The sequence below is a fragment of the Roseobacter sp. YIN89 genome (genome assembly GCF_057219365.1).
Map to the genome: position 1 here is coordinate 375,001 of NZ_JBXVVD010000004.1, position 57,671 is coordinate 432,671.

Sequence of the window (57,671 nt, forward strand, 5' to 3'; positions counted from 1 at the left end):
GGCCAATCAAACTCGGAGATAGCTGGTTCTCTGCGAAATCTATTTAGGTAGAGCGTCATCCGAATACCCTCGGGGGTAGAGCACTGGATGGGTAATGGGGCCCCACAGGCTTACTGATCCTAACCAAACTCCGAATACCGAGGAGTACTAGATGGCAGACACACGGCGAATGCTAACGTCCGTCGTGGAGAGGGAAACAACCCTGACCTACAGCTAAGGCCCCTAATTCATGGCTAAGTGGGAAAGCAGGTGAGACGACCAAAACAACCAGGAGGTTGGCTTAGAAGCAGCCATCCTTTAAAGATAGCGTAACAGCTCACTGGTCTAAATAAGTTGTCTTGCGGCGAAGATGTAACGGGGCTCAAGCCATGAGCCGAAGCTTAGGATGCACTTTGTGCATGGTAGCAGAGCGTAGTGTGACATAATCTCATTCCTCCTTAACGGGTTCGCCCGTATTGGAGGAGAGAGGTTTTCTGTGAAGCCGGCGCGTGAGCGATCCGGTGGAGAGATCACTAGTGAGAATGATGACATGAGTAGCGACAAAGAGTGTGAGAGACACTCTCGCCGAAAGTCCAAGGGTTCCTGCTTAAAGCTAATCTGAGCAGGGTAAGCCGACCCCTAAGGCGAGGCCGAAAGGCGTAGTCGATGGGAACCAGGTTAATATTCCTGGGCCAGATGGAAGTGACGAATCTCGAAGGTTGTTCATCCTTATTGGATTGAGTGGGCAGCTAAGGGGTTCCTGGAAATAGCTCCATCATTAGATCGTACCCTAAACCGACACAGGTGGACTGGTAGAGAATACCAAGGCGCTTGAGAGAACTATGTTGAAGGAACTCGGCAAAATACCTCCGTAAGTTCGCGAGAAGGAGGCCCAGTTTCTACGCAAGTATTGGCTGGGGGCACAAACCAGGGGGTGGCGACTGTTTATTAAAAACACAGGGCTCTGCGAAGTCGCAAGACGACGTATAGGGTCTGACGCCTGCCCGGTGCCTGAAGGTTAAAAGGAGGGGTGAGAGCTCTGAATTGAAGCCCAGGTAAACGGCGGCCGTAACTATAACGGTCCTAAGGTAGCGAAATTCCTTGTCGGGTAAGTTCCGACCTGCACGAATGGCGTAACGACTTCCCCGCTGTCTCCAACATAGACTCAGCGAAATTGAATTACCTGTCAAGATGCAGGTTTCCCGCGGTTAGACGGAAAGACCCCGTGCACCTTTACTACAACTTCACACTGGCATTAGGCCGAACATGTGCAGGATAGGTGGTGGGCTTTGAAGCGTGAACGCTAGTTTGCGTGGAGCCACCCTTGAGATACCACCCTTGTTCTGCTTGATGTCTAACCGCGGTCCGTTATCCGGATCCGGGACCCTGTGTGGTGGGTAGTTTGACTGGGGCGGTCGCCTCCTAAAGCGTAACGGAGGCGCGCGAAGGTTGGCTCAGAGCGGTCGGAAATCGCTCGTTGAGTGCAATGGCAGAAGCCAGCCTGACTGCAAGACTGACAAGTCGAGCAGAGTCGAAAGACGGCCATAGTGATCCGGTGGTCCCAAGTGGGAGGGCCATCGCTCAACGGATAAAAGGTACGCCGGGGATAACAGGCTGATACTGCCCAAGAGTCCATATCGACGGCAGTGTTTGGCACCTCGATGTCGGCTCATCTCATCCTGGGGCTGGAGCAGGTCCCAAGGGTACGGCTGTTCGCCGTTTAAAGAGGTACGTGAGCTGGGTTTAGAACGTCGTGAGACAGTTCGGTCCCTATCTTCCGTGGGTGTAGGATACTTGAGAGGAGTTGCCCCTAGTACGAGAGGACCGGGGTGAACGATCCACTGGTGGACCTGTTGTTGCGCCAGCAGCAGTGCAGGGTAGCTATGATCGGAAAGGATAACCGCTGAAGGCATCTAAGCGGGAAGCCCCCCTCAAAACAAGGTATCCCTGAGGGCCGAGGTAGACTACCTCGTCGATAGGCCGGAGATGTAAGCATGGCAACATGTTCAGTTGACCGGTACTAATTGCCCGATAGGCTTGATTTGATCCAGTAAAAGCAAGACTTTACTGATCTAAAGCATACCAACACAGTCGTACGCGACTTGGACACAGAGGTTTTTCATGGTTTGGTGGTCATAGCGAGAGCAAAACACCCGGTCCCATCCCGAACCCGGCCGTTAAGTGCCTTAGCGCCGATGGTACTGCGTCTTAAGGCGTGGGAGAGTAGGTCACCGCCAAACCTAGTAAAACCTCTGGTTTGTATCTCTCTTTCGATGCGCCTCATATCAAATTAGACTTGAGGCGACCAATTGGCGCGGGATGGAGCAGCCCGGTAGCTCGTCAGGCTCATAACCTGAAGGTCGTAGGTTCAAATCCTACTCCCGCAACCAATTTCAAACACTGAGCCGCCCTTGGGCGGCTTTTTGCATTTCTGCATCCCAGTTTTTCCAACGTCAGATGCGCGATTTGACCTTTTCAGGTGGAAAATGTTCGTGGAATGCTTCACGTCCGGTCCGCGTAAACAATATGATGCGGGAAGTTGCATCGCGTTTAGCCCAGGATAGGTCTTCGAAACGCGCTAAAAGCGCTCTTCCGAGGCTGCCGGCAAGATGGGATCGACGCGCACTCCAATCCAGACACTCTCGGCAAAGCGGCGCGCGCTGTTTTTCCAGCGAGTTCACGTCCACGCCCAGCGACTCGACAAATTCTCGACCGTGCCGGGTCAGGCTAACGTCATTCTCGGAGATACTCAGTCGGCCTGACAGCACTAAGCTGTCGAACATTTGCGTTCCCATGTCACCGGCAAGATGATTGTAGCAGACCCGCGCATTGCGCAATCGCTCATCTTTCGGTCCGGTGCGCGTGCGCAGATGCCCTGATCCAGCTGCAAGGCCCATCAGCCCTTCGAGTACTTTCGCGACGTCGGACCCGGCAAGCGAAAAATACTTATGTCGCCCTTGCTTGAGAGGCGTGAGCAGGCCACCTGCGTCAAGTTTCGACAGGTGCGAGCTTGCCGTTTGAACAGTGACGCCTGCCTCTCGTGCCAGTTCGCTGACCGTCAGTGCCTTACCACTCATTAATGCAGTGAGCATATTCGCACGCGCAGGATCACCAATGAGCATCGCAATATGCGAAATATTCGGTCCTTCTTTCATAGTTCGACCGTAATCGAAGCTTGAGCGCCGATCAATGGGCTAGAGTGGACCTGAAATCTTGAGAGGACATCCAATGCTCACATGCGTAATTCGCTATCACATTGATCCCACTAAGCGGGAGCAGTTCGAGACATATGCAAAAAACTGGGGGAAAGCCATTCCACGCTGTGGTGCCGGGCTTATCGGCTATTTTGCGCCGCATGAAGGGTCCAGTACGCTAGCGTATGGAGTTTACACGATCAATAGTCTTGCGGATTATGAAGCGTATCGCGCCCGACTGGCTGCCGACCCGCTGGGAAAAGAGAATTACGCCTTTGCCCAGAAAGAGAAGTTTATACACCGCGAAGACCGAACCTTTTTGCGCCTGGTCTCCACACCACATGGCTCAGGAGATCCGGCATGATCGCCGTTATTTTCGAGGTTGAGCCGGCAGATGGCCGGAAGCAGGCGTATCTCGATATTGCTGCTACGATGAGGCCGTTGGTGGATGAAATTGAAGGTTTTCTTTCAGTTGAGCGTTTCCAGAGCCTGACAAACCCAGACAAGATTCTGTCCTTGTCGTTCTTCGAAAACGAAGACGCCTTGGAAGCGTGGCGAAACCTTAGCGCCCATCGACGGGCACAAGCCATGGGGCGCGACAGGGTATTTCGTGACTATCACCTACGGATTGCCAGCGTCATCCGAGACTACGGGATGTTTGATCGTGCGCAGGCGCCGCAGGATAGTCGCGAAATGCATGACACGGACAGCTGACGGGGCGGGATGATTGCGTATTATGCTGGCGCGACAGCCGCTTTGTGCCGGTAATCGGTCTCGAAAGTGATACAAGAGCTTGACCGAAAGACTGTGTCGGCGCATCTGTTGCCGGAAATTTCAGGAATGCTTGGTCATGCAGATAGCTCAGGAAAACGGTTCTTCCGCTCCGTCGGTTTGCCTCGATGACAGTCCGGCGTGGACGTATTTGCTGCGTGAGTTCGACGCGCTTTACAGACACGGGTCGGCGGGCGGCAGCAAATTGATCCGCGCGCACAGAAAACGCGTTCGAGACACGCTGTCCCGCACCATTGAAAGCAATCCGGAGATATTGTCGCGTACCCCCGAAGAGCGGCCTGTCACCGCGCATTTGCCCCGCGCATTGGACCTTGGAGAACGGGGCGCAGTGGCCGGAATGGCGCGTGCTTTGTCGCGCGTTTCCGACAGGCTGACGTGGGAGTACGGGTACGAAAAGGTGCCTAAAGCGCTGGCCCGAAAATATGCGTATTGTGAGGTGCTTGGTCCGCGCGGGCCGATCCGGTCGGATCGTCTGGTTCTGGGTTTTGTCCTGTTTGCTCCGAAAACCACATATCCGCAGCACTCGCATCAGGAAATCGAAGAAAGCTACATTTCGATATCAGGGGCGTGGTCCGAAAACGATTCTGCCGTGCACGCACCGGGCTCGCTTATTCTTAACAGCCCCGGTCAGGAACACCGCATCACAACCGCTGACCTTGACCCGTGCCTGCTGTCTTATGCATGGGTGGGGCCGGAAACCCGGTTGCACGTCCCAGCCATGCGTCTGAGTGCTACGCGCAAGGTTCGGGTCAAGCAGGGCATTTAGCGGTTTGAAAACTTCTGGACACGACAGCGTCACAGGCTCCATGGTTGAACAAAAGGCCAAAGGTAGGTCGGAGCAGCTAAAATGACCGCAACGTCGCAGAGCGGATTGACGATTTTCTACATCGTCGAGCCGCCAGATTACCAGATGATGGGGTGTTACCTGCTCGCTTCAATTCGCGCGCGATTTCCCGCTGATGTGAAAGCGATCGGTTATTGCCCGGCCCACCGCCTGCATGAGTTGCACCCCGGTGTGCTGGAAGCGCACAAGCTGATGAACGCCGAAATCCGAATCTTTGACGCAACGGGGCGCTTTGACCCGGTTTATCCCCATGGCAACAAGATGCTTGCTGCGCTCGAACCGCGTGACACAGCGTTTTCGATGTTCGTCGATTCCGATGTGCTGTTTATTAAGGACAATGTGCCGTCCAACATTACGCAAGAAGCGCATGTTTCCTGTTCGGTTGCCGCGTCGATGATATGGGCCGAACAGTCTATCTGGGATACAATCTATGGCGCGCTTGGCATGGAAATTCCGCCCGAACGTTACCCCTTGATGCGGCGAAGCCGTGGCGCGGTGATTCCGTATTTCAGTTCGGGTCTGGTCGTGTTTCCGGAAAACGACGTAACCGGGAAAGGCCGGTTTCCGGATGTCTGGTACGAAACGGCGCAGATTCTAGATCGCGTGGAGACGTTGGACCGTCGGCGACCCTACCTTGATCAGATGAGTTTGCCTGCCGCGATCAGACGTGCTGGCCTTGACTGGAACATACTGCCCGAGGCGCAGCACTACATTATGGGGGGCAAACTCAAAGGGCAGTCTCTGCCCGATGAGCCGATCTATACCATACACTACCGTACGTTGCGAAATCTGCGGGCGGCAGGTTTGCTGGAAGAGGCCCGCCGCAATCACCGTCGCTTTACCGGCAAACGCGCTGCGCGCAAACTTGGCACACTGTCTCAGGCGGATTGAGCTACCAAGGCGAGCGGTGCTGACGGCGCACGCCCGATCGCATCTGCGATGGACATCGGCCAGGTGATCATGATCACTGCGCAACCGTTGACGTTGTTGTCAGCGACAGTCTTGTACAGGTCTTTCAGAGCCCCTTGGTAGATGGCTTCGCTGGGTTTCGTGACGTCCACAGCCAATCGGAATTCGGTGTCGGCGGGCATGCCTCTGTCCAGTAGCGCTTGCTGCACAAACTGCGCTTGGCGCGTGGCCATGTAAAAAACACTGCTGGTGCCGGGCGAACTCATCCGTGCGCACTCGGGCAAAACACCGCCGTGCGCTCCTGTTGCCGTTGAGAGCACCAAAGTATCGGATGTGCCGCGTTGCGTAAGGCTGACACCCACAGTCGCTGCCGCGGCACAAGCTGCCGTGACGCCGGGCACTACCTCGACGGAAAGCCCTGCAGCCTTTGCCGCCTCTATCTCTTCTCCGACCCGGCCAAATATGCCCGGATCGCCGGACTTCAGGCGTACAACGCGCCGGCCCATTTGGGCCTCCGCCACGATGAGGGCGTTGATCTGTTCTTGCGGCCATGCGGAGGCGCCAACGACTTTGCCGACAAAGACACGCTCTGCGTCCCGTCGGGCAAGTTCCAATACTTCGTCATCAACCAACCGGTCATAGAAGATTACATCTGCTTCCTGAAGGCGCGCGACGGCGCGAAGGGTCAACAAATCACGCGCACCCGGACCCGCGCCGATCAGGCATATGTTTCCTTCGGCTTGATCATCCGGGGATGTGCCTGCCGTGACCGCAGCCTTGATCTGCGCGGCAGCTTCCCTTTCGGCACCGCGAGTCCAAGCCCGCCGCGGGGCGTCAGCAAAAACCCACCGCCAAAACGCGCGGCGTCGTTCACGGGGGACGCGCTGCGCGACGGCCGAGCGTAGCCGACCTGCCATTGCCGCGAGGCCCCCGATGTTGGGCGGAAGCATTTCTTCCACGCTTGTCTTTATCTGCCGTGCCAGAACCGGTGCAGTACCCTCTGTACCGATCGCTACGACCACCGGGTCGCGGTCAACCAGTGAAGGGGTGGTCAAGTCGCAAAGCTGTGGTTGATCCACCACGTTGACAGGGCAGCGCGCGTCTTTGGCAATTGCGTGTATGGCCGCATCCAGACCGGGGCAACCTGTTGCAACAAAGGCCATTGCGGCATCTTCAAACAGATCTGTTCCAATCGCCCCTTGGTGCCATGTTGCACGTCCCGCATCGACGCATGCTTGCAGTTCGAGATCCAGATCTGACGCTGCCAGAACTATTGTCGCGTCGGTTTTCAGGATTAGGCGCGTCTTTTGCGCCGCCTGTTCCCCACCGCCGACAATGACAACCCGCCGGTTGGTGGTTTTGATGAACATGGGAAAGCTTTTCATTACACTGTCTCCTTGAGAGGCGCGCTGTGTCTGCTGCGGGTGTCCCACAACTGTTGTGCCTGACTTTCCGGGTTTGACACGCCTAATGTGGCCAGAGCGGCGGCAGCAGTGCCCAACACGATGTCGCGCGCGAAGTCGTCTTGCATTTGTCCTGCCCATAAACCGGCCAGTGTCGTTTCCGCCCGCGGTCCGTTCCCGAGCCTGCGTTTTTCGATGCGGGTGGCTGGCCAGTTTGACTGCCACAAAACTCCATCACGCAGGCCAAAAGCCTCTATGATCTTTGCGGGGTTGCGTTCAAATTCACCACCTCCGCCCTTGATGACACTCAGAGACTGGCAGCCGAGAAGCGCGGCCGCGTCGGCCTGTAAAAGACGGTAAGAGGGATGAAAGACGCCTTGCACACATGCAGAAGCGCGCGCAGGGTTCACCATTCGTGATACTGTGTTGATGCATGATCGCAAGCCAAGTTGGTCGCGTAATGCCAGCAAATCAAATAGCTGTGGCATAAGGACTTCCTGCGCAATGTAGGTAATGTTGCCTGCGTCAAGCTGCCTTGCCGCTTGGCGAGTTGTTTGAGCTTGCGGAATTCCTGCATCTGCCAATCCGCTACGTACGCTACCGTCTGGTCCGTTCCACCCGTGCAGCACGACCCGAAAACCGGCTTGGGCTACCAAGTGAGCGGAGAGTAAAAACCACGGAAGACCGCGCGTTCGTCCGGCTGCATATGATGGCCAATCGAGATCAGCGCGTGGCATATCGGGTACTTGGGCCTGCGCGGCTGCGGACAGACCGGCAATCTCGTCGGCTGTTTCGCCCTTCATTCTCAGCAGCATCAGCAGGGCACCGGTTGCCGCTTGGTCTGCGTTGGCGGCCAGCATGTGCTGCATCGCGTTGTAGGCCTCGTCCATTGTCAGACTGCGTGCGCGGCCCGGACCACGGCCAAGCGTACGCACATGGGCCGCGAGGCTCATTCCGCTGCTTCCCGCGGTTGTGCGCTGACAAGTAACGCGCTGAGTTCGGGCTTGCATGATCCGCAGTTTGTGCCAGCGCCAAGCGCCTCGCCGACTTCTTCAACGCTCATCAGCCTGTATTCGGCGATCGCATCCAGTATGGTGTTCATCCCGATATTGAAGCAGGCACAAACAGTCGGTCCGGGATTGGGCAGGTCCAGGGGGCTCTGGCCGGTCAGAATCTGCTCATTTCGCGCTCCTGGTTGGCTGGCAACATAGTCGCGCATGACGGCCACTGGTGTGGACGAAACGAACAGGGCGGCGCATAGCAGGCCATTCTCGAAAAAGGCCAGTCGAGCGCCACCACGTGCCGGATCTTCGATGATCGTCACTGTGGCGTCTGGCAAGTCGAACAGATGCCGTGCTTCGGCTTCCCAGTTTTCAACGGCCGCACTTCCTGCAAGCTCTGCACGCCAGCCTGAGGGGGTGCGCGCTCTCGCCCAGTATTCCGACGTCGGGTGCAGTGGTTTTGAAGAGACGGCAAACCCATACCATGCGGCGACAAACCGCTCGCCGGCGACCACGCTTGCTTTACTCTCCGGTTGACCGGAAACGGGATCGACAGCACCGGGGATCAGTGCGTCTATACGGGCAGAGGGGGCGGTTTCACCCGTCCAGTGCATGGGGGCAAAGAGCTGTCCTGCCGATTGATCCGGGGTCAACCGCGCGCGCAATATGGCTGTTCCAAGGGGGCTGCGCAAACGTACGAGATCTGCTGGATTGATGTTCAATGCGGCGGCGTCTGCCGGATTGATATCAACGTAGGGCTCGGCAAGATGCGCCGACAGGCGCGGCGACAGTGCGGTTCGGGTCATCGTGTGCCATTGATCACGGATGCGCCCGGTGTTGAGCCTATAGGGATAGCGCGGCCCGGTTTTTGCAGCCGGGGGCTGCCAACGCAATGGCAACATGCGTGCCTTGCCATCTGCGTGAAAAAACTGGCCTTGGGCAAAAAAGCGACCGCCTGTTTGCTGCGCTCTTACCGGCCATCGCGTGGGGTCCAGTGTTTCATATGCCGCATCGTCAAGATCGCCCAAACCAGAGATATCAAAATCACGGCCAAACCCAGCGGCAATTCCTGAAAGCTTTGCGTGTTCGCGGAAAATCTCGACGGGGCGCTGAAAGTCAAACGCGGCATTCCATCCCATGCGGCGTCCGACATCTGCAAGAATATCCCAGTCGTCCCGCGCTTGCCCCGGTGCGGGCAAGACAGGCCGCTGACGGCTAATGGTACGATCTGAATTGGTTACTGTGCCGCTCTTTTCGGCCCAAGCGGTGGCAGGCAACACAACGTCCGCCAGTCGTGCCGTATCGGTCTGTGTTGTGATGTCGCTGACCACGACAAAAGGACAGGCGGCGATCGCGTTGCGAACCCGGTCGGCGTCGGGCATTGAAACGGCAGGGTTGGTGTGGATGATCCATAACGCTTTGATCTGTCCGTCCGCCACCGCTTGGAACATATCTACCGCTTTCAGGCCGGCACTGTCGGGCAGCTTTTGGCTTCCCCAGAATTGCCCTACTGCTTCACGGTGCGCGGCATCTTCCAGATCCAGATGGCAGGCCAGCATATTGGCAAGGCCGCCTACTTCACGGCCGCCCATTGCATTGGGTTGCCCGGTAACAGACAAAGGCCCCATCCCGGGCTTCCCGACGCGTCCGGTGGCGAGGTGGCAATTGAGAATGCTGTTGACCTTGTCGGCCCCGCTGGTCGATTGATTGACGCCTTGGCTGAAAACCGTGACAACCTTTTCTGTGCCGATCCACATCCTGCAGAACGCGTCGACATCCGCCGGGTTCAATCCCGTCACCTCCAGCTTATCGGCAAATGCAGACTTCAATGCCGCGTCAAAACCGTTCACCGAGGCGAGGTACTGCTTATCCAGAGCACCACCCTCATAGATTTGGGTCAGCAGATGATTGAACAGTGCGACATCGCTTCCCGGTGCGAGGGCAAGGTGCAGATCGGCCTGATCGCAACTTGCTGTTCGGCGTGGATCAATCACGACAATCCGCGTGCCGCGTTTATCGCGCGCCGCCAGAAGACGTTGGTAGAGCACTGGGTGGCACCACGCCAGATTGGAACCGACCAGTACCACAAGGTCGGCCTCGTCTAGGTCTTCGTAGGTGCCCGGAACAGTGTCGGTCCCGAAGGCGCGCTTGTGACCCGCAACGGTCGAGGCCATGCACAGCCGTGAGTTTGTGTCTATGTTGGCAGAGCCAAAAAAGCCCTTCATCAGTTTGTTGGCGACATAGTAGTCTTCGGTCAGCAGCTGACCGGAGACATAAAATGCAGTGGCATCGGGCCCATATGTGTCGATGGCATCGCGAAATCTATTCGCGACCAGATCAAGCGCCTCATCCCAGCCAGCCTCGGCGTCGCCGATGCGTGGCGTCAGCAGGCGCTCCTCAAGGCCCACCGTTTCCGCCAAAGCGGTGCCTTTTGAACAGAGACGACCGTGGTTTGCCGGATGATCGGGGTCTCCCCGCACTGCCATTCCGCCTCGACCGTCGGGTCGCAACAAAACACCACACCCTACGCCACAGTATGGGCAGGTCGAGCGCGTTTCAGGGAGCGCACTGCCATCCATCAGGCAGCGCTCCGTTTGTCTACCGCGGATGCCTGCAAAAGAATGCGATCACCGTCGAGCCGTACAGGATACGTAGAGATCCGCGCGTCTTCACCAATTGCTTCGCCGGTGTTGAGGTCAAAAACCCAATTGTGAAGCGGACAGGTGATCTTTTGTCCGTGCACGATGCCTTCGCTGAGTGGGCCACCTTTGTGTGGGCAACTGTTCGAGGCTGCAAAAACCTCTGCCTCGGCCGTTCGGAACAGCCCGAGACAGCCTAATGGCGTTTTGACAATGCGTGCACCGCGCAGCGGGATGTCGTCGATATGGCCAATGTCGATCCAGCTCATTCTGCAGCCTCCAGTGTCAGATCAGCAAGCGGTGCGTAGGCACGCGGCTTGGCGGCGTGTTGGGCCCAAGGGTCTTTGCGATAAACGGATTGGCTTAGCTCGAACCGTTCGACCAACGCGCGGCGGGTGTCGAGATCATCGACGATCTGCTCCTTCACCCAATCCATGCCGACTTTGCCGAGCCATTTGTAAATGCGATCGAGATACTTCGCGCCTTCGCGGTAAAGCTGCATGACGGCTATGACGACGTCGATTGCTTCTTCTTCGGTCTCTACCTGAACCAGCAATTCGGTCTCTTTCACGTCCATGCCCGCGGCACCGCCGATGCTGACCTGATAGCCGCTGTCAACGCAGACAACACCGATGTCTTTGCAGGTGGCTTCGGCACAATTTCGGGGGCACCCTGACACGGCCAGCTTGACCTTATGCGGTGTCCATGACCCCCAAAGCAGTTTTTCCAGTTTGACGCCAAGGCCTGTACTGTCCTGAGTGCCAAAGCGGCAGTGGTCGGTACCGACACATGTTTTCACGGTGCGCAGCCCCTTCGAATAGGCGTGGCCGGATACCAATCCGGCCTTGTTCAGATCGGCCCAAATAAACGGAAGGTCCTCACCTTTGACGCCCAAAAGATCAATGCGCTGCCCGCCAGTGACCTTGACTGTGGGCACATTGTACTTGTCGGCGGCATCCGCGATCGCGCGCAGTTCATCCGGGTTGGTGATCCCGCCCCACATACGTGGAACGACGCTGAAGGTGCCGTCCTTCTGGATATTGGCGTGTTTGCGTTCGTTGACGAAACGGCTTTGCGGATCGTCGCGATACTCCAGCGGCCAGTCGGCCAGCAGGTAGTAGTTGATTGCTGGCCGGCAGACATGGCAACCGTTGGGTGTGGTCCATCCCAGTTCCTGCCAGACAGCGGGTTGAGACTTGAGCTCCCCCGATTTGATCAGACGGCGCACGTCTTCGTGCGTCAGATCCGTACAGCTACAGACAGGCTGTGCTGCCGGCAGTTGAAAGTCGTCGCCCAGCGTGACCTGCAAAAGCTGTTCGACCAGCCCGGTACAAGTGCCACAGGACGCGCTGGCCTTTGTTGTGGCGCGGACAGCGCCCAGATCATCCGCGCCCGCGTTGATCGCGTCGACAATTTGTCCTTTGCATATGCCGTTGCAGCCACAGATTTCCGCTTCACGCGGCAATGCTGCAACGGCTGACAGCGGGTCCGCGGGGGATCCTCCCTGAAAGGCAGGTCCAAAGATCAGCGTGTCGCGCATGTCGTCTATGTTGGTGCCATCCTTGATCAACCCGAAAAACCAGTTACCGTCTGCTGTATCGCCGTACATGACCGCACCGACCAGTTTGTTTCCTTCGATCACGAGCCGTTTGTAGACGCCGCGCGAAGGGTCGCGGAACACGATGTCTTCGCGACCGTCGCCATCGGCAAAATCCCCTGCACTGAACAGGTCACAACCGGTCACTTTCAGCTTTGTGGACAGTGTCTTTTGCACGAAAGCAGCTTCTTGCCCGAGTAGGGTGGCTGCAGCAACCTTTGCTTGATCGTAAAGCGGTGCAACCAGACCAAATACAGAGCCATCATGTTCCACGCATTCTCCGAGAGCGAGGATATCAGCTTGCGAGGTCAGCATCTGATCATCCACGTGGATGCCGCGCCCGACGGCGAGGCCGGTTTGCTTGGCCAGACCGATGCCGGGACGAATGCCGACCGCCATAACCAGAAGATCGCAAGGCAATTCCGTCCCGTCGTCCAGCATCAAGGCGCGGACGTGCCCGTCCTGACCGATGATTTCCTTGGAGTTCGCGCTGCAAAGGATCGTGATGCCTTTGTCTTCCAGCGATTTGCGCAGCAGGTAACCCGCGGCCTCATCAAGTTGGCGCTCCATCAGATGGCCCATGATGTGCACAACAGTTACGTCAACGCCGCGCGCGGCCATGCCGGCTGCGGCCTCAAGGCCCAGCAACCCGCCGCCGATCACGACGACCTTGTTTCCGGCGCCCATGGCCATCATCTTTTCGGTGTCTTCGAGATCGCGATAGGCGATCACCCCATCGAGATCGTGACCCGGCAAAGGGATGATGAAAGGGTCTGAACCCGTCGCGAATACCAGTTTGTCGTAGGCCAGTGTCTGGCCCGTGTCTGACGTGACGGTTTTGGCTGTTGTGTCGATGCCGGTGACCCGCTCTCCAAAGCAGCAGGTCACGCCTGCCTGTGCGTACCACGTATCGTCATGCGTGACGATCTCTGCGTAGGTCTTTTCGCCCGACAGAACCGGTGACAGCATGATACGGTTGTATGTCCCGCGCGGCTCTGCGTTGAACAACGTGATATCATAAGCAGTCGGATCGGTTTCGGTGAGGTGCTCCAGCATCCGGCCTGCGGCCATGCCAGCGCCAATTATGATCAGTTTCTGGGTCATGTGCTTACTCCGCCGCCATGGCCTTTGGAGCCGGTTTCTTGGGCTTGGCGCCATGTTCGTATTCTTCGAGGAAATCGAGCACTTCCTGCCGGTAGGTGTAGTAATCAGGGTGCTCGAGAAGCGCTTTGCGGCTACGCGGTCGCGGCAGGTCCACTTTGGTGATTTTGCCAATCGTCGCCTGTGGCCCGTTTGTCATCATCACCACCCGGTCTGCGAGCAAAATCGCCTCGTCCACATCGTGGGTGACACAGATCGCGGTGACCTTTGTGCGTGACCACACTTCCATCAACACTTCTTGCAGTTCCCAACGTGTAAGGCTGTCGAGCATGCCAAACGGTTCATCTAGCAGCAGGAGTTTGGGAGACAGTGCAAAAGCTCTGGCGATCCCGACGCGCTGTTTCATGCCGTTGGACAAATCCGCCGCAGACTTGTGCATCGCGTCGGCCAAACCGACACGTTCGAGATAATATTCGACGACATCCTGCCGCTCGGCCTGACTGGCGCGCGGGTAGACCTTGTCAACGCCAATAGCCACGTTCTGGCTCGCACTCAGCCATGGAAACAGATTGGGCGACTGAAACACTACGGCACGTTCCGGATCAGCCCCTTCGACGTGCCGGCCATCAAGCTTGATTGCGCCTTTGGAGATTTCGTTCAAACCCGCCGCCATTGTCAGTACGGTCGACTTGCCGCAACCCGAATGCCCGATCAAAGAGATGAACTCGCCGCGATCAATCTTGAGATCAAAATCCTCGACAACGGTAAGCGGCCCTTTGGGTGTGGGGTACACCTTGTGCAATTGGCTGAAGTCAAGAAAACGTTCGTTGATCAAGCCCTTTTGCGCGTCAGCAACGGCAGCAGGCACGCCGTGTATCGGCGTCACATCCGGCAGGATACGGGTCCCTTCGATCTTGGCCTCGATGCCAACGTCCATCAGGTATTTGGTCACTTCTGTCCGCAGCGTCTTGAACGTTTCGTTGGTGTTCATGGCCGTACGTTCGCGGGGCCTAGGGATGGACACTTTGAATTCGGCACCCAGCGTACCATCCGGGTTCAGCGCAATAATCCGGTCTGCAAGGATGATCGCCTCATCCACGTCGTTTGTGATCAGAACGCATGTTTTCTTGTCCGCTTCCCAAATCGCCTCGATCTCATCGGCGAGATTGGCACGGGTCAGGGCATCCAGCGCTGATAGCGGCTCATCCAGCAGCAAAACTTCTGGATTCATTGCCAGTGCACGCGCGACGTTTACCCTTTGGCGCATCCCACCTGACAATTCCGCCGGACGGCGGCTGGCTGCATGGCTCAGGCCGACCATCTTGACGTAGTGTGCCACCTTGTCAGCCTTTTCAGCGGCGCTCAGCTTGGGAAAAACCGTATCTACGGCGAGCCGGACATTGCCCGTTACAGTCAGCCACGGCATGAGTGAATAGCTCTGAAAGATCACCCCACGTTCCGGGCCCGGGCCGGTTATCGGCGCGCCTTTGAACGTTGCAGCGCCCGCTGTGGGCTCGTCCAGACCCGCCATCATGTTGATAAGCGTGGTTTTCCCGGTGCCGGAAAAACCCAGAATGACCAGAAACTCGCCTTCTTTCACATCCAGGTTGATGTTTTTCAGAACCGGCATGTCGCCATAGCTCTTTGAAAGGTTATCGAACTTGAGAATACTCATCTGAGATCACCGGTTGTTCGTGAAGGTAAAGAGCGATTGCAGGGCGTACATTACGCGGTCGAGCAGGAACCCGATGATGCCAATTGTCAGCACAGCAACCATGATTTTTGCGAGTGACGAAGAAGACCCGTTCTGGAACTCATCCCAGACAAATTTTCCCAGTCCCGGGTTTTGAGCCAACATTTCGGCGGCGATCAGAACCATCCAGCCGACACCAAGGCTCAAGCGCAAACCGGTGAAGATCAACGGCAGGGCAGAGGGCAACACCAGCTTGGTGATCTTGGTATAGGTGTTCATTTTCAACACCTTCGAGACGTTCACGAGATCCTTGTCGATGGACGCGACGCCCAAGGCCGTGTTGATCAGCGTGGGCCAGAGCGAACACAGGGTCACTGTGATCGCCGAGATCAGGAAGGATTTTGCAAACCAGCCATCTTGTGTGACATAAACTGCCGAAACGACCATCGTGACGATCGGAAGCCACGCCAGCGGCGATACAGGCTTGAAGATTTGGATCAACGGGTTCAGCGCAGCGTTTGCTATAGGGGAAAGGCCTGCGGCAATGCCCAGCGGGACGGCCACGACCGTCGCAATCATAAAGCCGAAAAATACCGTTTTGATCGAAGTCCAGATTTGTTCGTAGTAGCTTGGCGCGCCAGTATAGGCGACAGTTTTGACTTCGTCCGCGCGGCCAGCGTCAATCAGTTTTTGATTGCGCTTTTCGACCATGGTTTCGAACTTGGCGCGTTTTTCGGCCTTGTTCTGGGCGTCCTCATGCAGGTTCACTACCTCTTCCCAGACCTGAGCGGGACCGGGCACAGCACCAAGCGATGTTTGTACTTTCGGGGCCAGTGTGCCCCACATCAGCAAAAAGGCGCAGATTGCGATGAGGGGGACCGCAGCGAGACGCCACAAGTCCTGCATCTGGGCGCGGGGATTATCTCCGGCTGCAGCCTTCAGCAATGGCGTGATCCACGCCAGGCCAAGAACCTGAAACCATTTGTCAGCGGCGTTGATACGGGTAAAGAGGCGGGCACGGCGCGCTTCTCTTTCGGCGTTCGGGGCGTTGATCGGGTCGATGGCTGTCATGTCTGTCTTGTCCGTTTTCTGGCTGCGGCGTGGCGGTATGCCGGTCTGTTGACGTGTCTGGCAGCGATGCTGCGCTGCGGCGGTATACGGGGCGCTGACGGGACTTTGGGGGGTCTGTCCGCGCTATTATTCAGTGGAAATGCTGCGGCGGCACAGTCCGGCCACCGCAGCGGTTTGTGTGGTGGTGATCAGCCCTGTACTTCGCTGCCAACAACGGTCTGGGTGGATTTCAAACCGATTGGCAGGCTCTCAAGATAGACGTTTGGCGTCCGACCATCATAAGCGATGCCGTCGATGATATCCTGGCCGGGTGTCGGTGCCTTGTAGCCATCGCTGTCCCAAGGGAAGTCAGCTTCGTTTGCGAGGCCTTGATCGACAAGCAGACGCGCAGCTTCGAGGTAAATCTCTGGTTTATATACCTTTTTGGCAGTGTCATGGTACCACTGATCGTCTTTGGCTTCAGCGATCTGACCCCAGCGCCGCATCTGTGTCAGGTACCAGATTGCATCGGAGTAGAAGGGATAGGTCGCGTTGTAGCGGAAGAACACATTGAAATCGGGGATGTCACGCTTGTCGCCTTTTTCGAACTCGAAAAAGCCGGTCATCGAGTTGGCAATCACGTCGTAATCTGCACCAACGTATTCCGGGCGGCTGAGGATTTCGACCGCTTCAGGGCGGTTTGCATTGTCATTCTCATCAAGCCAGATTGCTGCGCGGATCAGCGCTTTGGTTACGGCCAATGTGGTGTTTGGATATTGCTCCGCAAACTCTGCCGTGATGCCAAAAACCTTTTCTGGGTTATTCTTCCACAACTGGTAGTCTGTGATCACCGGAACGCCGATCCCTTTGAATACGGCTTGCTGGTTCCACGGTTCACCGACGCAGTAGCCATTGATTGTGCCGGCTTCCAGCGTGGCAGGCATTTGCGGTGGAGGCGTTACGCTAAGAAAGACGTCGGCGCCGATCTGACCAGAGACGTTTTCAGGGCTGTAGTAACCGGGGTTCAGCCCGCCTGCCGCCAGCCAATAGCGAAGCTCATAGTTGTGTGTCGACACAGGAAAAACCATTCCCATGTTGAAAGGCTTACCCTCGGACCGGAATTTTTCCACAACAGGAACAAGGGCTTCGGCGGAAATCGGATGCTGCGGCCGTCCGTCGTCCATCTTTGGGATCGAAGGTTTCATCATTTCCCAGACTTCGTTGGAAACGGTAATGCCGTTGCCGTTCAGGTCCATGGAAAAGGGCGTGATGATATGCGCTTCGGTTCCGTAACCGATGGTTGCGGCAAGGGGCTGACCGGCAAGCATGTGCGCGCCATCAAGCTGACCGCCGATCACGCCATCGAGCAGAACTTTCCAGTTTGCCTGGGCTTCAAGTGTGACGAAGAGACCTTCGTCAAGAAAGTATCCCTGTTCGTAGGCGACCGCCAAAGGCGCCATGTCGGTCAGCTTGATAAAGCCAAATGTCAGCTCGTCTTTTTCCAGCTCAAGCTCCTGAGCAAAGACCGTGCCCGTCATGGCGACGACGGTTGTCATTCCTAGTATTAGTTTTTTCATTGCATGGTTCCTTTTGATCCACGTGCCCGGCAGGCGGGCAAACAAAAAAAGCCGCTGATCTAGACCGCCGGGGAGGATTGGCGGAAGATCAAGCGACTTTGCTTGGGGGGGGTGCCCTGCCTTAGGACATTTCCCTATAGAAGAGAGTATTTCGAGGAAGGCTTCGTTGCCATCCTGACCCTCATTAGTGGGGCGCGCGAGCCGCGCCTCAAGTCAAAAACCCAAATCTCCCCCATTTTTTCTGCAATGCAGCGTACCGTGCGCTGCGGGCGCATAAAATTTGAGCAATTTGATCAACCTGGCTCAAAAACGCGACGGTCGAAGAATTGGTTGCGCTGCAGAATCACACGCCCTTCACCAGAGGCGACGGCGGTATCCTTTTCCAGCGCGCCCTCCAGTTTTGAGGATGCGCCGGGCAAATCGGCACCAAGTCCCTCGAGCGCTCTGCGGAAAATATCGGAGCGGAAAACGTCGCGCGCGCGTGCACGGGATGCAGCGACATCCTTGCCTGCGCGCAGAGCGAGGTGGTGTCCGATCCATTCAGCCTGGGAGCGCCACGGAAAGCTTGCTGATCCGTCCCAGAATTCGACAAACCGATCGGCGGTGCGGGCCTCTCCTGTGGAATTGATCAGCAATCGTCCATTGAGCGAACGCTCGATGATATCCGGAGGCAGATCGAGATATTCGGGGCGACTGAGAACTTCAGTCGCCAGCAGTGACGAGTCTTCTTGCGCCAGCCAGCGGCCAGCACGCCAAACCGCGCGGATCAACCGGTTGACCAGCGATACTTCGGTTTCTGCCCAGTCAGTGCGTACTGCCAGCACCTTTTCAGGAGAGCACGACCAGATCGCATTACCTGGCAGCAAGAGCGCGCCCACGTCTTTTTCAACGGCCCGTGACCCCCATGGCTCGCCCACGCAAAACGCATCGATTTCGCCTGCTTCGATGGCTTCCGCCATAAGAGGCGGTGGCACTGTGTGGATTTCGGTGCGCCCGTTCGACGCTTCGTCGAGTGCCGCCAGCCAGTAATCCAAAAGAATCGTATGCATCGAGAAGGGAAAGGGAACACCAATCCTGAGCGGGCTGTCACTGACCTTCAGCAATGCTTTTCCAGCAGCAAAGGCGTCGGTAAAATCAAATCCGTGTCCGACCTGCCGCAATTTTTGTTCGAGTGTCTTGTTGACCCCAATTACGTTTCCATTGATCGAGATAACAGAAACCGCGCACAGAGCGCTGCCTGCGCCCCCCAGTCCTAAGGCTGCGGCAACCGGAAGTGCAGAAAGCATATGCGCGGCGTCCACTTGCCCAAAGCTGAGCATATCTCGCAGACTTGACCAAGACGGCGCGCGCCGCAGGTCAAGCGATATGCCTTCTTGCTCGGCAAAGCCCATTTCCTGCGCAACTATCAGCGGCGCTGCATCTACCAATGGAATAAAGCCGACAGGGACCACCGCACGCTTCATGACAAGAGCCCTGCGGTTGTGACCAAAGCACTTGCAACGTCAGCCACGCGCTTTCCCTGATCCATCGCCGCCTTGCGTAGAATCGTGTAGGCTTCTTCCTCTTCCACGCCGCGAGCTTTCATGATCATGCCCTTTGCTCGGTCTATCACCTTGCGTTCTTCCAGAGCGCGCTTTGTCTTTGCCAATTCGGTGCGCATCCGTTGGAACATGCGGAAACGTGCGATTGCAGCATCAAGCACCGGCTTGACCCGGGCAGGGTGCATGCCGTCTACGACATAGGCCGATACGCCAGCTTCGATCGCGGCTTCGGAGAGGCCCGCCTCAGACCGGTCAACGAACATGGCAACGGCGCGGTCAAGCGGGCCAGACGCCAGCGCCAACTCTTCGAGTGCGTCACGCGAAGGGTTTGCAATATCAATGAGTACAATATCCGGATTGCGCTCTTTGATCAGGCGGGCAAGGCTGGTGCGTTCTCCGATCACGTGGATGTCGAATTCGCCTGCAGCACGCAGGCTATCAACGATCTGCAGTGCGCGATCGCGATTGGCCTCAACGACGACTATGGAGGTTTTTTCGTTCACCACGGGACAGAACACCAACCCCGCGCGCCATGGCAATCTATACGCTTGCGTAAACGCTTGCCGTGCGGCGATTTATCCAGACCGGTGACTATTTTTTCAGCATGTTGCCGGTGTGGGCTCTTATGGTTGGGTGAGACTGAAGCATTCGACCGGTTCGGGAAACCCGCGAAGCGTCATGGGAGGATGCGCCTTCAGCGACGTTTGATCGTCAATTGCACGCTTGGTGCTGCCATCAACAAGTATTGTGACGCCCACGGTTTTAGCTGCGGCCTCCAAACGGGCGGCAAGGTTTACCGGATCGCCGTAAACAGTAAAAGACTGCCGTTCTTCTGACCCGATTGTGCCGGTGACCAGCGCACCACTGGCGATGCCGACACGGACGGCGAAGCCATGATCTGTGCCTGTAATCACGAGATCTTTGGCCGCGCGAAGGGCGGCCTGCTGTGGATGGTCAACGGCGACGGGCGCATTGAACGTAACAAGGAAACCGTCGCCAAGATAAGACATCACGATGCCACCGTGCGCAGCGACCGCGCCGGTTGCGTCGGCCAGAAAACGATCAAGCACATCAATGACAACCTGTGGCGCGTGGGCTGCAGTAAATGACGTAAACCCGGCAATATCCAAAACCAAAGCCGTGCCTTCGGAAAGTTTTGGTTTCAGCGGGGCATCAGACGAAATCAACTGGGCTGCAACCTCTTCGGGTACATATTGGCGCAGCAGTCGACTGACCTTTTCGCGCGCGCGACGTTCACTGCGTGAAGTGATGTCTGACGCCACCTGCGCGAAAAACACCGCGCGCGCCCGGTAGACAGCGACCGCCAGTGCCAATGCCGTAAACATCAACATCGCAGTTTCTTCGATCCTGTTGCCGCGTCCGATGAAGTCGATGGAAAGAAATACCGCCTCATAGTCCGCGCGGGTCGCTGAGGCCGGAATGTCTGCCCATGACAGGTAGGTGCTCATGGGTAAGGTGACCGCAACAAATGCGGTCCACCATCCGATCACACCAATGAAACCCGTCCACAGCACAAGGCGCCATGATAATGACAGGCAACTCATCGCCAGCAGCGGGAACAGGTAGTAGATACCGTATGCCCGAAACGCGATGATTTGCGGGATATCGTCTGCGCGACTGATCGGTATCAGTGCAAAGGTCGCGCAGATCGACAGCATGTCGAGGGCATACACGAGATATTTGATCCACCATTGATCGTATCGCGTGCCGATGATGGCGAGATGAGCGACACCGACAACGGTGAACAGACACAGGACGATAATGGCCGCAATGCGCGGTTCAAACCCCGTGAATAAAAACGGTGCCGCCACGTACCATGCAAAAGCAGCACCGGTGATCAGGGTGCGACAGGCGATGGCAAGACGAAGCCCTTTTTGTTCCGCAACGATCAGACGCGCAGACGATTCCTTTGCGAACTGATCATCTTGGGATGCCGACATCGCGTCTTTCAGAGTGTGACCGCCCCGCGGCCTGATAAGCGAAATGTAGCGGCGCAAAACTGGTCGGCAAACAAGAGCAAGGCTTAGCCACTGGAATCTTGAATGACCCGCGAGCGTGGTGACAGGAAGTATTGTGCATAGATCGGCCCGCAGGCGGCACCGATTGCACGCGCTTCGCTGCCAATACTGCCTTCTTCGATACGCGGTACAATGATGCCTCGGGTATCTGCGGTTTTCACCTGTGCGCGGATTTGCTCGACCAGCAACTTGCGCAGGCGCTCAGGCAAGGCGCCGTCAATCATTACCGCTTCAAAATCGATAACGGCACTGGTGGACAGGCACGCTTGTGCAATCGCTTCTGCACTGTGTTCGAGCCATGTGTCGACGATCGGTCCGAAAGCGTCCCAGTTTTGTGGCTGATGCCAAAGTTCGGCAGGATCAAAGCCTTTGGAAACAAGCTCTTTTTCGAGCACGTGAACTGAGGCGACGTCGACAAGCTGGCATATACCCCGTTTCGGGTGTGCAACCCTGATAGAGCCTAACGCCCCCGCGTTCCCGCGATTGCCTTCGTAGACATTCTGGTTGATGACGATACCGCCTCCAATAAAAGAAGCGATGAAGAAATAGGCATAGTCGTGAAACTCCCGACCCCGGCCATAAATGTGCTCGGCCCAGCAGGCGCTTGTTGCATCATTGATGATGAAAACCGGTAATTGCGCAATCGCTTGTATCTCTTTGCGCAGATCGACGTCCTGCCATTGGTCAAATCTTTGCGCGTTTTTACCGGACGTCTCTTTCCAGCGCCACATCTCAAACGGAATAGCGACGCCCACGCCGCTCAGCTTGGTCGCGCGCAGAATGCCGATATCCGCCACTGCGGCTTCAAGACTTTGTCTCAAGAATGCAAAGATGTCCTTCGGTGACGGGCTGGAATAATGGGTCCGGCGTGTGAAAAGAACGCGGCCGCTGAGATTCGTCAGGAAGAAATCGGAACTGCGCCTGCCAATCTTGACCCCGATCGACAGTGCACCATCCGGATTCAGCGCGATCGGTATTGACGGCTTGCCAACCTTGCCCTTGATCGGTGCGCCTTTGGCCGTCAATCTGTCACTTTCCAGTTTGCGCAAAATAACAGACACGGTTTGTGCAGATAATTGCGCGCGCTTTGCGATATCAGTGGCAGTGAGCTGTCCGTTTCTTTGCAAAAGCGTAAGGATAAGGCGTTCGTTATGATCGCGGACACCCTTTTGGTTAAACCCGTTGCTTAACGCTTTTATGGTTGCGGTCTCGCCCATTCTCTCCCCATCGCTGCACTGGCAGTTTAGACGTGTGTCAATTTATAAATCAAGTTTATTTATTAATTGACAATCTACCAGAATCGCGTAATCACTAACGCTGCGGTGCTCGTTATGCGGTCGCGCCGCGATAGCAATAAAATGCGTCTGGGAGGACACCATGAAGAAATTTCTTGCAGGAACGGCTTTGGGATTGATGGCGATGGCGGGAACCGCGTCTGCCGATGGGCACACCGTCTCGGCCTGCCTGATCACCAAGACCGACACCAACCCGTTTTTTGTGAAAATGCGTGAAGGTGCGGAAGCCAAGGCAGCCGAATTGGGTGTGTCGCTCAATTCATATGCGGGCAAGGTTGACGGCGACCATGAAACTCAGGTTGCCGCGATCGAAACCTGCATTGCCAACGGCGCAAAGGGTATTCTGCTGACGGCGTCAGATACGTCATCCATTGTGCCGGCAGTTCAGCAAGCGCGCGATGCGGGCCTGCTCGTCATCGCACTGGATACACCGCTCGAGCCGATCGATTCGGCTGACATGACATTTGCCACAGACAACTTTCTTGCGGGTCAGTTGATCGGTGAGTGGGCCGCTGCGTCGCTTGGCGATGAGGCTGCCAATGCAAAGATTGGTATGCTTGATCTGGCCGTGAGCCAACCTTCTGTAGGCGTTTTGCGCGATCAGGGCTTTATGACTGGGTTTGGTATCGACGTAAAAGACCCTTCCCGTTGGGGTGACGAGGATGATTCCCGGATCGTCGGCCACGATGTGACCGCTGGTAACGAAGAGGGTGGACGGCGCGCCATGGAGAACCTGCTTGCGCAGGATCCTATGATCAATGTCGTTTACACCATCAACGAACCCGCTGCGGCAGGTGCGTATGAGGCGCTGAAGGCGATTGGTCGCGAAAACGACGTGTTGATCGTGTCTGTGGACGGTGGTTGCCCCGGTGTTCAGAACGTGGCTGACGGTGTGATCGGCGCAACATCACAGCAGTACCCATTGCTGATGGCCTCCAAAGGCATCGAGGCGATCGCCGCTTGGGCCAAGGATGGAACCAAGCCCGCCGCGACAGACGGTAAAGAGTTCTTTGACACCGGTGTGGCCTTGGTGACAGACAAGCCTGCCGATGGCGTTGACAGCATTTCCGTTTCGGAAGGCATGGATCTTTGCTGGGGCTGATCCGTCGGGATTAACCTTGTAAGGCTATGAGCCGGGCAGCATTCGTCTGCCCGGTTTACATCACTGGCCGCGCCGGGCCGGTTCTGTCAGGGAAGGGGAACATACATGTCCAATTCGGACAATTACGAGGCTGCGGTATCTTCTGCGGCAACTGAAGTCGCCAGTTTTCATGAAGAAGACAAGGGATGGGTGGGCAAGTTTCACCATGCGCTGCACACGACGCCGGCACTGGTGCCACTCATCGTTTTGGTTGCATCAGTTGTAATTTTCGGGCTGGCGCTGGGCAGTAAATTCTTCTCTCCTTTTGCTCTGACCTTGATCTTGCAGCAGGTGCAGATCGTGGGGATCGTCGCCGCGGCACAAAGCCTTGTGATCCTGACAGCAGGCATCGACTTGAGCGTGGGTGCCATTGCGGTAATTTCGTCCGTCGTCATGGGGCAATTTACATTCCGCTACGGTTTGCCGGTAGAAGTTGCGATCGTTTGCGGCCTGATCTTTGGCACATTGATCGGTACGTTAAATGGCTGGCTTGTCGCGGTGATGAAGCTACCCCCTTTCATCGTCACACTCGGCATGTGGCAGATCGTGCTTGCGGCGAACTTTCTTTACTCGGCCAATGAGACGATCCGAAGTCAGGACATTGCAGAACAGGCACCTCTGTTACAGCTAATGGGTTCGAAATTTAAAGTTGGTGGTGCTGTCTTTACCTTTGGTGTGGTGTTCATGCTCTGCCTCGTTTTGGTACTGGCCTATGTCTTGAAACACACTGCATGGGGCAGACACGTGTACGCGGTGGGAGACGACGCGGAAGCGGCTGAGCTTTCGGGTGTGAATGTCAAAAACACCATTATCTCGGTTTATGCGTTGGCCGGTCTTATCTGTGCTTTCGCGGGCTGGGCGCTGATCGGAAGGATCGGTTCGGTATCTCCGACGTCAGGGCAGCTTTTGAATATCGAGAGCATCACCGCTGTGGTGATCGGCGGCATTTCACTATTTGGCGGGCGCGGCTCTATCATGGGCACGTTTTTTGGTGCCCTTATCGTGGGTGTGTTCACACTTGGATTGCGTCTGGCGGGCGCCGATGCGCAATGGACGTATCTGTTGATCGGCCTTCTCATCATCGCGGCCGTGGCGGTCGACCAGTGGATCAGAAAGGTGGCAGCATAATGGAACCCATTCTCAAAGGGCGCGGCCTCGTGAAACGATATGGTAAGGTCACCGCGCTGGACGATTGCGATTTTGACCTGATGCCGGGCGAAATCCTTGCGGTAATCGGCGATAACGGCGCGGGAAAAAGCTCGTTGATTAAGGCGATGTCGGGGGCGGTGATCCCCGACGCTGGCACCGTGATGCTTGAAGGCAGGGAGGTCAAATTCCACTCGCCCATTGATGCACGTGAGGCCGGTATCGAAACGGTGTATCAGACGCTGGCGATGTCGCCGGCCTTGTCGATTGCCGATAATATGTTCATGGGACGGGAACTACGAAAGCCCGGTTTCCGAGGCAAAATCTTGAGGCAATTAGACCGCAGCAGGATGGAAGAAGTAGCGCGGCAAAAACTGTCGGATCTGGGGCTGATGACGATCCAGAACATCAATCAGGCGGTCGAAACGCTGTCAGGCGGGCAGCGTCAGGGCGTTGCAGTGGCTCGTGCTGCGGCTTTCGGGTCGAAGGTCATCATTTTGGATGAGCCGACGGCGGCTCTCGGGGTCAAGGAAAGCCGCCGGGTTCTGGAACTAATTCAGGATGTCAAAAGCCGTGGTATTCCAATCATCCTGATCAGCCACAACATGCCGCATGTGTTCGAAGTGGCAGACCGGATACATGTGCACAGACTTGGCAAGCGGCTGTGCGTCATTGATCCCAAAGATTATTCGATGTCCGACGCCGTGGCCTTCATGACCGGGGCGAAAGAGCCTGAAATGGCCGCTTGAGGCAACCAAAACGACGGATAGCGCAATGACGCCCAAGGACATTGTGGAAATGATTAACGGCGCTCCGAAGGCGGGGCGCCGAAGGCTAGTCGGGTTGGTCGGCGCCCCAGCAAGTGGCAAGACGACACTGGCACATGCTATCGCCGCCTTGGACGATACCATTTCCGTCGTGCCGATGGATGGGTATCACCTGGACAACGGACTGCTGGAAAAGCGCGGGCTTTTGGCACGCAAAGGCGCACCAGAAACTTTTGACGCCGCAGGGTTTGCGCATCTGTTACGCCGCCTGGCCTCGGGCGAAGACGCGATCTATCCGACCTTTGACCGCACATCGGATCGGTCGATCGCAGGGTCAGGTGAGATAAGCGACGGGTGCGAGACGATTCTGGTCGAAGGCAACTATCTTTTGCTCGACCGTCCGCAATGGCGACCCTTGGCCGATTTGTGGGACCTGAGCCTCTTTCTGGATGTTCCGATGGACGCGTTGCGTCAACGTTTGCTCGACCGTTGGAACACCTACGGATTCGACGAAGAAGCCGCCGCACGCAAGGCCGATGAGAACGATCTTCCCAATGCGTCACTGGTCTATAATGCGTCTTTGCCCGCGGATATCACGTTGAACGCGGTCAAACTCTGAATTTCCGCTCGGATTGTGTGATTATGTCTGCGTGTGGGGGGGCTGTCCCTTGACTTCCCCCTGAGGGAAAGGTGTATCTGGCGCGGATTTCGAAACCCCCGAAGGGACCACCTCATGCACGCATATCGCAGCCATACCTGCGCTGACCTGACTGCCGAAAACGTTGGCCAGACCGTACGCCTCTCAGGATGGGTTCACCGTGTGCGAGATCACGGTGGTGTTCTGTTCATCGACTTGCGCGATCACTACGGAATGACGCAGGTTTTGTGTGATCCCGACAGCCCGGTTTTCAACGAGGTTGAAAAGGTACGTTCCGAATGGTGCATCCGGATCGACGGCGAAGTAAAGGCACGCGACGAAACACTGGTCAATCCCAAGATCCCAACGGGCGAAATTGAGGTTTTCGTGCGCGACATGGCGGTGCTCGGAGATGCAGGCGAATTGCCGCTGCAGGTATTTGGTGAACAGGAATACCCTGAAGAGACGCGCCTGCGTTACCGCTATCTCGATCTGCGTCGTGAAAAGATGCAAGCCAACATGAAGCTGCGTTCAGACGTTGTGGCGAGCTTGCGCCAGCGGATGTGGGACGCCAAATTCCGTGAGTTCCAGACGCCGATCATTACTGCATCTAGCCCTGAAGGTGCACGCGATTTTCTCGTGCCGTCGCGGCTGCATCCCGGCAGGTTTTACGCACTGCCGCAGGCGCCGCAGCAATTTAAACAATTGTTGATGGTCTCGGGGTTTGACAAATACTTTCAGATCGCACCCTGCTTTCGCGACGAAGACCCCCGTGCAGACCGCTCGCCCACTGACTTTTATCAGCTGGACTTGGAAATGAGCTTTGTCGAACAGCAAGACGTATTCGACACCATCCAACCCGTTCTGACCGGCGTTTTCGAGGAATTTGGCGGCGGTAAAAAGGTTGATCAGGATTGGCCGCAAATATCATATAAAGACGCGGCGCTGTGGTATGGCACCGACAAGCCAGACCTCAGAAACCCGATCAAAATGCAGGTAGTTTCCGAGCATTTCCGCGGGTCCGGTTTTGCGATCTTTGCCAAGCTGCTTGAACAGGAAGGGACTGAAATTCGCGCGATCCCGGCGCCCACGGGCGGAAGCCGGAAGTTCTGTGACCGGATGAATGCATTTGCCCAGAAAGAGGGTTTGCCGGGGATGGGCTATATCTTTTGGCGCGATCAGGGTCAGGGCATGGAAGCAGCAGGTCCGTTGGCCAAAAACATCGGGCCTGAACGCACCGAAGCCATCCGCCAGCAATTGGGCCTGGATGTCGGCGACGCAGCCTTCTTCCTTGGCGGGAAGCCGAAGAGCTTTGAGACGGTCGCTGGTAAAGCACGCAATGTTATCGGTGCAGAGCTCAACCTGACGGATCAGGACAGGTTCGCCTTTGCGTGGATTGTTGACTTTCCGATCTACGAAAAGGACGAAGAGACCGGAAAGATCGATTTCGAGCACAACCCGTTTTCGATGCCGCAAGGCGGGATGGCTGCATTGGAAGGTGATCCTCTGGATGTGCTGGGGTACCAGTACGATCTCGCCTGCAATGGATACGAACTGGTGTCTGGTGCCATCCGGAATCACCGTCCCGAGATCATGTTCAAGGCCTTTGAGATTGCCGGATACGGCGAAGATGAAGTCCGCAAGCGTTTTGGTGGGATGGTAAATGCGTTTCAGTACGGTGCCCCACCCCACGGTGGGTGTGCTGCAGGTATCGACCGGATTGTCATGCTCTTGGCTGAAGAAAGCAACATTCGCGAGGTTATCCTGTTCCCGATGAATCAGCGGGCCGAAGACCTGATGATGGCAGCGCCGTCTGACCCAACGAGCGATCAGCTGATGGAGCTAGGGCTGCGCGTCATTCCGCAAGAATGACACGCAGCAGCGATATTGCCCCCGCGCTCGGCAATATGATCGAAGGCTGGGTGCAACCTGCGGTGCCTGTAGGTGATACACTCTCGGGCACCTTCGCAGTTCTGGAGCCTTTGTGCGCAGATGCCCACGCTGCGACCTTGTTCGATCATTATGCCGGGCATGACCAAGTTTGGGATTATATGCCCTACGGGCCATTCGGTTCTGCTGACGCTTACGCTGCGTGGATAAAGGAAACTGTCGCCCGTCCCGAACATCTTTTCTACGCCATCCGCAATCTGGAAACCGGGACTTGGGAGGGTGTCGCCAGCTATTTGCGGATAAATCCCGCGGCGGGCTCCATCGAAGTGGGTCACATCTGCATGAGCCCGGCGCTGCAGCGGACCCGTGCCGCGACCGAAGCCATGTTTCTGATGATGCAGTGGGCGTTTGAAGCGGGCTATCGGCGGTACGAATGGAAGTGCAATGCGGGCAATCTCGCCTCACGCGGTGCGGCGCAGCGGTATGGCTTCAGTTTTGAGGGCGTATTTCGGCAAGCAGCGGTGATCAAGGGGCGGAACCGGGACACAGCTTGGTTTGCAGCGATAGACAGCGAGTGGCCAGCCTTGAGGGCCGCCTTTCAAACATGGTTATCGCCCGACAACTTTGTCGAGGGGGCACAGATCGCGCGCCTGAGCGACCTTACGGCGCCCATTTTGGTCAGCCATGATCCCGCGCTTTAGATTGCCATTTTTCGGCTGAGCCTTTCGTGGACAAGACCGGCGAGTGCCGCGGTTTCAGATCTGGCTGACGCGCCTTTCGCACGGGCCTTTGCCAATGCCACTGCCGCGGATTCGAGCGTGTCGTCACGGGCAGAACGCGCAACACCACTGAGAAACTGAGCGGCATAGTCAAGCGTTCCATCATCCATCGGAGCCTGCAACATGTCCGCGATATGAGCCATGTCGTCCTGAAAAGCCATCTGATCTGGCGCGATGGTTTCGTCTGTCATCTCGCGCAAGCCAGCAGGTTGCCGGTCGGCTGGCAAGTTGCCCAGGACCGTCTGTTGAAAAACTGCCAGCGAGGAAATCGGTTTGTCGAGAAAACCGTCCGCACCTGCGGCCATTGCGCGTTCTTCGCCATCGGGATCACCAGAAGTGCCAAGAACAACTTCGACGCGGGGCTCAATGGTTGTCAGTTCGCGTATCAGATCTTCGCCAGTGCCATCGGGCAATCCGATATCTACGACTGCCACCGAAGGGCGGTATACTCTCAGATGGCGATGAGCAGAGCGAATGCTGTCCGCGCGCCGGATGCGTGCGCCGCTGCGCAGGCATAAAAGCCGCATTGCTTCGCACGCGAAGCGGCTGTCTTCGATCACGAGGACTGTCAGCCCCAATAACGGGCGCGCAGCCGTTGGGGCAGGGATCGTCGTTGCAAAGGGGTCATTCTTGTCCATCTTCAGCTCCTGATCGAGTCGGGTCGGAGCAGAGGATGGGGATATATGGCTAACAGGGCGTTAATTGTGCCGCCGCCAGACCTGCGGCGCTGCGTCACTTGAACTGGGTGCTGACCGCCCCCATAAACCAGTCAACCGCAGAACCTATGGAGAAACCGATGATTGGCCGTCTGAATCACGTTGCAATAGCTGTCCCCGATCTGGAGGCCGCTTCAGAGCAGTACCGCACGGCACTCGGTGCAAATGTGGGCGCACCGCAGGACGAGCCGGATCACGGTGTCACGGTAGTATTCATTGAATTGCCCAACACAAAAATCGAGTTGCTGTATCCGTTAGGCGACAACAGCCCCATTCAAGGCTTTCTCGACAAGAACCCTGCAGGTGGCATTCATCATGTGTGCTACGAGGTTGACGACATTCTGCAGGCGCGTGACCACCTGATCGAAACCGGCGCGCGCGTTCTTGGGACAGGCGAGCCAAAGATCGGTGCGCACGGCAAGCCTGTTCTGTTTCTTCATCCCAAGGACTTTAACGGCTGCCTTGTTGAATTAGAGCAGGTGTAGTCATGGGGATTACTTCCGCCCTCGTTCTCTTTGCGGTGATCTGGTCCATGACCTTTCTGATCATCCTGCCGATCCGTGTGAAAACGCAGGGTGATCTGGGTGATATCGTGCCCGGTACCCACGCCGGTGCCCCAGAGGTTCACAACATCGGCAAGAAGGCCAAGATCACGACGGCGATCAGCCTTGTGCTTTGGGCTATTATCTCTGGCATCATTTTATCAGAAGTGATCAGTGTCCGCGATCTGGACTGGTTTAACCGGATGGGCCCGGCGGCACCAACCGGTGAAACAGATGGGTGAATGTCGCTGCGCCCAAGATCGGGATCAGAAGGTTCAAGAGCGGAACGGACAGCGGTATCGCCATCAGAAACCCCGCGATCCATATGCGGATTGAATAACGCTTGCGCAGCACCTTGGCCTGTGTTCTCCCGACGCGTCTCATCGCGGCCAGCGTAAAATATTCACGCCCCAGCAGAAAACCGTTCAAGGCCCAGAAAATGATCGGGCCCAACGGTAGAAATATCAGGTACAGCACAAGTGCAATCAGGTTCGCGACAATCAGCACGCCGAGAAAGCTGACCGTGTCGATCAGCGCATCCCAAAGAGGTACGCTTTTGGCCGGGCCCAAGTCCGGGTAGTGAGCATCTTCGACCGCTTGTGCGACAGTATCGAGAAACATGGAAGTGATAGCAGAGGCCACGGGGACCATCAGTATCGCAGAAAGCGCCAGCACAGCGATAACAGAGCCACCGGTCAGCACCTCGTCCAGCCATTCAACTGTGCCAATAAATGGCAGGGACACGCTGTCGCCGATCAGACCGCCGATGAACCAGATAAAAAGTGCAGATATGGCGATGAGCAGCAGTATCGTCAGCCCCACACCGGTAAGCAGTACACGGCGAAACCGCGGGTCTGTCATCTGGTTGAGCGCAGCAAAGAAGGACGCAAAGATCATGTCGATACCCAAGTGGTAATAGTTTCCAAATCCGGTCGCGGCCGCTCTGGCGGCGTAGCCGTTTCAGTGGCGATGTGAATAAACCCGGCGATCCGTTCGTGTGCTTCCAAACCCAAGGCTTCTTGCATGAACTCACGGTCGTGACTGGGCCACCCACTTAACCAGTTGGCGCCCCAACCGGCAGCAAGTGCCGCGTTTAGTAGCGCAAGGCAGACAGCTCCGGCAGAATACGTTTGTTCCAGTGGGGGAATTTTCGGCGATGGCTTCTGAACTTCGATTACTGCTACTGCCAGATGCCCTTGATCAAACTGTGCGCGCCCTTTGGCAATCTGTTCGGTGTCCAGCCCCAGCGCCTCGCCGCGCTGGGAAACGCAGGCAGCCAGTCGTGGCAGCGCGCCTTTATCCAGAACGATAAAGCGCCAAGGTTCAAGCTTTCCATGATCGGGTGTGCGCGCGGCTGCCGTCAAAAGCGGGAGCAGTTCCTCGCGAGAGGGTGCGGGTGCTTGTAGCGTTTTTGCAGGGCGCGAGCGGCGGGACTGCAAGAAATTCAATGCGTCTGGGTTTGGCGTCGGCATGGTGATCCTATAGCTGGCTGGCCAGATGTTCGATTTCAGATTTCAGGAATGCGTCGAAACGAGGCCCCGGCTGGCGTGTTTTCAATGCTATTGCCATGGGGTCCGGTGCAGATGTGCTGCTGCCGGAAAGTGCTTCGAGTGTGGCGTGGCCACAAAACGGGACGTAGACCTCCGAATATCCACCTTCGTGCACTAGTACGAGCTTGCCATCACAAAGGCTTGCAGCGGCATCTTTGATCAGGCCAGTCATAACCCGGAAAGTTTCAGCGGTGGCGAGCATGCGCGCAAGCGGATCAATCGCACTGGCATCAAAACCGCAGGCGACAATGATCAGATCAGGCTTGTAGGCTTCGATCTGGGGGATGACGATGGTTTCCATCGCATAGATATAGGCGTTGTGGCCGGTGCCTGCCGGAAGCGGCAGATTGAGGTTGTATCCATCGCCTGCGCCACGCCCTCTGTCGGCAAAGTCACCGGTATCAAGTGGATAGTTGCCTTCCTGATGTAGTGAGATCGTAAACACATCATCCCGGTTGTAGAAGATGTGCTCGGTGCCGTTGCCGTGATGCACATCCCAGTCTAATACGACGACCCGCTTTGCCATTCCGCGTGCTTTCGCCGCTTCAATTGCGATGGCAATGTTCGCAAGCAGGCAAAATCCGTTTGGAAAGTCGGGCAAACAGTGATGACCCGGCGGACGCGACAAGGCATATGCATTCTGCATATCGCCGTTCAGCACAGCATCGACGGCCCCCATCGCAAGCCCCGCTGACAGGCTCGCGATTTCAAACCCGTCCTTGGCAAAGGGCGCGGTTCGGCCGAGCATGCCGCCGCCTGCATCGGAAGCTTCCTTGAAAGCGTCGAGATAACTCGCCGGGTGGACACGTAGCAAATCCGCGCGCGTTGCCGCTGGCGCACTACGCAGTTCTAACTCTGACGACAAACCCGTGACATCCATCAGGTTTTTCAATCGGCGTTTTGTCTCCGGGCTTTCCGGCAGGCCGCCGGCGGCAAACGGCTGAACAAGACCGCCAAGCGGCACAGTGAATGCGTAATTTCCACCTGCGTGCCAGAAGCATTTTTCATCCCAGAAAAAACCAGTCGTCATGGATGTATCCCTACACAATGCACGGCCCGACCCTGCGACAATGGCACGTCAATGTCCACTTTTGACCGTGCTTATTCAGTCGCCTGAGCGACAATCGCGTCCACATCCAAGCGGTCGTTGACCATAGCCAGCGACCCCGCGGCATCGCGTGGCCAGTCCTCGGGGGCGCGATCGCGATATAGCTCGATACCGTTTCCATCGGGATCTCGCAGGTAGACCGCCTCGCTCACACCGTGATCGGCGGCCCCGTCCAGTTTTATACCTGCACTAAGCACGCGCTTGATGACAGCGCCAAGACTACCCCGGTCGGGATAGAGAAACGCCGCATGGTAAAGCCCGGTGTGACCATCGGGCGGCGTTGTGCCGCCCTTGCTGTGCCAGGTATTCAGCCCGATGTGGTGGTGATATCCGCCTGCTGCCAGAAACGCCGCCTGATCACCATACCTTTGCGTCAGGTCAAAGCCGAGGACGTCGCGGTAAAAGCCGATTGATCTATCCAGATCCGATACTTTCAGGTGTACATGTCCGATAGTGGGATGTGCCGTTTTCATGGTGGCCTCTCCTTATTCCTGCGTCCAAATATAAGGAGCGTCGGCGACGTCCGCCAAGGCCACTTGCGCACAGATGCTGTGCGGGAGGACTACCTGACCATGCCTACAATCTCGTATGTCTTTGCCAAAATAGGCGCCGTAATCTCGCGCGCCTGATCCGCGCCACGGGCAAGCAGCCTGTCAATTTCCGCGGGGTCGTCCATCAAGCGCGCCATCTCGTTCGAGATCGGCGATAACTTGGCGACGGCAAGCTCTGCCAGTTTGGGTTTGAAAGCGCCGAATTGTTGGCCGCCCACTTCGGCCAAAACTTCGTCAACAGACAGGTCTGAAAGAGCCGCAAAGATATTTACGAGGTTCCGCGCCTCTGGCCTGTCAGCCAATCCCGCCGCTTCAGAGGGCAGCGCATCCGGGTCAGTCTTTGCCTTACGGATTTTCTTGGCAATGCTGTCTGCGTCATCTGTCATGTTAATGCGGCTGGCGTCGGACGGGTCGGATTTCGACATCTTCTTTGATCCATCACGCAGCGACATCACTCGGGTGGCCGCGCCTTCGATGACAGGTTCGGTGATCGGGAAAAAATCCACTCCGTAGTCGTGATTGAACTTGGTCGCGATGTCACGCGTCAGTTCGAGGTGCTGTTTCTGGTCTTCGCCCACAGGTACGTGGGTGGCATGATAGACAAGGATGTCGGCCGCCATGAGGGCTGGGTACCCGAACAATCCCAAAGATGCGTTTTGCGCATTCTTGCCGGCTTTGTCCTTGAACTGCGTCATGCGCTGCATCCAGCCCATGCGCGCAACGCAGTTGAATACCCAGCCTAGCTGTGCGTGTTCTGGCACCTGGCTCTGGTTGATCAGGATGGACTTTTCAGGGCTGATACCGCTTGCAATGAATCCGGCCGCCAACTCGCGCGTGTTGTGCGCCAGCGCTTTTGGATCCTGCCAGACCGTGATCGCGTGCAGGTCGACCATGCAGTACACGCACGGAAATTCGTCCTGCATGGAGACAAAGCGTTTGATTGCACCTAGGTAGTTGCCCAGCGTCAGGCCACCTGACGGTTGAATGCCGGAAAAGACCCGTGGGGCAAAGGTGGCGTTGGTCATCAAGATGGCTCCGTTCTCACTGGCAATGTGCTGCTGCGTGGCTTACCCATGACCCAACCCATCGTCAAGGAACCCGCGCACCATGGATGATCCAAACGACACACCACCGGTCAACCCGCTGCCTCCTGTTGTTTTTCTGCTCTTTGCGGCAGTAGTGATGCCCGAGATCGCTTTCCTGCTGGGTGCGCAAGGTGTGGTCGGTGGGCCTGGTGCTGTCGGCTGGCGACTGGCGGCCATCGAAGACTACGGATTCTCCGGCGAGCTTTTTGACTGGATGTTGAGCACCGGTCGGTTCATGCCAGAGCATGTTGTGCGACTGGTGACCTATGCATTCGTGCATACCGGTTTCACAGCCACACTGTTTGCCGCAGTATTGCTGCTGGCTCTGGGCAAACTCGTTGGTGAAACCATGGGGCAATTGGCGGTTTTGGTGCTCTTTATCGGAAGCTCGGTTTTCGGTGCATTGGTTTACGGCACGTTGCTGAACGATCCTGCATGGCTCATAGGCGGGTTCCCGGGTGTATACGGGCTGATTGGTGGATATTCTTACCTGATGTGGCGCAAGTTGGGGGAAGCGGGGCAACAGCAGTTGCGCGCTTTCAGCTTGATCGCAGTACTCCTCGGAATCCAGCTGGTTTTTGGCGTCTTGTTCGGACCAAACACTGGATGGGTCGCCGATTTGTCGGGGTTTGTTTTCGGGTTTGCTGCGTCGGTTGTGCTGGTACCCGGCGGGTTTGCCCATGTCTTGCAGTATCTGCGGCGAGAATGATCAGCCGTTTCGCCGCAATGCCTGTCGGAACTCGGACAGTCTGAAGGCGCCGAGTGCCTGGCCGGCGGCAAAATAGCTGACGACCCCAGCGGCGATTAGTGCCGCCAGAGCGAGACCGCGCCACCATGGCAGTCCGAGAAACGGGTTAAGCAATGCGCCCGCAACCCACAGGACAACGCCCATTACGAGGGATGCCAGCACCATACGCCAGACGCGTTTGTGAAATCTTGCGTCGAACTGCACCACAGTGCCGTAGCTTTTGGCGCCCTGCCGCAGTAGGGCGACCATTGCCCAAGCGGCGACTGTGGTTGCGATTGCCGGAGCAAACCAGCCGATGACAGGTGCAAGACCGATTGCAAGCGCTGCGTTCACCACCATGGAAACCACCGCATAGTGAAAGGGCCTGCTGGTATCCTCGCGCGCGAAATAGACGGGTTGCATAATCTTTTGCAGAACAAAAGCCGGCAACCCCAGACCGTAAATCGCCACGGCCAAGGCGATGGCCGCAGTGTCATCCACCGTGGCGGCGCCGCGTTCAAAAAGAACTGAAACCAGCGGCAGCGGAATTAGCACCAGCGCAAAGGCTGAAGGAATGGTCAGGGCCAGAGCTATCTCTGCAGCCCGGCTCAAGGCGTTTTTGGCCCCGTCGTCATCGCGTGCCTTTAGTCTGCGAGAAAGATCCGGCAGCAGGACAACGCCGATCGCGATCCCAACAACGCCGAGGGGCAGTTGATAGAGCCGATCCGCCGCAAAAAGCCAGCCGACGGCTTTGTCAAAGTAGCTCGCCACCTGCTGCCCAACCAAGAGGTTGATCTGCACCACCCCGCCGGCAAGTGCAGCGGGCAACGCGACGCGGACGAGGTTGCGCATCTCTGGCGACAGAGTTGGCCGTTTGATCCGCAGTTTAAATCCTGCCCGGCGCACCGAAATCCAGAGCAACGCAAACTGAGCGATGCCGGCAAACGGTATGGTCCAGATTAACGCGCGCGCAATGTCTCCGCCCAGATAAGCTGCTAATGCCATGGCGCCGATCAGCATCATGTTCAGCAGCACCGGCGCTGCCGCTGCGGCCACAAAGCGACCGGATGCGTTGAGCATGCCAGAAAGCAGGGCCGCCAGTGAAATGAATAAAATATACGGAAAAGCAATGCGCCCGAACTCAACCGAGAGCCCAAATTCTTCTTGTCCTGCAAATCCCGAAGCGATTGCGTAGACGAGCCACGGCATCGCAGCCATGGCGAGCAGGGTTAGTGCAATCAGAATTGTCGCCAATCCCGCAAAGGCATCGGATGCAAAGCCGTCAGGGTTTTCGTCCCCCTCGAGCCGCTTTGAGAACATTGGCACAAAGGCCATGTTGAACGCACCTTCGGCGAAAAATCGGCGAAACATATTGGGCAGGCGAAAGGCCACTACATAGGCCTGATACAGCGGTCCCGTCCCGAGGTAGGCGAGGATCATTGCGTCACGGACAAAACCCAAAACGCGGCTCAGCAACGTCCAGCCGCCAACAGTAAAGAAGCCGGCCATCAGCCGAATGGGTCTCAACTTTCGGCCCTTTCGACACCTTGGTCGATCGCTTGCCGCAACCTTTTTTCCAGACCGCGTTGCTTGCTTTCCGAGTAGTACTTCAACCCGAACATGTCCTTTACGTAGAAGGTGTCGACGACCTGTTCGCCATAAGTAGCTATCACTGCATTAGCGACATAGACATTCGCGCCGGCTAATGTGCGTGCCAGATCGTGCAGCAATCCGGGGCGGTCGCGGGTATCAACTTCGATGATTGTGTAGATTTCCGACCCTTCGTTGTCGAAAGTGATGTGTGTCGGAACGTTAAACGCCCGTTCGCGCTTCTTGACCTTGTCGCGAGACTTCATTGCTTCGGTCGTGACGACTTCGCCGATCAGAGTACGTTCAATCATCTTACGCAGACGTGGCAACCGGGCAGCATCGTAGGGGTTCCCTTCGGAATCCTGAATCCAGTAGGCATCTGTCACCATGCCGTCCTTGGTGGTGTAGCTGCGGGCATCCACGACGTTGGCGCCGACCAGAGCCAACGCGCCACAGATGCGCGCGAAAATTCCGGGGTGGTCGTGCATGACGAAACATGCGCGGGTCGCATCGCGGTCTTCGTCCGGGTGCAAATCAATTCTGATCTCATTATCTTTGATGCCGCGCAGCATCTCCGCAAAGACCACATGCGCAGTGACGTGTAATCCTTGCCAATACGGGTCGTAATGGCGTCCGGTCTCGACCTTGAGATCCTTTGCGGGCCAGTCCCTGAGAGCTTCACGCAATGCCCGTTTCGCCTCGACGCCTCGGTTTTCGCGGTTAAGGTCTTCGAGACCAGTTTCCAATGCACGTCTGGTTTGCCGATAAAGCGCACGTATCAGAACGGCTTTCCAGTTGTTCCATGTGTTCGGGCCCACGCCACGAATGTCACAGACTGTCAGCACACACAGCAGATCAAGGCGTTTGACCGTCTGCACCGCTTTGGCAAAGTCGCGCACGGTACGCGGGTCTGCGATATCTCGCTTCTGCGCCATGTCTGACATCAGCAAGTGGTACCGCACCAACCATTCGACTGTGTCCACGTCGGCCTTGTTCAGGCCAAGCCGCGGTGCGATTTTTCTCGCCATTTGAGCGCCGAGAATAGAGTGGTCTTCGCGCCGCCCTTTGCCGATGTCATGGAGCAAAAGCGCGGTATAAAGGACTTTGCGGTCCACGCCCTCTTTCATGATCGAGGTGACAACGGGCAAATCGTCCTGCAGTTCCAGCCTTTCAATTTCGGACAGGTTCGCAATGCACTGGATCGTGTGCTCGTCCACCGTATAGCTGTGGTACATGTTGAACTGCATCATCGCGACGATGGGTTCAAATTCGGGAATGAATGCGGAAAGCACGCCCAATTCATTCATGCGTCGCAAGGCCCGTTCGGGGTTGCCATGCTTGAGCAGAAGATCAAAGAAAATGCGCTGGGCTTCGGGGCTTTCGCGCATACCGTCGTCGATCAGATCGAGGTTTGACTTTACCAGTCGCATCGCATCGGGGTGAATGAGCATACCTGTGCGCAGCGCTTGTTCAAAAAGACGCAACAGGTTCATCTTGTCGGACAAGAACGTGGCTTCATCGTCTATGGCGATGCGGTTGTGCACCACCTTGTAGCCCTCTTTGACCCGCGGCTTGCGGCGGAAAATTCTTTCCAGCAGGGGATCGTCCTTGACGTGGTCGGCTTCGAGTTTGGTCAAAAAGATACGGGTCAGGTCACCAACTTCTGTAGCATGTCGAAAGAACTGCTGCATGAAGACTTCGACGGCACGCCTGCCGTTTTCGTCCTCGTAGCCCATAGCTTCGGCCACCTGAACCTGCATATCAAACGTTAGCTGCTCTGCTGCGCGCCCTGACAGAAGATGCAAGTGGCCGCGAACGCCCCACAAAAAATCTTCAGCCGCGACAAACCCTTTGAATTCTTCTGCTGTGAATACGCCCAACCCCACTAGATCAGCGGCGTCATTCACACCGTGGATATGCTTGGCAATCCAGAAGAGTGACTGCAGATCACGCAAGCCACCTTTGCCTTCTTTGACATTGGGTTCCACGACATAGCGCAACCCGTATTTGCGGTGCCGGGTCTCGCGTTCGGCCAGTTTTGCTTCGACGAAGTCTTTGCCTGAGCCCGAAAAGAGATCGGCTCGAAGCCTATCCGCGAGTTTTTGTGCAAGTGCTGTGTCGCCTGCGATGTAGCGATGTTCCAGCAACGAGGTCTGAATGGTGAAGTCAGAGGCGCCAAGCCGCAGACAGTCTTTGATCGTACGGCTGGAGTGACCAACTTTGAGTTTCAGGTCCCACAGGATGTACAGCATCGTCTCAATGACGCTCTCGGCCCAAGCAGTGATTTTGTACGGTGTGAGAAACAAAAGGTCGACGTCCGAAAACGGCGCCATTTCACCGCGACCGTAACCGCCGACTGCGATAACGGCGAGATGCTCGCTGGATGTCGGATTGGGTTTTGGGTGCAGAACACGCGTTGCTACGGTCAACGCAGCTATCACCAGCTGATCGGTAAGATATGTGTAAGAGCGTGTCATTGGGCGCGCTTCAAAGGGCGCTTCTGCAAACGCTTCGGCAATCGCGTTCCGACCGCTCGCTTGTGCCTCTCGCAGATGGGCAACTACCGCTGCGCGGATATCGGCGGCTGATCCGCCGTCCGCCTTGGCCTTCGCGACAACCGCGTCTAGCGCGGCGTTGTCGAAAATCCGTTCAGGCGCACAGATCAACCCCGGATCATGCGGGGCGGCCAGCGTAATGGTGGAGGTATTCATCTTTGTGGTGCCTTAAAACCCCGTGCCGCCGAAACCACTTGGCGATGGACTTAGGATTGTGACCTGTGCCTCGGATATGGTGGCTACTGCCAGCCCGCGCGTGTTCGTGCCGTCGCTGTTCAGCCGGAAAATGCCGCTTGCGCCGCGAAAACCCGCTCCTTGTGTGAGGCGTCCTCGTGTCACGGCATCAGATGCCCCCTGACTTGCCAAAGCGCCAATCGCGGCGATCGCATCAAAGGCCAGACCGCCAATTGGATGCGGGGCAGTGCCATAGGCAGAGGAATACTGGCTGCTGAAGGCGGAAGTCGAGGCGGGGTCCGGTACTGCGAACCAGCCATTTTGTACACCGGGCAGACTGAGAGTTTGTGCCGGGATATCCCAGCGGGTCAGGCCAATAAATTGGGCAACATCGTTGGAGATGCCCGCCTCTGGCAGCAACTGAGACAAAAGCGGGAGGGCTGTTGCAGTGTCGGTTGTAAAGAATACAGCATCTGCGCCGTTCTGGGTTACCGCTGATTGAATTTGCGGAATTGCCGCAATGACGTCCTGCTGCGACAGCGCATAGCTGACAGTGCCTGCAACGGTTGCGCCGCGTGATGTGATTGCGCTGAGGATCGCGTCGCGACCTTGCGTGCCGGCGGTATCCTGCCCGTGCACCACCACGAACCGGCTCTTGCCCTGCGAAACCGCGTAATTGATCATGCGGTTTGCAGTATTTTGAAATGTCGGCCCCAGAACAAACAGGTTCCCGCCGGCAATTGCCGCATTGTTGGAAAACGACAAAACATTAACACCGTCGCCTGCCACGGCGCGTCCGGCGGCGTTGGCTGCGCCCGAATACACCGGCCCGATAATTATCTTGGCGCCTTCGTCCACGGCTTTTTCTGCGTTTGCCGCAGCCAAGGCCGCATCGCCAGCCGTCGGATAGACACGCAGGTCGATCGCTGCACCATTTAGATCGCGCATTGCCAGTCTTGCTGCGTTTTCAAGGCTTTGGGCGAGAAGCTCGTCAGTCCCCCGCCCGCTTCCACTCGGGACCAACAGCGCGACCGGGACTGGATCACCTGACGAGATCGAGGGGCCGCTGTTAAATCCGGCGCCGGGCACCGTATCACAAGCAGTAAGGCCAAGCGCCAGGGCGGGGATTGTCAGATTGCGCATGGACTTGCGGGCGAATTGGAAAACGGCAAACATAGTGTTACTCCAGCGATGAACCGCGGTATGGCACGCGCGGTTTTCTGCGAGCAATCATAGTCGTCACGAAAGGCGGGTCCAGCGTTGAATCATCAAACCGCTTCGTTGGCTGCAGGACTTTACTTTGTTGGGGTGCCGATTGGGAGCGCGCGGGACATTACACTGAGGGCGCTTGACGTGCTGGCCAATGCCACCGTTCTGGCTGCAGAAGATACGCGAAGCCTTCGCCGCCTTATGGATATCCACGGGGTGCCTTTGGCCGGGCGGCGTATTATTGCCCTGCATGACCACAGCACCGATGCCGTTACAAAGGGGCTATTGGATGAAATCGAAGGCGGCGCTTCCGTGGCTTATGCATCAGAAGCTGGAATGCCACTGATTGCGGACCCCGGTTTTGAACTGGGACGGGCAGCGGCAGAACGCGGTTTGATGTCGACCTGTGCTCCGGGGCCGTCGGCCGTGCTGACAGCACTCGTTCTCGCCGGTCTGCCCACAGATGCTTTTCACTTTGCCGGTTTCCTGCCCAACGCAAGTGCTGCGCGGCTTCGCGCGCTGGAACAATTGCAGCCCGTTCGGGCAACATTGGTTTTCTACGAGAGCCCCAAAAGGTTGGGCGCTATGCTGCGGGACGCTGCAGCAGTCCTCGGAGCGGAGCGGTCTGCAGCCGTCGCACGTGAATTGACGAAGAAATTTGAAGAAGTTCGTCGCGGTACCCTTGCGACACTTGCGAGCCAATATGAAGGCAAGCCGCCTAAAGGTGAGGTTGTCGTGCTCATAGACCGAGGTTCTTTGGAAAAAATTAGTGAAGACGACATAGAAAAAGACATCCTTGCGGCATTGGCGGCGCACAGCATGCGTGATGCGGTTGATCTGGTGTCGAAGGCTCGGAACCTGCCTCGACGGGACGTCTACAAACGCGCTTTGCGCATTTCGAAGGACACCAAAGGATGACTGCTGACGCCGCGCGCCGGATCAAAGGAGAGGTCGCATATCTTTCCGGGCAAGCGGCGGAAAATGCGGTCGCCGCCCATTACCAGCGCGCGGGGAACAAGCAACTGGCGGCACGCTGGCGGGGATCGGTCGGAGAGCTCGATCTGGTCTTTGAGAACGAAACAAAGCTGATCTTTGTCGAGGTTAAGAAAAGTAAATCTATTGCCCGGGCGGCCGCGCATTTGGGAAGTCGTCAAATCGTGCGCCTACTTGCCACCGCGCAGGAGTATTTGGGGCACAGGCCCGATGGGCTGCTGACCGATGTGAGGTTTGACGTGGCACTTGTCGACGCGATTGGGGAAATCAGGGTAATAGAAAACGCGATCGGCGAAGGCTGAAATCACAGGCCCGCCCATTGCGAATACCGCCAGCGTGGGCCATGTAGGGAGCGCACGACAAGGAGCGTTCTCATGAAAATTGCCTTCCAGATGGATCCCATCCAATCCGTGGATATCGACGCTGACAGCTCCTTCCGCCTTGCAGAAGAAGCGCAATCCCGGGGCCATAGCCTGTTCTTTTATACGCCTGATCATTTGGCATATCAGGAAGGGCGCATTACCGCACGCGGGTATGATCTGTCGGTTCAGCGTGTACAGGGCGACCATGCCCATCTGGGCCCCTTGCGCGAGGTCGATCTTGCGGAATTCGATGTCGTATGGCTTCGGCAGGATCCGCCATTTGACATGCACTACATCACCTCGACTCACTTGTTGGATCGGCTGGCACCAAACACGCTTGTGGTGAATGATCCCTTCTGGGTTCGAAATTATCCGGAAAAGCTTCTGGTATTGAATTTTCCGCAATTGACGCCGCCAACAACGATTGCGCGCGACCTTGAGACGATCAAGGCGTTCAAGGAAAAACACGGAGATGTCATTCTCAAACCTCTTTACGGCAACGGCGGGGCCGGTGTGTTCAAGCTGGATGCCCAAGACCGGAACCTCACGTCACTGCACGAACTTTTCACGAGTTTTTCACGAGAGCCCCTCATCGTGCAAAAATTTCTGCCTGCAGTCTCAAAGGGCGACAAGCGGGTTATCCTTGTGGATGGAGAAGCGGTAGGCGCTATCAATCGAGTCCCTGCTGCAGGCGAAACCAGATCAAACATGCACGTCGGCGGTAGGCCCGAGAAAATTGGCCTGAGTGATCGCGACCGAGAAATTTGCGCGGCAATCGGCCCGTTGTTGAAAGAAAAAGGTCAGATTTTCGTAGGTATTGATGTGATCGGCGACTACCTCACCGAAATCAACGTGACGTCGCCGACAGGAATACAGGAACTTGAAAGGTTCGATGGGGTCAATATTGCCGAAAAGATTTGGCAGGCAATCGAAGCTCGCGTCACGCGGTAACAGTACTCATGCGATAACCGACTGCCTCCGCGATATGCGGTTTTCGCACCCTTTCCGAAGCATCCAGATCAGCGATCGTGCGGGCCACGCGCAACACACGATGGTAGCCGCGTGCCGACAATCGAAGGCGTTCAGCTGCGCGCACAAGCAATTCTCTTCCCTCGCTGTCGGGGGTTGCGATCGTTTCGAGGGCTTCGCCTTCGGCATCGGCATTCGAGCGCACGTCCGGCGTATTCTCAAAACGGGCGCATTGTACTGCTTGCGCCTTCGCGACTCGCGCAGCAATGGCGGACGAACTTTCGCCCGTGGCGGGCAGGTCAAGGTCCGTAAAGGCTACAGGTGGGACATCCACGCGAAGGTCAAAACGATCCATCAGGGGGCCAGAGACACGCCCTAGGTATTCTTCGCCGCAGACGGGCACCCTGGCACAGGCACGTTCCGGCGCGCTCAGGTAGCCGCATTTACAAGGGTTGGCCGCTGCCACCAGCATGAACCGACACGGATACTTAAAGTGCGCATTGGCGCGTGAAATCATCACCTCGTTGGTTTCCAGCGGTTGCCGCAACGTTTCCAAAACATTACGTGCAAACTCGGGAAATTCGTCCATGAACAGGACACCATTGTGCGCAAGTGAGGCCTCTCCGGGCTTGGCAAGCCGGCCGCCTCCGATGATGGCCGCCATAGATGATGTGTGGTGCGGGTCACGAAACGGGCGATCCCGGCAAATTCCCCCTTCTTCCAGCAAGCCGGCAACAGAATGTATCATCGAGGTTTCCAGCGCTTCGCGCGCGGAAAGTTGCGGCAGAATGCCGGGCAGGCGCTTGGCGAGCATCGATTTCCCTGAACCCGGCGTCCCGACGAGCAGAAGATGATGGCGTCCGGCTGCGGCGATTTCAAGCGCGCGCTTTGCACGCTCTTGTCCCTTGACCTCGCGCAGGTCCGGCACGTTGTTGCCTTGGCTGACCTCGCCCGGTTTCGCGTCGTCGATCACGGCTTGTCCGGTGAAATGCCGCAGCACGTCCGGCAGGCTTGCTGCGCCGATAACGCGGACACCACTGACCCATGCCGCTTCACTGCCGCACGCGGCGGGGCACAGCAGCGTAAAGTCGCGTTCAGCAGCAGCCATCGCTGCTGGCAGCGCGCCAGTGACGCCGACCAGCTTTCCATCAAGTGATAGTTCGCCTAAGGACACGACTGTTTCCACGACATCTCGCGGGATCACATCGAGCGCGCTCAAAAGGGCAATGGCGATGGGAAGATCAAAATGGCTTCCTTCTTTGGGCAAATCAGCGGGGCTGAGATTGATCGTCACCTTTTTTGCAGGCAGGGCGATGGCCATGCCGGCCAATGAAGCGCGCACCCTTTCCTTGGCTTCGGTGACGGACTTGTCAGGCAGACCTACGATGCTAATAATGTGCACGATTAATAACCCTCAATGGAAATGTGATAACAAACCAAAGTATGACTGAAAAAATCAAAGCATATAGCTACTTGCGAATTAGCACTGACGCACAAATGATTGGCGATGGTGTTCGACGCCAAATGGAAGCCAGTAAAAAGTATGCTGAAGAACATGGATACCAGCTTGTTGAAACTATCAGCGATATTGGGGTCAGCGGATTCAGTGGGAAAAACGTAGACTCAGGCGCTTTCGGTAATTTTCTAGCAGTATTAGAAGCAGGCGAGGTCCAATCAGGCAGTCTTCTAATCGTTGAATCCTTGGATCGGCTTTCACGAAATCAGGTTACTAAAGCTTTTGCGCAGTTCACAAATATCCTGAGTAAAGGGGTAACTATCGTGACCCTTATCGACGGCCAAGTTTATACTGAAGACAGTATCAATTCGAACCCAGGTCAATTGTTTATGAGCTTGGGTATCATGCTTCGAGCTAACGACGAGTCTGAGACTAAATCGAAGAGAATAAGTGCTGTTTGGAAAAAGAAACGGGACGAGATTCGAGAGAAAAAAATGACGAAGACTGTACCAGCATGGCTAGTGCTGGATGATGATCGAAAGAATTTCACAGTCAGATCGAAATCAGCAGAAACGGTAAAGAGAATTTTTGAATTATGCGTGAAAGGTATGGGAGTGTATTCAATCACTCGTCATCTCAACGGTAATTTGAAAAGATATCCTCCAATTTCCGGTGCCGAAAAATGGAATGATAGCTACGTCGCAAAAATTCTTCGCAATGCCGCAGTGTTTGGTCAATTCCAACCTCATCAACAAATAAATGGAAGAAGGACACCTGTTGGAAAACCGATAGCCGACTACTTCCCGAAAATAGTATCCGAAGAGACGTTTTATTTAGCTAAGAGCGTTATGAAAGATCGGCGAGTTAATGGAGCAGGTCGAAAAGGGGCGGTGCTTTCAAATCTTTTCTCGGGTCTCCTGAAATGCGGTGTATGTGGGGGAGCAGTCAATATGCGTAGTAAAGGAAAGCCTCCGAAGGGCTACACATATCTGAGATGCTACAATTCTTTGGTAAACAATGGCTGTGGATGTCCTGCGTGGCGCTATTCTGAATTTGAGGAATCGTTCTATAGATTTGTAAAAGATATAAGTTTTTCAGACATTTTTTCTGATCCTGAATCTCGATCCAAAATAGTCAATTTAAAAAATCTTGAATCCAGTCTTAGAATGCAATTGGAAAAAGAGGAAATAGCATATGAAACGCTTTTGACACATTTTGAAGACCCATCATTGTCAGCTGAATTGCAGTCTGAATTGTATAAAAGGGCAGAATCTAAAAGATTAAAAATTGATACCTATAAAAATGATATTGAATCTGTAGAAACAGAAATATTGTCGAATAATTTTGATGAAATTGACCAAGATCAGTCAGACTTTCTTGCCAAATATGAAGCCCTAAAAAGTTCCAAACAAAAGGTTAAACTAAAGGAAGTTCGCTTTCAGATGCATGGAATATTGCGAAGTACAATTGAAAAAATAATTATCCGTAATGGTGAAATGATTTATCCATGGGAAGTTGAGGGCAATATTTCAACAAAGCTGAAACAGGTGCTGGAAGAACGAGGTGTGAAAGGACAATATGAACTTGAGAAGTACTTTGAGAAACCTGCGGGCAAACGTCAATTTAATTACTCTACGCGCCTTTTCGTAGTTCACTTCAAGAATGGAAATGTTCGATACGTGCATCCCTACGAGAATGTTACCTATCGTACATTACCTCAAAAATGGGCACAGTTCAAAGACTGAGCGTATAAATAGTTTGGAAATGCCTTCAGGGCCAACAGAGAACACTCTAACATCTCGCAGCCACTACCTTGCGCAATGATTAAGGGAGAAACGGGTGCAGATGATGGCCGAATGGGCAGCGTTTTTACAGAAGCAATAAACTGACTGACGCCACGTCTCCGCTTACAGCCTAGACACGCTTCTCTTTGTATCCAGGCGTTCTCTGAGGTAAGCGACACCCCCATTCGACGGATGGCGTACATTATCCTTAAAATGATGCGTGACAAGAATGATGCCGAGAAGGTAAATGTATTTCTATGAAACATGTCCTCAAAAAAACAACGGATGATGCGCTTATACAGGAGTTTCTGAACAAAGGCGGCAAAGTCAGCGTCGGAAAAACCAAACCACTTAAAGCTGAACTGGGTTTGAGCAACAATGTTTGGAACAACAAACTGACCAAAGAAGAAAAGGCCGCGCGGGACAAGAAGTGATTTGGCGCGGTAGAAGGTGATTTCTCCTTGGGTGAAACTTGCTTCTTCTACGAAACGGCCAATCGCCGATGTTTTTCAACATTCGCGCGGTACATCATCGACTGGCTAACACCAAAGAAACTATCTGGGTCCCGACGCCTTCTTAATGCGTAAAGAAATATTGAATTTATGTGTAGTCTCTGCATGAGATCATGACACAGTTGGTGCTTCAATTTAGGCTCTAGCTACCAACACAGAAAATGGGGATGGCAAAATGGTCAAGAAAAAAACGCTGGCTGAACTAAAGGCTGAGAAAAAAGAAGCTGATGCAAAATACTACGCTGAGCTTAAAGAGACGATGAACCACGAGTTTCATTCTGTTTGGGAAGAGATGATCAAACCTGCTCTACACAGCCTGAAGAAAACAATGGATGAGGTAACCGATAGGTTTGAAGAGTTCGAAGATGATTTCAAAGGCTACCTGCGGGAAAAGGAACCGGATGTTGAAGTAAAGTTATTGTCAGAGATTTATGGCGATACCCTTCCATTACAAAAGGAAGAAACAAAGCAATCTAAAGGCAGTAAGAGAAGCTGGTCCGATGAAACCAAGATCAAACACGTCAAGGAATATGACAAGGCCAAAAAAAAGAGACAGGGCGCTCAATATCTAAGAGAAAATGACCTTAACTCTAACAATATCCAAACATGGCGGGCGGCATTCTTAGCTGCACTTGATGCAGCCGAGAAAGCATCTGACAAACCTTAGCAAAGTATTTTGTATAAATTTTTTGCTCTGAGAATGGGTACGACTGCTTGCCCCAAAAGCGGACACTGACGGAAAATCGGTCTACTTTTGCTATGCGGATTTAGCCGCCCTAGACAGCAGGACATCATCTCTCATTCAATCCAGCGACTGAAACGGAAACATAGTTGTCTATGTTTGCCGCGCTTCGTCAAAAGTGACATAGCCTTGCTTCACTTACTTTCCCGGGCGCGCTCGGCATAGTTAAACAAGGAAACTATTTCGCTTGAGGGATTTGAATATGATTTCCGGGGGAGAGTGTTGTCGCGTGCTACCATACCATATTGCCGCCAGTCTTCAGTTTGTAGAGTGCTCCATAACTGATCTAGTTCACTTCTTCGGGCGCGAGATTCATTCTGCTGTTCGATACTTAATGGCGAAAACCGCTCCCTAATCTGCTCTTCTCTAAATTGCTCCGCTAAGTGACCATAAGTATTGCTCACTGTCATGCTATTTGCATGTCCCAGTTGCTTCGCAACTATGTCAATCGACACTCCGGCGCGGATCAAATCACTGGCATAGGTATGCCGCAAACCATGGAATACCATTTCTCTTGGCAAGCCTGCCTTTGCGACTGCGCGCCGAAACAACTGTGCGTGTTGTCGACGCCAGGGCTTCCCCATGTCTGACCTAAGGACATAATCTTGACCAGATTTTTGCTCGCATTTGGAAAGAAAAAACGCCATTCCCTCATCGGGCAAAAACACAAACCGCGCTGGCGACCTCTTGAACGCTCCAATTCTAACTCCAAAACCTTGCTTACCTACATCATCAACAATGAGATTGCCCAATTCGCCAACCCTGCAACCTGTATATAACGCTGCCAACACGAGGTCTTTTAATGCAGGAGTGCAGGACTCCAGTAACGAGGAACACTCTTGTCGATCCAGAAAAATCGTCCGCGGAGAATGGTTGACTGGAATGCGTTTCAAACACCGCCACGACCTTTCGGATTGGATTTCCGCATTGTCCCAAGCGTGGCGAAAGGCCATCTTTAGGATGGTTACCAGCGAATTAAATGTCCGTTTACGTCGTCTCAGTTCATCTGGTGCCAGTGTTTCAATGCCAACTGGTTTTTGCCTTTCCATAAACCCAAATTTAGGAGGTGTTTCCAAGACTTGTTGAGCTAGATCGCGCAGGTGTTTTGCAGAGAATGCCTCTAATGGAATTTGCGCAAAATTCGGTATGAGATGGTAGTTGATGAGTACTAGGTTGTTGTAGTGCCCTCCCTGCGAGCGAGCCAGTTTTGTCCACTCCGAGTAGTCTCGTAGCGCATGACCTACAGTGTAGACATCCCCAATAGGGCAGAAACTAACTTCTTTCGTGCGACCCAAGGCTTTCGGTGCATTTGCCATCGACCGCACCACCCCTGAGTCAAACCATTCCAAAGCCCGAGCTAGAGCCGTGCGAAAACTAACGACGCCATGGCCTAAATCAATTGCTGGGCCCACACATTTCTGCTTGTAGAGTTTGTCTTTAGTCAGAACTCTGGCGGTCCAATTACAGGCCGTGTCGTCCGGTCGATGTATTCCTATATGCCTGCAACGATACAGCCAATGCCAATAGGGTGTTGAGCGAAACGGAAGTTCTTGTATCTGTTCCGGCTGCGCGAACTTACAAGGATTGATTGAATGTTCTGACTTTAAGAATTGATTAGCTTTCCGCAGATATGACATTTCTGACCCTTCCATTTAGTTTACCATAAAAATTGTATCATCGTCTTTGCTCGGGAATTTCTGGTCCGGACGATTTACTAACGGAACTCGCGTTAACGATTTGTTAACGCTTTTGATGCTTGCTTCTAACCATAAGAAATTTCTGGAGCCGTTAATGCCGACAATGAGAGAACGTCAATTAGAGCTAGCCCTGATTGAGTACATTGAACGCTACGGTTTTCTCCCAAAGGCGCGTGAATTTTTTATGGAGGATGCCGCCGATGCCGTCGAAATTGGAAAGGCCAGACTTGAGCAGCTTAGAAGCGATAAGAAACCTTCCTGAGCGAAAACCTCCGTACTGGAGCATTTTGGAGTATTGCAGACACTTAGGTATTCAAAAAACACACGACAAACCGCTTTACTGGCTCGCGCGAGTAAGGCGAAAAGACGGTGGCTACGCGCAAACTCGTCTGTCTGTCGCATGTGAAGGGTCAACATGGATCACCAAACCAGATGCGGCGCTACTTCAGGCACAGCAATGGTTTAACTCAAAAGAGATTGCACGCCTTGCTTCAGAGCCGTTCCCAGTCGGCGGCAACCAAGAGCTGAAATATGAAAACGCAACAGATGTTTTCACAGTGGGTGATGCCCTGTGTGACTACGTCGAATGGAAACGCCTCGTAGCAACGCGCTCACATTTTGAAACTGGTCTTTCACTAATCAACCATCACATTGTTCCTCGGTTAGCCGACTTACCTGCCTGTGAAATTACGAACCGTGAAATTACGAAATTCTGTCGGTCGGTAATTGAAACGCCTCCCAGACGCGGAAACCAACCACAAGGTGACTACGTCGCAATCGATGCGCTGAGTTCCGAACAGCTCAGGAAACGCAAAAAGACGGTGAACACTCTACTAAGTATAGTTCGCATTGCTCTTAGAATGGCTTGGGAAAATGGCGAGGTGGAGTCGGAGAGAGCTTGGCGCTGCATCCACCGAATGCCGTGCATTGAGGCGCCTAGGCTTATATTCTTGACGCGACGGCAATGCAGACTCCTTATCGCACATTGCAGAGATGACCTCGCTCAACTTGTTCGAGCCGCGCTATATTCCGGTTGCCGCGTTTCAGAATTGGTGCGGATGAAGGTATGCGACGTAGGTGCGGGGGTTTTTGGCTTGCATGTTCGTCCAGGAAAAAATGGAAAGAGCAGATATATTCTTTTGCCACCCGAAGGAATGACGTTCTTTCTCGCTCTGTCTCGCGACCGGGACGAAGGGGATTTTCTGTTCAGAATGCGGTCAGGGAGAGTGTGGAGCGGAAATCATAAACACATCTTCAAGAAGGCAGTTATGGACGCGGGGCTTCAGGAAAGTTTTGTTTTTCATGGCCTCAGGCATACCTATGCTAGCCAATTGGTGCAGGCAGGAACACCTCTGGCGGTTGTTGCAAGGCAGTTGGGGCATTCGAACACAGATACAGTAAGCCGAACTTACGGACACCTTTGTTGCGATAGCATTGAAGCACATCTGGTGAGGGGGTTCGCAGAACTTGAAAAGAACGCCTTCATAGACGACGGAGCGCTTGGTGAATTAAGGCAACAGATTTCTCTGGGCGAAACGCCTATTTTGGCAAACGGCTCATGGCCAAAATCGAATTTTGCAACCTCAACCTTCACTGGGCCGAGGCATTGATATTATTTGGCCTCAGATTGGTTAGAGTGGGAGATTGGATGCAACTTAATCGCTTCGCCAGATGGTCTCGCATGGGTGTACTGAAACTTTGAACACTGGGCTTAGTTCTACGGACGAGATTTCCCATAGTGGGGAATCTAGAAAGGATACCTGAGGTCAGGCAGTCGCGCTATTAAGTTTGAGAATAACCAATAAGAAGCGTTCCCACAGCCATTTAACGATGTCTTTTCATCAATCTGGATTTTGCAATTTCAAGCTTTAAGCGTGCGGTCTCCAACTAGAGCATTGCTCGCTCACGTTGCTGGTATAATCGCCGAACATTGGAACCGGGATTTCCAATCATCGCGACATGGGCTTGGCGCTCATCCGGAAACCAACTCATAGCTTTTTGAGTAGAGCGGTTCCAAGCATTGTCGGCTACTACTTATCGGCGATATGCCTGAGCAATGGCCCGACGTCTGGTTTGCGGTTCGACAAGCATATTGTCTACTCCATGGTCCCTAAACATTAGCGTAACCCCATGCGGCGTTTGTATCAACTCTGGAGAACAGCGTGGGCATCAGCACCGGATATTCGTGAAAAGCTGGCTAATTGCAAAGATGCCAGCTACAATAGAAAGAATTATCGCAAAAAATATTGGCCGCAATCTCGTTACCTCCTTCGGCGACCATTTCGCGGATAAACCCCTTGCAAAGCGGTTGCATAGTTTCTCGGCTGATTAGTCCTTCGGTTGAAAATCTGGGAACCGTTGACCCCAAAGCTGTCCCAATTTGTCTTCCCAATCGCGCGGCGAAATAGGTGCCATCGCGCCTTGATGATATGGTGTCACTTCCCCGAAAAAAATGCCTTCTTTAGTATCAAAGAGGTCGATTCGGACATAATCGAAGCCAGACGACAACTCACGCGCAATGCGTAGCATATCGCTCAACGTCTCGGGTCTTGAGGGTGTTTCTTTGTGCCGAATTTGGCCGGCGAATTGCATCGCTATAGGTGTGAAATTTTGATCAAACATAGTTTGGTGATGATCACTGAAGCGGCCTGAATCAACCTGAATGAAGCATGAGAAAGACCCGTCATCTGAATTGAAGCAATGGAACTTGTAATCATCCGGCGTACCTGCTCCGGGGTCTCCAATAAACTCTTCGAAAACTATTACATTATTTCGGCTCACCTGGTTTTTGGCATTTTTGATGACCGGGAGTTGTTCATTGAATTTATCGCAAACTTGTTGAATGTTCAAATCCGACTTGCGAAATACAATCTCATTTAAACCACTCCCAAAACTAGATTTTAAAACAAATGAATCAGGGAGGTTCACAAAATCAGCCGGTTCAAGGCGGCTTACAGCCTTTAGGTGTCGGGCAACCTTGAGTCCGTCGATGGCGCGCGCTTTGACAAAGTAATGCGCAAGATGCTTTACCGCATAGACCTCGTATAGTGGGTCGTCTCCGTCAAGAATACGCTTCAGAAGTTTTTGACTAAATGTTTTCGGGTTTTCAAGGTCGGCTGGATAACCATGTGTTCTTTCAAAATTTTCAATTTTGCGTTTACGCCAACGGCGTTGCTCTTCCCGCTCGAAAAAATTTTTTAATATTTCTGTATTGCGGTGGGCTTTCCGCCCAAGTCGACTACCAAATCGCCTGACAAGCCCCATAATGGCACTCCTTAACTAAAACCTTGTACTTTTGCCGCAAATTGTATGAAAAGCTTCTGGCTGTAAACTCCGCTTCCTGCGCATCGCTGACATTCGTCCACAGCGCAGCATCCGACCCATTGGGCTCGATGCGGTCGTTGCCCGTGTTTATTGAACGTCGGCTTTGCGTGATAACTGCCATTCATTTGGGTCTCCGCCAATCTAGGTATTCAAATATCGGCAGACCGATGATCGTGCGTCGCCCAACTGCTTGGCTATGGCAGATGGTGACATGCCATTGGACTTCAATTCAGCAACCTGATCCCCATTGCCCAATTCAAGAACCCAATACCTTGTACACAGCGCCCCTAACTTAAAACACCGGACGTTTCAGGGGAGCAGGTCAGTTTACAAGGGAAATATCCCTTTGCAGTCATCCTGTAACCCATTGATTTTATGAATTTTATAGAGGAGGATGCCAGAATCGGGCCGGCGTACACGGATTTGCAAGATTTAATAGGTATAGATAATTAATATTTTTCAACATCTTAGATTGATAATAATTTGTGTGCACAAAATTGCGTGCATTCTCTCAATGACGCGTCGCCCTTGCTAAGCGAACCAAGCCATGGTCGTTTATTAAAAATGCTACGAGGAAGTCATGAAGAAACTTATCAAGAGCTTGGTTAGGTCAGCAGGTTATGAGGTCCGTCGTATCAATAACCCTGTGCAGCAAGGCGCCCAGGCAATCCACTTTCTTCATATTGGAAAGAATGCTGGAACTCAGGTTTCAAACATATCTGAGCAGCTGAATAGATTGTCTGCCAGCAAATTTATTATCAGTGAGGGGCATGACGTGATGTTGAGGGACATTCCGCATGACAGTCCATACTTTTTTTCGATACGAAGCCCAATCTCGCGATTTCGAAGTGGTTTCTACTCGCGAAAACGTAAAGGGCGGCCTAAAATCCATAGTGAATGGAGCGCTCATGATGAGATAGCCTTTTCAGAGTTTCAGCACGCAAATGAATTGGCGGAGAGTCTTTTTGAGAGGGGGGAAAGGGGGCGCAAAGCATGGGCGGCAATGAAGTCTATTCGTCATACTTCCCAAAACCAATGTGATTGGTTTTCTTGCGTGGGCAACTTTCTGAGGGTTCGACCGCCAATTTGGATAGTTCGGCAAGAAGAATTTGAAAAGGACTTATCAACGTTCATCTCTCTAGCTTTTCCTGATATTGATCCACTCAAAATCGATTTTTCAACAGACGAAGTTTCCTCTCACAAGAATGATTATTCTAGTATTCCGACACTGTCGCAGCGAGCAAAAGAGAACTTAACCAATTGGTATTCTCAGGATCTTCAGTTCTATGACATGTGCAATGAATGGATTGAGAAAGGCGGTGACCTGTTTCCCTGAAACGTCCGGTGTTTTAAGTTAGCCTGTTGTCCAACAAGGAGACAGACGATGAAGAGAAGCCGTTTCAGCGAAGAGCAGATAATCGAGATATTGATGGACCATCAGAGTTCGACGCCACAATGACCGGGGAGATGCGGGGCGAAATCAAAGCATCAGGTTAGCTGAACAATTGATGAACGCTCTGGGCTATCAGGCAACTCAAATCCCATTGCGACCACTTCTATGCATTACTCAGATGCCGCCCTTTGGATTGGGATGCTATGGGTGTAAGCAGACCTTGGCTTGAGCAAACGCGAATTACCGCCGTGCGGACGAAGTCGTCACTAGGACTAATTGTTTGGATTCGAAATAACTTGAATAAGTCGGAAAAATCCAATGCAGCAATTTAGTAACGAAAGCGGGCAAAGTCTTTTCGAAACATCCTGCGAGCAGTTGCTTGCCATTCAGCGGAAAGCGCATCGTCAGAGTCAGGAGCCTTGTTGTCATGTGCAGGGGGGCAAACATCAAAACGGTTGGCAATCTGATTTCCCCAATCTTCCTCAAATCGGAAAATTTTAGTCCTGCGACCAACGAAGCTGTGTTGAGGGATCAAATGACCGCCCAGTATTTGGAGGTGAGACCAAGGTTTGGAACTCGCTTCCTCAAGTTTTTCTTGTGCGAAATCCACGAATGGTCTGTGGCCTTCGGTAAGCCGATGATGATACCGAAGTGCTGACAACAACCGTGAAAAAGGGTTTCGTACAACCGAAAAGCTCTCCTCGAAAGGGCCCCATGTCATCCAGATCAAATGTGGTACATGCTGCAGCGCGTGAGGATATCTGAACATTCTACCATGTCGTTCTATCGTCTCAATGCCAAATCGTTTTTGCAAAATGGAAAAAGCAGATTCGGGATGTCGATTCACAGTAAGGTTTTTGATTTTCCAGCCCGACCCAACAAACGAAGAATATATCGAAACTCCGCCACATTTCGGGATGTGAGCAAACATGATGCGACGACCGTCTTTTTCAAAAATCGGCATCTTGTTTCAGCCCTATCTCGAAATTCGTTACGGCGAGAAAAGATGCATGATTAGAAGGTATTGTAAAGGCTCATTCAAACAAACCTTCTTCCTAAGTCTGTTCTCTTTGACTCCGCATTTTTTTGCTGACGCGAAAGCTTCCCCATAAGAGAGCATTGTTAATCTGCATCAGGTCTGCGCGCTGAGCGGATTTTTAATAAATTTGATTATTCGTCTGCATTGGGCTCTATTCGGTCATCCGAGTGTTTTTATCAGATGACCGCTAAGCACGGCAAAGCAGTCAGTGATGCCCACCGATCCGAATTTTCCAAATGGATGGTCTGCTTTTTCCGGTAGCAGCAATTGTTCGAAAAATGCGCCAGATGCGCGAGCTTTGGACGCAGCCACCGGCTGACGCAGAAGCATAAACTCCCCTCGACGATGATCTGGAAAGGCGCCTACAAAAGAATTGCCGCACCGCGCCCAAGAGATAGGCTTCATGGACCACGTCGTTGGGTACAGCGAAATCTTCTACCAAGAGGCGCGGACGGTCTTTTCTTGTTATCACCGCCTTAAGGTGGGGGTCATGTCGCAGTAGATCACCCAGCTAGCTTCATCTTCTTTCTACGCCGCCCGATGAAGCCAAGACCTGCTACGCCAGCCAACAGCATGGGTAGAGCCGCAGGCACAGGTACAGGACGTAGAGTGGATGTGTCAAAAGTTCCTTCTACGGAAACGCCATTTACGTATCCATACTCGGACTGCCCTATAGCGAAGTAATTAAGACTGTCGTCCTGATACAAGAACCCACCTGAGATACGGCCTTCAGTTACGCCAAAATAAACTCCACCACTACCACCACCAATAAAGCCATTATTCGGGCCATCAGGTCCAATAGTCGTTCCCGTCCATGCGGTGCCGCAATTAAGAATGAGAAGGCCAGTGCAGTTATTGAAATCCCAACGAGGTCCGTCAGACGTTTCCACTAAGCTTATTTCCGCGCTCCCATATGAGGCTCCGAGTACAGTTTGAAACCTTTCTATGAAGGGATACATTTCCAATCCATCCAAGCCATATTCAGACTCGAAAAAAATTGGCACTGCATCTTTTAGCTGTTCGTTGGTATACCTATCATTTCCACTGGGGCTGCTGCCGATGATACCGCCAGTATAAAAAACGATATCTGACACATTGCCTGTGACTTCCCATTTAAAGGTCGACGCCTCAGCGGAACTGACACCGGCAAATGCAAGCGCCAGAGCAGACGTCATCAAAATTTTCTTAATCATCGTGTAATTGCTCCTAATTTCTCCGCCGAATAACCTTGCCTTGATTCCCAAAAATAGCTGAGAAAACGAACTGCCGGAGTGTTGATGAAGAACATAATCAACGCTCCGCTGTCAGCCGTAATTAGAAAAAAGTGCTTACACTTTGATCGAAATCAATTCTGTTTACCCTTAAATTTTCCAGAGATTATTTTAGGCGTCATTCAGTATATAAGAAGACCCCCCATCCCCCCCGGGGCGCCTCTGCAATCGTCAAAAAATTCGATCAATAGAATAATGCCTCTCTATTGCACTGGATGTGTCGCGTACATTTGTACTTGGGCCATGTCACTTTGAGTACACCCTAAGTGAACTATTTGGAGTGAACACTTCATGCGTCACTTAGGGTCCAATTGGATTTATTGACATTCAGGGCCCCATAGTCTAAGACCCTAAGTGACAAAAGGAGTGTGGATTATGGCTGTCTATGGTTATGCAAGAGTGTCGTCACTGTCTCAATCAACCGAGGTTCAGGAGAAGCTGCTAAAGGACTCTGGTTGTTCTGTTATCCGAACAGAGAAGGTATCGGGAAAATCCAGACAAGGACGGGATGAACTGGCAAACCTGATGGACTTCATATCTGAAGGTGACAAGTTGGTCGTCTGCAAATTGGACAGACTTGGTCGGTCCACGCGTGATGTTCTCAACCTTGTACACGAGCTAGAGCAGAAAGGTGCATCACTACGTGTCCTTGAGCCTGAGATCGACACCAGTGGACCAATGGGTAAAATGATCCTGACAGTCTTGGGGATGGTCGGGGAAATGGAGCTAAACCATCTCAAGGAACGTCAAAAAGCTGGCATCGAAGCTGCAAAAGCCAAAGGTGTTTACAAAGGCCGACCTGTCCGCCTTGACCACAAGAAGATCAGAGAGATGGCTGCTGAAGGAATGAAAATATCCGCTATCGCAAGTCAGATCGGATGTTCTAGGGGCGCTGTGTACAAGGTATTGGGTTCTTGAATTGGGCAATGGGGATCAGGTTGCTGAATTGAAGTCCAATGGCATGTCACCATCTGCCATAGCCAAGCAGTTGGGCGACGCACGATCATCGGTCTGCCGATATTTGAATACCTAGATTGGCGGAGACCCAAATGAATGGCAGTTATCACGCAAAGCCGACGTTCAATAAAACACGGGCAACGACCGCATCGAGCCCAATGGGTCGGATGCTGCGCTGTGGACGATGTTTTGGATGTTCTGCGTCTGCTGCAGATGAAGCATGGTAACCCGAGTTCATCCGCTCGGAAATTGGCCCAGAATTCATTGCGTCACATCTTCAGAACTTGGCTCGTACGGGTAGGCATCCAGCAGATGTATATCCATTCAGGAGAGCCATCGGAAAACAGCTGC

Annotated in this window: 49 protein-coding genes, 1 tRNA gene and 2 rRNA genes (1 of these 52 running past the window's edge); 25 read left to right on the plus strand and 27 right to left on the minus strand. The window is 54.3% G+C overall.

The genetic code is table 11. The features are described from left to right. From AC2D8V_RS17740 to AC2D8V_RS17750, 3 genes are all read left to right on the plus strand, one after another. Positions 1–2,024 (plus strand): 23S ribosomal RNA (locus tag AC2D8V_RS17740) (it extends 809 nt beyond the left edge of the window). A gap of 80 nt (positions 2,025–2,104) precedes the next feature. Next, positions 2,105–2,219, plus strand: a 5S ribosomal RNA gene (rrf, locus tag AC2D8V_RS17745). 73 nt (positions 2,220–2,292) lie between these two features. Next, positions 2,293–2,369 (plus strand) — tRNA-Met (locus AC2D8V_RS17750). A 63-nt stretch (positions 2,370–2,432) separates the two neighbouring features. Here AC2D8V_RS17750 and AC2D8V_RS17755 read toward each other — a convergent pair. After that, positions 2,433–3,134 (minus strand): ArsR/SmtB family transcription factor, encoded by a 702-nt coding sequence (locus tag AC2D8V_RS17755; protein ID WP_484734926.1) that lies wholly within the window; start codon positions 3,132–3,134, stop codon positions 2,433–2,435. A gap of 73 nt (positions 3,135–3,207) precedes the next feature. Between AC2D8V_RS17755 and AC2D8V_RS17760 the strand changes: the two genes are divergently transcribed. The 4 genes from AC2D8V_RS17760 to AC2D8V_RS17775 all read left to right on the plus strand — a co-directional run bounded on the left by AC2D8V_RS17760 (position 3,208) and on the right by AC2D8V_RS17775 (position 5,700). Further along, on the plus strand, positions 3,208–3,537 hold the full coding sequence (locus tag AC2D8V_RS17760) for an NIPSNAP family protein (RefSeq protein ID WP_484734927.1): 330 nt from the start codon (positions 3,208–3,210) through the stop codon (positions 3,535–3,537). Beyond that, positions 3,534–3,887, plus strand: a complete 354-nt coding sequence (locus AC2D8V_RS17765; protein WP_484734928.1) for an antibiotic biosynthesis monooxygenase family protein — start codon at positions 3,534–3,536, stop codon at positions 3,885–3,887. Before AC2D8V_RS17760 ends, AC2D8V_RS17765 begins: the two co-directional genes overlap by 4 nt. Before the next feature lie 136 nt (positions 3,888–4,023). Continuing rightward, a complete protein-coding gene (locus AC2D8V_RS17770; protein WP_484734929.1) occupies positions 4,024–4,731 on the plus strand; it encodes a dimethylsulfonioproprionate lyase family protein in 708 nt (235 codons plus the stop codon). Between the two features lie 81 nt (positions 4,732–4,812). Further along, positions 4,813–5,700 (plus strand): hypothetical protein, encoded by an 888-nt coding sequence (locus AC2D8V_RS17775; RefSeq protein WP_484734930.1) that lies wholly within the window; start codon positions 4,813–4,815, stop codon positions 5,698–5,700. Here the strand turns inward: AC2D8V_RS17775 and cysG are convergent. The 12 genes from cysG to AC2D8V_RS17835 all read right to left on the minus strand — a co-directional run bounded on the left by cysG (position 5,688) and on the right by AC2D8V_RS17835 (position 22,576). Next, the gene (cysG, locus tag AC2D8V_RS17780) at positions 5,688–7,103 is read right to left on the minus strand and encodes a siroheme synthase CysG (protein ID WP_484734931.1); all 1,416 of its coding nucleotides are present in this window, start codon (positions 7,101–7,103) and stop codon (positions 5,688–5,690) included. The two genes, AC2D8V_RS17775 and cysG, sit on opposite strands and share 13 nt — an antisense overlap. After that, on the minus strand, positions 7,103–8,074 hold the full coding sequence (locus AC2D8V_RS17785; protein ID WP_484734932.1) for a glycosyl transferase family protein: 972 nt from the start codon (positions 8,072–8,074) through the stop codon (positions 7,103–7,105). The genes cysG and AC2D8V_RS17785 overlap by 1 nt, the downstream gene beginning before the upstream one ends. After that, a complete protein-coding gene (locus AC2D8V_RS17790) occupies positions 8,071–10,701 on the minus strand; it encodes a molybdopterin-dependent oxidoreductase (protein ID WP_484734933.1) in 2,631 nt (876 codons plus the stop codon). The genes AC2D8V_RS17785 and AC2D8V_RS17790 overlap by 4 nt, the downstream gene beginning before the upstream one ends. Then, entirely contained in the window at positions 10,701–11,030 is a 330-nt protein-coding gene (gene nirD / locus AC2D8V_RS17795) for a nitrite reductase small subunit NirD (protein ID WP_484734934.1), read from the minus strand. Before nirD ends, AC2D8V_RS17790 begins: the two co-directional genes overlap by 1 nt. Beyond that, on the minus strand, positions 11,027–13,462 hold the full coding sequence (gene nirB / locus AC2D8V_RS17800; RefSeq protein WP_484734935.1) for a nitrite reductase large subunit NirB: 2,436 nt from the start codon (positions 13,460–13,462) through the stop codon (positions 11,027–11,029). The genes nirD and nirB overlap by 4 nt, the downstream gene beginning before the upstream one ends. 4 nt (positions 13,463–13,466) lie before the next feature. Further along, positions 13,467–15,134, minus strand: coding sequence for an ABC transporter ATP-binding protein (locus AC2D8V_RS17805; protein WP_484734936.1), 1,668 nt, complete (start codon positions 15,132–15,134; stop codon positions 13,467–13,469). 6 nt (positions 15,135–15,140) lie between these two features. Beyond that, positions 15,141–16,223 carry an ABC transporter permease gene (locus AC2D8V_RS17810; RefSeq protein WP_484734937.1) on the minus strand — a complete coding sequence of 361 codons (1,083 nt, stop codon included), beginning with the start codon at positions 16,221–16,223 and terminating at the stop codon, positions 15,141–15,143. A gap of 188 nt (positions 16,224–16,411) precedes the next feature. Continuing rightward, positions 16,412–17,779 (minus strand): CmpA/NrtA family ABC transporter substrate-binding protein, encoded by a 1,368-nt coding sequence (locus tag AC2D8V_RS17815; RefSeq protein ID WP_484734938.1) that lies wholly within the window; start codon positions 17,777–17,779, stop codon positions 16,412–16,414. Between the two features lie 293 nt (positions 17,780–18,072). Next, a complete protein-coding gene (locus AC2D8V_RS17820; RefSeq protein WP_484734939.1) occupies positions 18,073–19,242 on the minus strand; it encodes an ABC transporter substrate-binding protein in 1,170 nt (389 codons plus the stop codon). Beyond that, complete coding sequence (locus AC2D8V_RS17825) at positions 19,239–19,823, minus strand: ANTAR domain-containing response regulator (protein WP_484734940.1); 585 nt, start codon at positions 19,821–19,823, stop codon at positions 19,239–19,241. The genes AC2D8V_RS17820 and AC2D8V_RS17825 overlap by 4 nt, the downstream gene beginning before the upstream one ends. Before the next feature lie 120 nt (positions 19,824–19,943). Next, the gene (locus tag AC2D8V_RS17830) at positions 19,944–21,281 is read right to left on the minus strand and encodes an adenylate/guanylate cyclase domain-containing protein (RefSeq protein WP_484734941.1); all 1,338 of its coding nucleotides are present in this window, start codon (positions 21,279–21,281) and stop codon (positions 19,944–19,946) included. Positions 21,282–21,364: 83 nt separating this feature from the next. After that, positions 21,365–22,576 carry an ROK family transcriptional regulator gene (locus AC2D8V_RS17835; protein WP_484734942.1) on the minus strand — a complete coding sequence of 404 codons (1,212 nt, stop codon included), beginning with the start codon at positions 22,574–22,576 and terminating at the stop codon, positions 21,365–21,367. A 160-nt stretch (positions 22,577–22,736) separates the two neighbouring features. On the opposite strand from AC2D8V_RS17835, the gene AC2D8V_RS17840 reads away from it, so the two are divergent. From AC2D8V_RS17840 to AC2D8V_RS17865, 6 genes are all read left to right on the plus strand, one after another. After that, positions 22,737–23,756: a substrate-binding domain-containing protein gene (locus tag AC2D8V_RS17840; RefSeq protein ID WP_484734943.1), complete on the plus strand. Its 1,020-nt coding sequence runs from the start codon at positions 22,737–22,739 to the stop codon at positions 23,754–23,756. A 105-nt stretch (positions 23,757–23,861) separates the two neighbouring features. Beyond that, positions 23,862–24,923, plus strand: a complete 1,062-nt coding sequence (locus AC2D8V_RS17845) for an ABC transporter permease (RefSeq protein ID WP_484734944.1) — start codon at positions 23,862–23,864, stop codon at positions 24,921–24,923. Then, positions 24,923–25,690, plus strand: a complete 768-nt coding sequence (locus AC2D8V_RS17850; protein WP_484734945.1) for an ATP-binding cassette domain-containing protein — start codon at positions 24,923–24,925, stop codon at positions 25,688–25,690. The genes AC2D8V_RS17845 and AC2D8V_RS17850 overlap by 1 nt, the downstream gene beginning before the upstream one ends. 25 nt (positions 25,691–25,715) lie before the next feature. Continuing rightward, positions 25,716–26,327, plus strand: coding sequence for a nucleoside/nucleotide kinase family protein (locus tag AC2D8V_RS17855; RefSeq protein WP_484734946.1), 612 nt, complete (start codon positions 25,716–25,718; stop codon positions 26,325–26,327). Between the two features lie 114 nt (positions 26,328–26,441). Beyond that, a complete protein-coding gene (gene aspS / locus AC2D8V_RS17860) occupies positions 26,442–28,217 on the plus strand; it encodes an aspartate--tRNA ligase (RefSeq protein WP_484734947.1) in 1,776 nt (591 codons plus the stop codon). Beyond that, complete coding sequence (locus AC2D8V_RS17865) at positions 28,214–28,936, plus strand: GNAT family N-acetyltransferase (protein ID WP_484734948.1); 723 nt, start codon at positions 28,214–28,216, stop codon at positions 28,934–28,936. The genes aspS and AC2D8V_RS17865 overlap by 4 nt, the downstream gene beginning before the upstream one ends. Here AC2D8V_RS17865 and AC2D8V_RS17870 read toward each other — a convergent pair. Continuing rightward, a complete protein-coding gene (locus AC2D8V_RS17870) occupies positions 28,933–29,652 on the minus strand; it encodes a response regulator (protein ID WP_484734949.1) in 720 nt (239 codons plus the stop codon). The two genes, AC2D8V_RS17865 and AC2D8V_RS17870, sit on opposite strands and share 4 nt — an antisense overlap. A 158-nt stretch (positions 29,653–29,810) precedes the next feature. Here AC2D8V_RS17870 and mce point away from each other — a divergent pair, with 158 nt between their 5' ends. Both mce and AC2D8V_RS17880 read left to right on the plus strand, forming a co-directional pair. Further along, on the plus strand, positions 29,811–30,215 hold the full coding sequence (gene mce / locus AC2D8V_RS17875) for a methylmalonyl-CoA epimerase (RefSeq protein WP_484734950.1): 405 nt from the start codon (positions 29,811–29,813) through the stop codon (positions 30,213–30,215). 2 nt (positions 30,216–30,217) lie between these two features. After that, positions 30,218–30,514 (plus strand): DUF1467 family protein, encoded by a 297-nt coding sequence (locus AC2D8V_RS17880; protein WP_484734951.1) that lies wholly within the window; start codon positions 30,218–30,220, stop codon positions 30,512–30,514. Here AC2D8V_RS17880 and AC2D8V_RS17885 read toward each other — a convergent pair. From AC2D8V_RS17885 to trpS, 5 genes are all read right to left on the minus strand, one after another. Continuing rightward, positions 30,468–31,169, minus strand: a complete 702-nt coding sequence (locus AC2D8V_RS17885) for an EI24 domain-containing protein (protein WP_484734952.1) — start codon at positions 31,167–31,169, stop codon at positions 30,468–30,470. The genes AC2D8V_RS17880 and AC2D8V_RS17885 overlap by 47 nt on opposite strands. Beyond that, a complete protein-coding gene (locus AC2D8V_RS17890) occupies positions 31,166–31,744 on the minus strand; it encodes a nitroreductase family protein (protein WP_484734953.1) in 579 nt (192 codons plus the stop codon). Before AC2D8V_RS17890 ends, AC2D8V_RS17885 begins: the two co-directional genes overlap by 4 nt. A 7-nt stretch (positions 31,745–31,751) precedes the next feature. After that, positions 31,752–32,852 (minus strand): class II histone deacetylase, encoded by a 1,101-nt coding sequence (locus AC2D8V_RS17895; RefSeq protein WP_484734954.1) that lies wholly within the window; start codon positions 32,850–32,852, stop codon positions 31,752–31,754. A 71-nt stretch (positions 32,853–32,923) separates the two neighbouring features. Next, complete coding sequence (locus AC2D8V_RS17900) at positions 32,924–33,403, minus strand: VOC family protein (protein ID WP_484734955.1); 480 nt, start codon at positions 33,401–33,403, stop codon at positions 32,924–32,926. Between the two features lie 89 nt (positions 33,404–33,492). Beyond that, complete coding sequence (gene trpS / locus AC2D8V_RS17905; RefSeq protein WP_484734956.1) at positions 33,493–34,506, minus strand: tryptophan--tRNA ligase; 1,014 nt, start codon at positions 34,504–34,506, stop codon at positions 33,493–33,495. A gap of 82 nt (positions 34,507–34,588) precedes the next feature. Between trpS and AC2D8V_RS17910 the strand changes: the two genes are divergently transcribed. Further along, on the plus strand, positions 34,589–35,275 hold the full coding sequence (locus tag AC2D8V_RS17910) for a rhomboid family intramembrane serine protease (protein ID WP_484734957.1): 687 nt from the start codon (positions 34,589–34,591) through the stop codon (positions 35,273–35,275). Here the strand turns inward: AC2D8V_RS17910 and murJ are convergent, their stop codons facing one another. From murJ to AC2D8V_RS17925, 3 genes are read right to left on the minus strand one after another with little or no spacing between them, the layout of a single operon-like run. Beyond that, positions 35,276–36,820, minus strand: coding sequence for a murein biosynthesis integral membrane protein MurJ (murJ, locus tag AC2D8V_RS17915; RefSeq protein WP_484734958.1), 1,545 nt, complete (start codon positions 36,818–36,820; stop codon positions 35,276–35,278). Then, on the minus strand, positions 36,817–39,594 hold the full coding sequence (locus AC2D8V_RS17920; protein WP_484734959.1) for a [protein-PII] uridylyltransferase: 2,778 nt from the start codon (positions 39,592–39,594) through the stop codon (positions 36,817–36,819). Before AC2D8V_RS17920 ends, murJ begins: the two co-directional genes overlap by 4 nt. A 12-nt stretch (positions 39,595–39,606) precedes the next feature. Further along, positions 39,607–40,788: a penicillin-binding protein activator gene (locus AC2D8V_RS17925; RefSeq protein WP_484734960.1), complete on the minus strand. Its 1,182-nt coding sequence runs from the start codon at positions 40,786–40,788 to the stop codon at positions 39,607–39,609. 84 nt (positions 40,789–40,872) lie between these two features. Between AC2D8V_RS17925 and rsmI the strand changes: the two genes are divergently transcribed. The 3 genes from rsmI to gshB all read left to right on the plus strand — a co-directional run bounded on the left by rsmI (position 40,873) and on the right by gshB (position 43,127). Next, on the plus strand, positions 40,873–41,739 hold the full coding sequence (gene rsmI / locus AC2D8V_RS17930) for a 16S rRNA (cytidine(1402)-2'-O)-methyltransferase (RefSeq protein WP_484734961.1): 867 nt from the start codon (positions 40,873–40,875) through the stop codon (positions 41,737–41,739). Continuing rightward, positions 41,736–42,116: a YraN family protein gene (locus AC2D8V_RS17935; protein ID WP_484734962.1), complete on the plus strand. Its 381-nt coding sequence runs from the start codon at positions 41,736–41,738 to the stop codon at positions 42,114–42,116. Before rsmI ends, AC2D8V_RS17935 begins: the two co-directional genes overlap by 4 nt. 72 nt (positions 42,117–42,188) lie before the next feature. Next, entirely contained in the window at positions 42,189–43,127 is a 939-nt protein-coding gene (gene gshB, locus AC2D8V_RS17940) for a glutathione synthase (RefSeq protein ID WP_484734963.1), read from the plus strand. Here gshB and AC2D8V_RS17945 read toward each other — a convergent pair. Beyond that, positions 43,117–44,547, minus strand: coding sequence for a YifB family Mg chelatase-like AAA ATPase (locus tag AC2D8V_RS17945; RefSeq protein WP_484734964.1), 1,431 nt, complete (start codon positions 44,545–44,547; stop codon positions 43,117–43,119). The genes gshB and AC2D8V_RS17945 overlap by 11 nt on opposite strands. Positions 44,548–44,588: 41 nt before the next feature. Between AC2D8V_RS17945 and AC2D8V_RS17950 the strand changes: the two genes are divergently transcribed. The 3 genes from AC2D8V_RS17950 to AC2D8V_RS17960 all read left to right on the plus strand — a co-directional run bounded on the left by AC2D8V_RS17950 (position 44,589) and on the right by AC2D8V_RS17960 (position 47,564). Then, positions 44,589–46,346 (plus strand): recombinase family protein, encoded by a 1,758-nt coding sequence (locus AC2D8V_RS17950; RefSeq protein ID WP_484734965.1) that lies wholly within the window; start codon positions 44,589–44,591, stop codon positions 46,344–46,346. Positions 46,347–46,642: 296 nt separating this feature from the next. After that, positions 46,643–46,819 carry a hypothetical protein gene (locus AC2D8V_RS17955; RefSeq protein WP_484734966.1) on the plus strand — a complete coding sequence of 59 codons (177 nt, stop codon included), beginning with the start codon at positions 46,643–46,645 and terminating at the stop codon, positions 46,817–46,819. 253 nt (positions 46,820–47,072) lie between these two features. Beyond that, the gene (locus tag AC2D8V_RS17960; RefSeq protein WP_484734967.1) at positions 47,073–47,564 is read left to right on the plus strand and encodes a hypothetical protein; all 492 of its coding nucleotides are present in this window, start codon (positions 47,073–47,075) and stop codon (positions 47,562–47,564) included. 209 nt (positions 47,565–47,773) lie between these two features. Here the strand turns inward: AC2D8V_RS17960 and AC2D8V_RS17965 are convergent, their stop codons facing one another. Further along, positions 47,774–48,955, minus strand: coding sequence for a tyrosine-type recombinase/integrase (locus AC2D8V_RS17965; protein ID WP_484734968.1), 1,182 nt, complete (start codon positions 48,953–48,955; stop codon positions 47,774–47,776). 581 nt (positions 48,956–49,536) lie between these two features. Between AC2D8V_RS17965 and AC2D8V_RS17970 the strand changes: the two genes are divergently transcribed. Continuing rightward, on the plus strand, positions 49,537–50,946 hold the full coding sequence (locus AC2D8V_RS17970) for a tyrosine-type recombinase/integrase (RefSeq protein WP_484734969.1): 1,410 nt from the start codon (positions 49,537–49,539) through the stop codon (positions 50,944–50,946). A 718-nt stretch (positions 50,947–51,664) separates the two neighbouring features. On the opposite strand, the gene AC2D8V_RS17975 is transcribed toward AC2D8V_RS17970, so the two are convergent. After that, a complete protein-coding gene (locus AC2D8V_RS17975; protein ID WP_484734970.1) occupies positions 51,665–52,600 on the minus strand; it encodes an ATP-grasp fold amidoligase family protein in 936 nt (311 codons plus the stop codon). Between the two features lie 640 nt (positions 52,601–53,240). Between AC2D8V_RS17975 and AC2D8V_RS17980 the strand changes: the two genes are divergently transcribed. Next, positions 53,241–53,996: a hypothetical protein gene (locus tag AC2D8V_RS17980; RefSeq protein ID WP_484734971.1), complete on the plus strand. Its 756-nt coding sequence runs from the start codon at positions 53,241–53,243 to the stop codon at positions 53,994–53,996. A 385-nt stretch (positions 53,997–54,381) separates the two neighbouring features. Here the strand turns inward: AC2D8V_RS17980 and AC2D8V_RS17985 are convergent, their stop codons facing one another. Together AC2D8V_RS17985 and AC2D8V_RS17990 are read right to left on the minus strand one after the other, a co-directional pair. Next, positions 54,382–55,017: a hypothetical protein gene (locus AC2D8V_RS17985; protein WP_484734972.1), complete on the minus strand. Its 636-nt coding sequence runs from the start codon at positions 55,015–55,017 to the stop codon at positions 54,382–54,384. Between the two features lie 578 nt (positions 55,018–55,595). Then, a complete protein-coding gene (locus tag AC2D8V_RS17990; RefSeq protein WP_484734973.1) occupies positions 55,596–56,285 on the minus strand; it encodes a VPLPA-CTERM sorting domain-containing protein in 690 nt (229 codons plus the stop codon). A 453-nt stretch (positions 56,286–56,738) separates the two neighbouring features. Between AC2D8V_RS17990 and AC2D8V_RS17995 the strand changes: the two genes are divergently transcribed. Next, positions 56,739–57,281 (plus strand): recombinase family protein, encoded by a 543-nt coding sequence (locus tag AC2D8V_RS17995; RefSeq protein ID WP_484734974.1) that lies wholly within the window; start codon positions 56,739–56,741, stop codon positions 57,279–57,281. The last annotated feature ends 390 nt before the right edge of the window (positions 57,282–57,671 follow it).

Excerpts from the sequence above, each read along its gene's own strand:
- AC2D8V_RS17920 (WP_484734959.1), bottom strand. The coding sequence starts at position 39,594 with ATGAATACCTCCACCATTACGCTGGCCGCCCCGCATGATCCGGGGTTG.
- AC2D8V_RS17845 (WP_484734944.1), top strand. The coding sequence starts at position 23,862 with ATGTCCAATTCGGACAATTACGAGGCTGCGGTATCTTCTGCGGCAACT.
- AC2D8V_RS17935 (WP_484734962.1), top strand. The coding sequence starts at position 41,736 with ATGACTGCTGACGCCGCGCGCCGGATCAAAGGAGAGGTCGCATATCTT.
- AC2D8V_RS17760 (WP_484734927.1), top strand. The coding sequence starts at position 3,208 with ATGCTCACATGCGTAATTCGCTATCACATTGATCCCACTAAGCGGGAG.
- AC2D8V_RS17785 (WP_484734932.1), bottom strand. The coding sequence starts at position 8,074 with ATGAGCCTCGCGGCCCATGTGCGTACGCTTGGCCGTGGTCCGGGCCGC.
- gshB (WP_484734963.1), top strand. The coding sequence starts at position 42,189 with ATGAAAATTGCCTTCCAGATGGATCCCATCCAATCCGTGGATATCGAC.
- AC2D8V_RS17850 (WP_484734945.1), top strand. The coding sequence starts at position 24,923 with ATGGAACCCATTCTCAAAGGGCGCGGCCTCGTGAAACGATATGGTAAG.
- AC2D8V_RS17890 (WP_484734953.1), bottom strand. The coding sequence starts at position 31,744 with ATGCCGACGCCAAACCCAGACGCATTGAATTTCTTGCAGTCCCGCCGC.
- AC2D8V_RS17990 (WP_484734973.1), bottom strand. The coding sequence starts at position 56,285 with ATGATTAAGAAAATTTTGATGACGTCTGCTCTGGCGCTTGCATTTGCC.
- AC2D8V_RS17900 (WP_484734955.1), bottom strand. The coding sequence starts at position 33,403 with ATGAAAACGGCACATCCCACTATCGGACATGTACACCTGAAAGTATCG.
- AC2D8V_RS17840 (WP_484734943.1), top strand. The coding sequence starts at position 22,737 with ATGAAGAAATTTCTTGCAGGAACGGCTTTGGGATTGATGGCGATGGCG.
- AC2D8V_RS17980 (WP_484734971.1), top strand. The coding sequence starts at position 53,241 with ATGAAGAAACTTATCAAGAGCTTGGTTAGGTCAGCAGGTTATGAGGTC.
- mce (WP_484734950.1), top strand. The coding sequence starts at position 29,811 with ATGATTGGCCGTCTGAATCACGTTGCAATAGCTGTCCCCGATCTGGAG.
- AC2D8V_RS17910 (WP_484734957.1), top strand. The coding sequence starts at position 34,589 with ATGGATGATCCAAACGACACACCACCGGTCAACCCGCTGCCTCCTGTT.
- AC2D8V_RS17855 (WP_484734946.1), top strand. The coding sequence starts at position 25,716 with ATGACGCCCAAGGACATTGTGGAAATGATTAACGGCGCTCCGAAGGCG.
- AC2D8V_RS17790 (WP_484734933.1), bottom strand. The coding sequence starts at position 10,701 with ATGGATGGCAGTGCGCTCCCTGAAACGCGCTCGACCTGCCCATACTGT.
- AC2D8V_RS17985 (WP_484734972.1), bottom strand. The coding sequence starts at position 55,017 with ATGCCGATTTTTGAAAAAGACGGTCGTCGCATCATGTTTGCTCACATC.
- AC2D8V_RS17975 (WP_484734970.1), bottom strand. The coding sequence starts at position 52,600 with ATGGGGCTTGTCAGGCGATTTGGTAGTCGACTTGGGCGGAAAGCCCAC.
- trpS (WP_484734956.1), bottom strand. The coding sequence starts at position 34,506 with ATGACCAACGCCACCTTTGCCCCACGGGTCTTTTCCGGCATTCAACCG.
- AC2D8V_RS17965 (WP_484734968.1), bottom strand. The coding sequence starts at position 48,955 with ATGGCAAATGCACCGAAAGCCTTGGGTCGCACGAAAGAAGTTAGTTTC.
- nirD (WP_484734934.1), bottom strand. The coding sequence starts at position 11,030 with ATGAGCTGGATCGACATTGGCCATATCGACGACATCCCGCTGCGCGGT.
- AC2D8V_RS17895 (WP_484734954.1), bottom strand. The coding sequence starts at position 32,852 with ATGACGACTGGTTTTTTCTGGGATGAAAAATGCTTCTGGCACGCAGGT.
- AC2D8V_RS17770 (WP_484734929.1), top strand. The coding sequence starts at position 4,024 with ATGCAGATAGCTCAGGAAAACGGTTCTTCCGCTCCGTCGGTTTGCCTC.
- AC2D8V_RS17995 (WP_484734974.1), top strand. The coding sequence starts at position 56,739 with ATGGCTGTCTATGGTTATGCAAGAGTGTCGTCACTGTCTCAATCAACC.
- AC2D8V_RS17925 (WP_484734960.1), bottom strand. The coding sequence starts at position 40,788 with ATGTTTGCCGTTTTCCAATTCGCCCGCAAGTCCATGCGCAATCTGACA.
- nirB (WP_484734935.1), bottom strand. The coding sequence starts at position 13,462 with ATGACCCAGAAACTGATCATAATTGGCGCTGGCATGGCCGCAGGCCGG.
- AC2D8V_RS17885 (WP_484734952.1), bottom strand. The coding sequence starts at position 31,169 with ATGATCTTTGCGTCCTTCTTTGCTGCGCTCAACCAGATGACAGACCCG.
- AC2D8V_RS17970 (WP_484734969.1), top strand. The coding sequence starts at position 49,537 with ATGCCGTCGAAATTGGAAAGGCCAGACTTGAGCAGCTTAGAAGCGATA.
- AC2D8V_RS17820 (WP_484734939.1), bottom strand. The coding sequence starts at position 19,242 with ATGAAGCGTGCGGTGGTCCCTGTCGGCTTTATTCCATTGGTAGATGCA.
- AC2D8V_RS17880 (WP_484734951.1), top strand. The coding sequence starts at position 30,218 with ATGGGGATTACTTCCGCCCTCGTTCTCTTTGCGGTGATCTGGTCCATG.
- AC2D8V_RS17775 (WP_484734930.1), top strand. The coding sequence starts at position 4,813 with ATGACCGCAACGTCGCAGAGCGGATTGACGATTTTCTACATCGTCGAG.
- cysG (WP_484734931.1), bottom strand. The coding sequence starts at position 7,103 with ATGAAAAGCTTTCCCATGTTCATCAAAACCACCAACCGGCGGGTTGTC.
- AC2D8V_RS17865 (WP_484734948.1), top strand. The coding sequence starts at position 28,214 with ATGACACGCAGCAGCGATATTGCCCCCGCGCTCGGCAATATGATCGAA.
- AC2D8V_RS17765 (WP_484734928.1), top strand. The coding sequence starts at position 3,534 with ATGATCGCCGTTATTTTCGAGGTTGAGCCGGCAGATGGCCGGAAGCAG.
- AC2D8V_RS17830 (WP_484734941.1), bottom strand. The coding sequence starts at position 21,281 with ATGTCGGCATCCCAAGATGATCAGTTCGCAAAGGAATCGTCTGCGCGT.
- AC2D8V_RS17805 (WP_484734936.1), bottom strand. The coding sequence starts at position 15,134 with ATGAGTATTCTCAAGTTCGATAACCTTTCAAAGAGCTATGGCGACATG.
- aspS (WP_484734947.1), top strand. The coding sequence starts at position 26,442 with ATGCACGCATATCGCAGCCATACCTGCGCTGACCTGACTGCCGAAAAC.
- AC2D8V_RS17755 (WP_484734926.1), bottom strand. The coding sequence starts at position 3,134 with ATGAAAGAAGGACCGAATATTTCGCATATTGCGATGCTCATTGGTGAT.
- AC2D8V_RS17835 (WP_484734942.1), bottom strand. The coding sequence starts at position 22,576 with ATGGGCGAGACCGCAACCATAAAAGCGTTAAGCAACGGGTTTAACCAA.
- AC2D8V_RS17955 (WP_484734966.1), top strand. The coding sequence starts at position 46,643 with ATGAAACATGTCCTCAAAAAAACAACGGATGATGCGCTTATACAGGAG.
- AC2D8V_RS17960 (WP_484734967.1), top strand. The coding sequence starts at position 47,073 with ATGGTCAAGAAAAAAACGCTGGCTGAACTAAAGGCTGAGAAAAAAGAA.
- AC2D8V_RS17815 (WP_484734938.1), bottom strand. The coding sequence starts at position 17,779 with ATGAAAAAACTAATACTAGGAATGACAACCGTCGTCGCCATGACGGGC.
- AC2D8V_RS17810 (WP_484734937.1), bottom strand. The coding sequence starts at position 16,223 with ATGACAGCCATCGACCCGATCAACGCCCCGAACGCCGAAAGAGAAGCG.
- AC2D8V_RS17870 (WP_484734949.1), bottom strand. The coding sequence starts at position 29,652 with ATGGACAAGAATGACCCCTTTGCAACGACGATCCCTGCCCCAACGGCT.
- AC2D8V_RS17950 (WP_484734965.1), top strand. The coding sequence starts at position 44,589 with ATGACTGAAAAAATCAAAGCATATAGCTACTTGCGAATTAGCACTGAC.